The 57,671-nt window shown below is 41.8% G+C and carries 41 protein-coding genes and 5 pseudogenes (1 of these 46 running past the window's edge); 33 read left to right on the top strand and 13 right to left on the bottom strand.

The annotated features are described in order from the left end of the window. Positions 1-18: 18 nt before the first annotated feature. Positions 19-189, bottom strand: a complete 171-nt coding sequence (locus AB4503_RS08160) for a hypothetical protein (protein ID WP_280605150.1) — start codon at positions 187-189, stop codon at positions 19-21. A gap of 563 nt (positions 190-752) precedes the next feature. Here AB4503_RS08160 and tpx point away from each other — a divergent pair. From tpx to AB4503_RS08195, 7 genes are all read left to right on the top strand, one after another. Continuing rightward, complete coding sequence (gene tpx / locus AB4503_RS08165) at positions 753-1,250, top strand: thiol peroxidase (protein ID WP_017082551.1); 498 nt, start codon at positions 753-755, stop codon at positions 1,248-1,250. Between the two features lie 2 nt (positions 1,251-1,252). After that, positions 1,253-1,861: a redoxin family protein gene (locus AB4503_RS08170; protein ID WP_372114247.1), complete on the top strand. Its 609-nt coding sequence runs from the start codon at positions 1,253-1,255 to the stop codon at positions 1,859-1,861. Positions 1,862-2,450: 589 nt separating this feature from the next. Then, positions 2,451-3,176 carry a transcriptional regulator gene (locus AB4503_RS08175; RefSeq protein WP_372114249.1) on the top strand — a complete coding sequence of 242 codons (726 nt, stop codon included), beginning with the start codon at positions 2,451-2,453 and terminating at the stop codon, positions 3,174-3,176. Continuing rightward, positions 3,151-3,666, top strand: coding sequence for a hypothetical protein (locus AB4503_RS08180; protein WP_017082554.1), 516 nt, complete (start codon positions 3,151-3,153; stop codon positions 3,664-3,666). Before AB4503_RS08175 ends, AB4503_RS08180 begins: the two co-directional genes overlap by 26 nt. Before the next feature lie 17 nt (positions 3,667-3,683). After that, the gene (locus tag AB4503_RS08185) at positions 3,684-4,460 is read left to right on the top strand and encodes a winged helix-turn-helix domain-containing protein (protein ID WP_231903591.1); all 777 of its coding nucleotides are present in this window, start codon (positions 3,684-3,686) and stop codon (positions 4,458-4,460) included. Then, entirely contained in the window at positions 4,444-4,923 is a 480-nt protein-coding gene (locus AB4503_RS08190) for a hypothetical protein (RefSeq protein ID WP_017082556.1), read from the top strand. Before AB4503_RS08185 ends, AB4503_RS08190 begins: the two co-directional genes overlap by 17 nt. Positions 4,924-5,129: 206 nt before the next feature. Further along, complete coding sequence (locus AB4503_RS08195; RefSeq protein ID WP_372114251.1) at positions 5,130-6,110, top strand: GlxA family transcriptional regulator; 981 nt, start codon at positions 5,130-5,132, stop codon at positions 6,108-6,110. Positions 6,111-6,895: 785 nt separating this feature from the next. On the opposite strand, the gene AB4503_RS08200 is transcribed toward AB4503_RS08195, so the two are convergent. Together AB4503_RS08200 and AB4503_RS08205 are read right to left on the bottom strand one after the other, a co-directional pair. Next, a complete protein-coding gene (locus AB4503_RS08200) occupies positions 6,896-7,153 on the bottom strand; it encodes a hypothetical protein (protein WP_017082558.1) in 258 nt (85 codons plus the stop codon). Next, complete coding sequence (locus AB4503_RS08205) at positions 7,143-7,538, bottom strand: hypothetical protein (RefSeq protein ID WP_017082559.1); 396 nt, start codon at positions 7,536-7,538, stop codon at positions 7,143-7,145. The genes AB4503_RS08200 and AB4503_RS08205 overlap by 11 nt, the downstream gene beginning before the upstream one ends. 379 nt (positions 7,539-7,917) lie before the next feature. Here AB4503_RS08205 and AB4503_RS08210 point away from each other — a divergent pair, with 379 nt between their 5' ends. Both AB4503_RS08210 and AB4503_RS08215 read left to right on the top strand, forming a co-directional pair. Beyond that, positions 7,918-9,423: an aldehyde dehydrogenase family protein gene (locus AB4503_RS08210; protein WP_372114253.1), complete on the top strand. Its 1,506-nt coding sequence runs from the start codon at positions 7,918-7,920 to the stop codon at positions 9,421-9,423. A gap of 255 nt (positions 9,424-9,678) precedes the next feature. Then, positions 9,679-11,559 (top strand): methyl-accepting chemotaxis protein, encoded by a 1,881-nt coding sequence (locus AB4503_RS08215; protein ID WP_102421101.1) that lies wholly within the window; start codon positions 9,679-9,681, stop codon positions 11,557-11,559. 292 nt (positions 11,560-11,851) lie between these two features. On the opposite strand, the gene yciA is transcribed toward AB4503_RS08215, so the two are convergent. The 4 genes from yciA to AB4503_RS08235 all read right to left on the bottom strand — a co-directional run bounded on the left by yciA (position 11,852) and on the right by AB4503_RS08235 (position 26,807). Then, positions 11,852-12,265: an acyl-CoA thioester hydrolase YciA gene (yciA, locus tag AB4503_RS08220; RefSeq protein ID WP_017082562.1), complete on the bottom strand. Its 414-nt coding sequence runs from the start codon at positions 12,263-12,265 to the stop codon at positions 11,852-11,854. A gap of 1,076 nt (positions 12,266-13,341) precedes the next feature. Beyond that, positions 13,342-25,953, bottom strand: coding sequence for an MARTX multifunctional-autoprocessing repeats-in-toxin holotoxin RtxA (gene rtxA, locus AB4503_RS08225; protein ID WP_372114256.1), 12,612 nt, complete (start codon positions 25,951-25,953; stop codon positions 13,342-13,344). 21 nt (positions 25,954-25,974) lie between these two features. Beyond that, on the bottom strand, positions 25,975-26,436 hold the full coding sequence (gene rtxC / locus AB4503_RS08230) for an RTX toxin-activating lysine-acyltransferase RtxC (RefSeq protein WP_032545857.1): 462 nt from the start codon (positions 26,434-26,436) through the stop codon (positions 25,975-25,977). Positions 26,437-26,462: 26 nt separating this feature from the next. Further along, entirely contained in the window at positions 26,463-26,807 is a 345-nt protein-coding gene (locus AB4503_RS08235; RefSeq protein ID WP_017082577.1) for a hypothetical protein, read from the bottom strand. 264 nt (positions 26,808-27,071) lie between these two features. Here AB4503_RS08235 and AB4503_RS08240 point away from each other — a divergent pair, with 264 nt between their 5' ends. The 4 genes and pseudogenes from AB4503_RS08240 (at position 27,072) to AB4503_RS08255 (ending at position 33,868) form a co-directional block, all read left to right on the top strand. Continuing rightward, a complete protein-coding gene (locus AB4503_RS08240) occupies positions 27,072-29,186 on the top strand; it encodes a peptidase domain-containing ABC transporter (protein ID WP_102258476.1) in 2,115 nt (704 codons plus the stop codon). Then, complete coding sequence (locus AB4503_RS08245; RefSeq protein ID WP_017083706.1) at positions 29,183-30,544, top strand: HlyD family type I secretion periplasmic adaptor subunit; 1,362 nt, start codon at positions 29,183-29,185, stop codon at positions 30,542-30,544. Before AB4503_RS08240 ends, AB4503_RS08245 begins: the two co-directional genes overlap by 4 nt. An 89-nt stretch (positions 30,545-30,633) precedes the next feature. After that, positions 30,634-32,727: pseudogene (locus AB4503_RS08250) on the top strand (type I secretion system permease/ATPase); the annotation flags it as partial. A gap of 233 nt (positions 32,728-32,960) precedes the next feature. Continuing rightward, positions 32,961-33,868 (top strand): annotated as a pseudogene (locus AB4503_RS08255) (IS5 family transposase). 294 nt (positions 33,869-34,162) lie between these two features. Here the strand turns inward: AB4503_RS08255 and AB4503_RS08260 are convergent. Further along, entirely contained in the window at positions 34,163-34,480 is a 318-nt protein-coding gene (locus AB4503_RS08260) for a hypothetical protein (protein WP_102420932.1), read from the bottom strand. Positions 34,481-34,993: 513 nt separating this feature from the next. Between AB4503_RS08260 and AB4503_RS08265 the strand changes: the two are divergent. Continuing rightward, positions 34,994-35,157 (top strand): annotated as a pseudogene (locus AB4503_RS08265) (transposase); the annotation flags it as partial. 801 nt (positions 35,158-35,958) lie between these two features. Here AB4503_RS08265 and AB4503_RS08270 read toward each other — a convergent pair. Continuing rightward, positions 35,959-36,174 carry a hypothetical protein gene (locus tag AB4503_RS08270; protein ID WP_017082566.1) on the bottom strand — a complete coding sequence of 72 codons (216 nt, stop codon included), beginning with the start codon at positions 36,172-36,174 and terminating at the stop codon, positions 35,959-35,961. Positions 36,175-36,504: 330 nt separating this feature from the next. Between AB4503_RS08270 and AB4503_RS08275 the strand changes: the two genes are divergently transcribed. Both AB4503_RS08275 and AB4503_RS08280 read left to right on the top strand, forming a co-directional pair. Then, positions 36,505-37,209 (top strand): HipA family kinase, encoded by a 705-nt coding sequence (locus AB4503_RS08275; RefSeq protein WP_029224410.1) that lies wholly within the window; start codon positions 36,505-36,507, stop codon positions 37,207-37,209. Further along, the gene (locus tag AB4503_RS08280) at positions 37,206-38,054 is read left to right on the top strand and encodes a DUF3037 domain-containing protein (RefSeq protein ID WP_017082568.1); all 849 of its coding nucleotides are present in this window, start codon (positions 37,206-37,208) and stop codon (positions 38,052-38,054) included. The genes AB4503_RS08275 and AB4503_RS08280 overlap by 4 nt, the downstream gene beginning before the upstream one ends. 57 nt (positions 38,055-38,111) lie before the next feature. Here the strand turns inward: AB4503_RS08280 and AB4503_RS08285 are convergent. Together AB4503_RS08285 and AB4503_RS08290 are read right to left on the bottom strand one after the other, a co-directional pair. Next, positions 38,112-38,477 (bottom strand): annotated as a pseudogene (locus AB4503_RS08285) (regulator). Between the two features lie 718 nt (positions 38,478-39,195). Beyond that, positions 39,196-39,448, bottom strand: a pseudogene (locus tag AB4503_RS08290) (IS21 family transposase); the annotation flags it as partial. Positions 39,449-40,260: 812 nt separating this feature from the next. Here AB4503_RS08290 and AB4503_RS08295 point away from each other — a divergent pair. The 4 genes from AB4503_RS08295 to AB4503_RS08310 all read left to right on the top strand — a co-directional run bounded on the left by AB4503_RS08295 (position 40,261) and on the right by AB4503_RS08310 (position 44,143). Beyond that, positions 40,261-41,916: an SgrR family transcriptional regulator gene (locus AB4503_RS08295; RefSeq protein ID WP_017082569.1), complete on the top strand. Its 1,656-nt coding sequence runs from the start codon at positions 40,261-40,263 to the stop codon at positions 41,914-41,916. A 67-nt stretch (positions 41,917-41,983) separates the two neighbouring features. After that, positions 41,984-42,610, top strand: a complete 627-nt coding sequence (locus tag AB4503_RS08300) for a LysE family translocator (RefSeq protein ID WP_372114260.1) — start codon at positions 41,984-41,986, stop codon at positions 42,608-42,610. A gap of 88 nt (positions 42,611-42,698) precedes the next feature. Beyond that, positions 42,699-43,364, top strand: a complete 666-nt coding sequence (locus AB4503_RS08305) for a glutathione S-transferase N-terminal domain-containing protein (RefSeq protein WP_017082571.1) — start codon at positions 42,699-42,701, stop codon at positions 43,362-43,364. A 167-nt stretch (positions 43,365-43,531) separates the two neighbouring features. Then, positions 43,532-44,143, top strand: coding sequence for a hypothetical protein (locus AB4503_RS08310; protein WP_017082572.1), 612 nt, complete (start codon positions 43,532-43,534; stop codon positions 44,141-44,143). Positions 44,144-44,202: 59 nt separating this feature from the next. Here AB4503_RS08310 and AB4503_RS08315 read toward each other — a convergent pair whose 3' ends face one another. After that, on the bottom strand, positions 44,203-44,574 hold the full coding sequence (locus tag AB4503_RS08315; protein WP_054542759.1) for a hypothetical protein: 372 nt from the start codon (positions 44,572-44,574) through the stop codon (positions 44,203-44,205). Positions 44,575-44,706: 132 nt separating this feature from the next. Here AB4503_RS08315 and AB4503_RS08320 point away from each other — a divergent pair, with 132 nt between their 5' ends. Beyond that, positions 44,707-45,219 (top strand): tetratricopeptide repeat protein, encoded by a 513-nt coding sequence (locus AB4503_RS08320; protein WP_231900588.1) that lies wholly within the window; start codon positions 44,707-44,709, stop codon positions 45,217-45,219. A gap of 101 nt (positions 45,220-45,320) precedes the next feature. Here AB4503_RS08320 and AB4503_RS08325 read toward each other — a convergent pair whose 3' ends face one another. Next, positions 45,321-46,028 carry a KilA-N domain-containing protein gene (locus AB4503_RS08325; protein WP_017082636.1) on the bottom strand — a complete coding sequence of 236 codons (708 nt, stop codon included), beginning with the start codon at positions 46,026-46,028 and terminating at the stop codon, positions 45,321-45,323. A 518-nt stretch (positions 46,029-46,546) separates the two neighbouring features. Here AB4503_RS08325 and AB4503_RS08330 point away from each other — a divergent pair. The 12 genes from AB4503_RS08330 to traW form a co-directional block, all read left to right on the top strand. After that, positions 46,547-47,827 (top strand): hypothetical protein, encoded by a 1,281-nt coding sequence (locus tag AB4503_RS08330; protein ID WP_016800282.1) that lies wholly within the window; start codon positions 46,547-46,549, stop codon positions 47,825-47,827. A 178-nt stretch (positions 47,828-48,005) separates the two neighbouring features. Next, positions 48,006-49,580, top strand: a complete 1,575-nt coding sequence (locus AB4503_RS08335) for an EAL domain-containing protein (RefSeq protein WP_372114263.1) — start codon at positions 48,006-48,008, stop codon at positions 49,578-49,580. Between the two features lie 716 nt (positions 49,581-50,296). Next, a complete protein-coding gene (locus tag AB4503_RS08340) occupies positions 50,297-50,668 on the top strand; it encodes a hypothetical protein (RefSeq protein ID WP_017082639.1) in 372 nt (123 codons plus the stop codon). Between the two features lie 174 nt (positions 50,669-50,842). Continuing rightward, positions 50,843-51,145: a type IV conjugative transfer system pilin TraA gene (locus tag AB4503_RS08345; protein WP_017082640.1), complete on the top strand. Its 303-nt coding sequence runs from the start codon at positions 50,843-50,845 to the stop codon at positions 51,143-51,145. Between the two features lie 41 nt (positions 51,146-51,186). After that, on the top strand, positions 51,187-51,492 hold the full coding sequence (gene traL / locus AB4503_RS08350) for a type IV conjugative transfer system protein TraL (protein ID WP_016800278.1): 306 nt from the start codon (positions 51,187-51,189) through the stop codon (positions 51,490-51,492). Further along, positions 51,492-52,052 carry a type IV conjugative transfer system protein TraE gene (gene traE, locus AB4503_RS08355; protein ID WP_016800277.1) on the top strand — a complete coding sequence of 187 codons (561 nt, stop codon included), beginning with the start codon at positions 51,492-51,494 and terminating at the stop codon, positions 52,050-52,052. Before traL ends, traE begins: the two co-directional genes overlap by 1 nt. Continuing rightward, positions 52,049-52,774: a type-F conjugative transfer system secretin TraK gene (traK, locus tag AB4503_RS08360; RefSeq protein WP_017082641.1), complete on the top strand. Its 726-nt coding sequence runs from the start codon at positions 52,049-52,051 to the stop codon at positions 52,772-52,774. The genes traE and traK overlap by 4 nt, the downstream gene beginning before the upstream one ends. Beyond that, the gene (locus AB4503_RS08365; RefSeq protein WP_102556630.1) at positions 52,771-54,183 is read left to right on the top strand and encodes a TraB/VirB10 family protein; all 1,413 of its coding nucleotides are present in this window, start codon (positions 52,771-52,773) and stop codon (positions 54,181-54,183) included. The genes traK and AB4503_RS08365 overlap by 4 nt, the downstream gene beginning before the upstream one ends. A gap of 11 nt (positions 54,184-54,194) precedes the next feature. Beyond that, positions 54,195-54,575 carry a type IV conjugative transfer system lipoprotein TraV gene (gene traV, locus AB4503_RS08370; protein WP_017082643.1) on the top strand — a complete coding sequence of 127 codons (381 nt, stop codon included), beginning with the start codon at positions 54,195-54,197 and terminating at the stop codon, positions 54,573-54,575. Between the two features lie 4 nt (positions 54,576-54,579). After that, the gene (gene traC, locus AB4503_RS08375; protein ID WP_017082644.1) at positions 54,580-57,123 is read left to right on the top strand and encodes a type IV secretion system protein TraC; all 2,544 of its coding nucleotides are present in this window, start codon (positions 54,580-54,582) and stop codon (positions 57,121-57,123) included. Further along, positions 57,120-57,467: a TrbI F-type domain-containing protein gene (locus AB4503_RS08380; RefSeq protein WP_016800271.1), complete on the top strand. Its 348-nt coding sequence runs from the start codon at positions 57,120-57,122 to the stop codon at positions 57,465-57,467. Before traC ends, AB4503_RS08380 begins: the two co-directional genes overlap by 4 nt. Positions 57,468-57,471: 4 nt before the next feature. Then, positions 57,472-57,671, top strand: the 5' portion of a protein-coding gene (gene traW, locus AB4503_RS08385; protein ID WP_017061842.1) for a type-F conjugative transfer system protein TraW. 523 nt of this gene lie beyond the right edge of the window; only the first 200 of its 723 coding nucleotides appear in the window; its start codon is at positions 57,472-57,474; its stop codon lies beyond the right edge, outside the window.

A 57,671-nucleotide genomic window follows, 5' to 3' on the forward strand; every position in this document is an offset into this window, starting at 1 on the left:
TTCATCTAATTCATCTAATTAAGCGTTGGCTTTTTGTTCAAAATCTTCAACCATAGTTAAGCCATTGTCTGCTTTAATGTATGCCCAGTCTTCAGTAACATTTAACTTCCATTCATAATCATTGGCTGGAAAGCCATTCGCTAAGATCTGAGTCGAAATAACGAGTGCAAGTACAAATGTTTTTTTCATTTCCCTGTGTTTCGATTGTCAGTTTTGTCTTTATTTTCAAGATTATATACAACAGGACTAGCGAGCGTGACTGCAAAATCGTGGTATAGGATAGTTAGAAACTATCAAAATATAACAATGAATTTAATCTATGGCCTAATTTCATTGTAAATGTAAGAAGTCACGCTGTCTTTGAAAGTTGACCAACTAAAACAGCATGACTGGGGGTTCTTTGTTTAGGAATGAATACTAATTCCTGAATACAGCTCGCTCATCGTTAAAGAATCAAAAAACAACGTAAAAAATCACGTTCTTTCCCTATGAATAATATTCAATTTTCGAAAACACACCTAAATACGAACACTCTTCAGAAACTCCACAGAAAAAATTAAATCATACACCAACCAAGCCGTTCAAATCGGACTAAAACAATGGGCATTTAGGACTTAACATCTTATTTATTAGAATCTTAAATAATAACAAATAGAATACAACACATCGGATTTGTTATTTATAAATATCAAATTACTATCTCGCCGCTCAATAATTTCTAACCAAAAAATAAACAATAAAAAGGTATTAACATGTCTATAACTTTTCAAGGTAACCCCGTTTCAATCTCAGGTCTATTTCCTAAACCTAATCAAGTAGCACCAAGTTTTACTCTCTGCGACAAAGAATTAAATAGCCTAACCTTAGAAAGCCTAAAAGGGAAAAATGTCTTATTAAATATTTTCCCTAGCATTGACACCCCAGTTTGTGCTGCAAGCGTTCGTACATTTAACGAGAAAGCCGCTAATTTAAACAATACAATCGTATTATGTGTTTCTGCCGACTTACCATTTGCTATGAACCGTTTTTGCGGTGCTGAAGGCATTGATAATGTAACAACCGCTTCTTTCTTCAGAGAGTCATCATTCACTGAAAACTACGGTGTAAACTTAAATGAAGGTGCGCTTGAAGGGTTAGCTGCTAGAGCTATTATCGTTATTGGTCAGGATGGTATGGTCACACATAGTGAATTGGTTTCTGAAATTACTACTGAACCAAACTATGAATCAGCACTAGCGGCTTTATCATAATCATGCGTAAACTACTTATTGTTGCTGCTACCCTATATTCAATAAACGCCTTCGCAAAGTTTGAAACTACTGAAGACGATGCTGAGTTTGGAGCGGCTCAAGTCGTCACACTTGATAAAACAACAAAGTTTGACCTGATTGGTACACCATTAGAAGTAGGTGATTTAATGCCTTCGGCTAAGATGCTGACTTCAGATTTAGGAAGCTATGATACCAGTGCGAAAAGTAAATCGATCAAAGTCTATAGCATATTAACATCTGTTGACACGCCGGTTTGTGTTCAACAAGCTATAGAACTTTCTCAATACATAGAAAACAACAGTCACAAACTTCAAGGTATTGAATTTTATGCAGTGAGTGCCGATACTCCTTTCGCTCAACAACGGTTCATTAAAGAGTACTCTCTTGACGGGGCGACATATCTTTCTGACTCTTCAGAACATAAGTTTGGCCTAAATACAGGGACTCAAATTAAGCAGTTAGGTTTGCTTAGTCGAAGTATCATTGTTGTGGGTATAAATAACCAAATTATTTATACCCAAAGAGTACCTGAACTTACAACTATCCCTAGTTTAGAGCGAGCCGTAAAAATAGCGTTAAAAAGCCGCTAGATACCAATAAGATATAAGAGGCATCAGCCTCTTATATCAATAAAATCCCCATTCTAACAATTAAAAATCAATGATTAAAAAGCAAACGTTTATGTAGGATTGTTAATTTTCATCTCATTAATAACTATCAAACCAAAAGAAGTGTCAATACTAGAACTAATAATAGGGGAAATTTCGATTGAGAATTATAAAATCAAAATACGATATGGCACTTCATCATTTCATTAAATAATATCTACCCTAATTTCACGACCTCTATCCATGACCGCATCGATACAACCCCATAGATTAAAAAGCATATTGAACCAAATATTTAAGCTTTGGGTGTCATGCATACGACCTCACTGGATGAGGCACTAAAGCACCTCAATGAAACAACACACATAAATGAAAGTAACTCTACTTATTTTAGGCATACCTTTCAGGTTCTCGATAAAAGAACAAACCAAAATTACCCTAACTTTTATAAACAATTTTAATTATGAAACCAGGGTTATATTGTTTTCTTAGTTGTTGTCTATTGAATAATTTGGTAAATTTGTATCATTTCATTTCAAGACAATAGCAAGTATAGGTAAAACAGATATCTATGTGGGACTTTAGACCTCAGGAGTGCTTTCAACTTCGAAATAAAATATCAGGCGAAGAAAAGAGACTAACCCATACAGAAAGCCAGTTGTTATTGCTCTTACTTTCGAATAAACATCGAGTCGTAACTAAGTCAGAAATTCACAAAAAAATTTGGCTAGGAAAATGTGTTTCAGATGCCAGTATCACACACAGTATTGCTTCATTACGTCTAGCTTTAGATGATACAGCGGAAGCGCAATGTATCATTCGAACCGTACCTAAAGCCGGCTACTTTGTCGCTGAGAATAAAATAGCTCTAGCTTTAACCAACCAAGACCAATCCTATACTGGGCGCCCTGATAAGATACGAGCTCTTAAACTTAGGTGTTCTTGGCAAGTTGGAGTAATACTTTTATTAGTCAGTATGAACTTGTTACTGTTTTGGTTTTTGTTCATCCCTTCACAAAGCGAACCTAAACTGAACATGTCAAGGTTGAACTCTCAAACCAACACTTTTACGATCAAGAACAACGATTTCCATAGTCAACAGCTCCTAGAACAACTGATTAGACACCCTGATTTGAACAATGTGAATTTTTATATCACTTCAAATAAAACTAGGATTTATGTAAGTTGCATTCACCAGAATTCCTCATCACCTTACGGCCAAAGCATCAACTTCTCCATTGATATTAAGCGCGCTATAGAGAGAACTAGTAATGATATTGTACAAAAATGCCAATAAGCGCTACAGACTTGGCGTTGTCTTTTTACTTGCCTTGTTTCCTATTCAAATCTTTCTGAACGCATCGTTTATTCCTAGTTTTGCTAAAAACGCTACTACCCAAATAAGTAAAACGATTCTGACTTACGGTGAGACAATGGGAGACAATAAATACAGAAAAATCGACTACCACTTAAAACCTTATCTATGGAACCGATTTCTCTTACTTACTTCTATCCATTTCGGCAATGGGAAAAAGGTTGATACACAATTCCTTATTACCTTTTGGCCAAAATCTATTTATTCAATAAAATACATCAATAAGCTGGTTGACGCTCCAGAGTCAGAATATTTCGATTTGCCGGAGCAACATGTCCTTTTTGACGGGGGCGAAGAAATTTTTCAAACTTTGCGAGAAACCCCATACCAATATTGCTACATCCAACTGTCGAACAGCTCAGTTCAATGTGTCAATATATCTAAAGATAAAGAAAAAAATCGCCTTCAATGAGAAGAAAACAGCATAGCATGTGGACATTTAATCCAACACTTCGGCATCAACTAACTAACCAAAGTAATGGGAAGAGCAAAAAATTGCACTCTACAGATTGCAAAATTTTAGAGCTTTTATGTCAATATCAAGGAAAAACTGTTTCAAAAAACGCCTTAATAAACGCGGCTTGGCCGGGGCGTGTCGTCTCTCAAGCGAGTTTAACGCAATCCATAGCTCACCTACGCATAGCTTTAGGAGATAATGGCCGCCAACAAAATATTATAAAAACTGTACCTAGACATGGTTATTCGGTGGTTAGCGACCTCATAAGTCTTGAGATGCCTGTAGCTCTTGAACAAGACAACTTATCAACCTCTTGCTCAGAAATACCCCAAGACACTCCCCAACTAGAGCATCAAGAAAAGATTGGTCTATCAGCTCATCTACAATACCTTCAAAAATTTATTTTATTGATTCTCTCACTCTTGTTGCTACTTAGCATTACTTGGTTAGCACGGATCATATATTACAATAGCACCACAGATCGTCTCCAATGGAATCAGCGTGAGTATTTGGGGGTAACGTATTACTTTACGAATACTAAAAATGGAAGTCAACGTTTCAAGGATCTCAAACGGAGATACTCAAGTGATTTGCGTATGCTATATATTTCTGAAAACCCCGAGCAATTGTATATATCGTGTGTTTACCAACCTAACAATTTGCATGAACGTCACACAATGAATTTTAGTTTTTCCCGAGATTATTCAATCGAGCAAGTAAAAGAGGCCATTAATGAACAATGTCAGTAAAGCCATCGTTTGGCTGGTGTTGGCAAATACACTCATCATTGCGCTGCTCTCGTGGATGAATAACCTTAACCATCCTCCATTCCTCGATGGTCGAAACAACACCATGTTGTTTTCTCGCGGTCGTACATATACAAAATTTGAAGTCGATACCTTCAAAGAAGTTATTACCGTTGATCATCGGTGGGGAGGAGTCCACGATATCCATTCGAGCACACTATCCGAAGGAGAAAACAAGGCTCTCAACGTTTATTACTCAGTTTATTTTTGGGGCATAAACCTTTTTTCGACGACCAACGTACTACGTAGCTCAAACTACATTCCCTCCACCGAACTCGACTTCGCTGAAGCCCACTTGATTAACGATTCCTCGGAACAATTTTTCCAGACCTTGTATCAAGACAAATATATATTTTGTTATTCCAGTTTATTAACCAGCAGTGTCCAGTGTATCACTGCAGATTAATTAGAGTAATTAACCTAATCAACCAACACATTTAGTTATAACTAAATGTGTTTAAAATAAACCCTTTAATACCAATGAGTTAATTTAATTTTGTAAAATTACGGTCAACGGTAAGTGTTGTAAAATTTGGATTTGTTCATTAGTGTTTTTAAGGTTTTTTGGACATAGTACTAGCAAATAAGACATGTCCGAGAAATACAATACTCATGAGCAACAAAAGAGAACCTTTAAAGATCACTGCACTCTTGTTGGAAGGAAGCCCAATCACAGCGATTTCGGGACCAATCGAAATGCTGACCATCGCTTCAATACAAGCAGGATTACCTACCCCACAGGTTAGTTATGTATCCGTTACAGGTGAGCCCACTCAATTTCTTGGAGGACTCATAATTAACTGTAATACACATTGGGCATCCGTCGAACAGACCGATATTTTGCTAATAGGCGCATGTGGTGATATAAGTAAAGGGTATTATGTCTTATCCGAAGAGGTTAAGTCTTGGCTACAAAAACAAATCGCGCAGTCTGAGTTTGTTCTCTCTTTATGTACAGGGGCTTTTCTTCTGGCGGAGCTTGGGGTTTTAAACAAACGAAGCGCTACTACACATTGGGTATATGCTGAAGATTTTCGCAAGCAATTCCCCCAAGTAAAATTCAAACCACACTTAAAAATTACTCATGAAGGCAGATATATATGCACCTCTGGTATTAAAGAATACTTCGCCGCAACAATCTTGTTAATTGACGCTCTGTTGGGCACCGCCCAAAGAATAAAATGTGAACAATATTTGGGAGGCGATATTTCGAAAATAAAGCGAATTTTTTTAACAAGTTTTGTTCAATACCAACAGCACAGTGACGGTTTGATTAATCGATTACAAGAATGGATGCATAATGAAGACCCTAGCAGGCTCTCTGTCGCTATGTGTGCAGAAAAAATCTTTTTGAGTGAAAGACAAATGAAACGTCGCTTTAAAGCAGCAACTGGCGAATCTCCAATGAGTTACATACAACGTATTCGAGTAGCATTAGCTAGAGAAAAATTGGACACTACGCGCCTAAATATAGAACAAATATCCCAGCAGGTCGGTTACAGTGACACAAACCATTTTCGATCGCTGTTTAAAAAGTTTTACGACATGACACCCACAGAATATCGCAAAACGACACAGACTGGTGGGGCTTAATCATTTAAATTTTCGTTGAACCTAACTTCTTAGTTTAAAAGAAGGGAGTTACCCGAATTAATTGAGATTCTTAATCCACAATCCAAGACAAAATAGGTAACTCTCGCTCTAGAGCCCTCATCAATTCAACATTTAAAAAGTTTATCTATCCCCGCCCACGCTTGTATCTGCAAGCGTTCAACGACGCCACACCACACTTAATCTCGTTTTAATATTCGTCATACACCATCGAATCTGAAGACATTAAAGTCTTTGATTGGGGCGCCTAGAAAGCCAAGAAACACGGATGACTTGGCGAAAGCCAAATCTCGTTATCAATGTGGATCGATAGGAGGTCCTTAGCGCTAAGTTAAACCTCGTTAATGTCAGTGACGATGATAATAAGGCGCTAACAACATTACTTAACCCACTTCGAAAAAGTCAATGAAGTATAAAGTGATAGACCTAGTGACACGAGAATGTGCAACTAGATACAAGAAGGAAAAGAGAAACAAAGTCGACTGATTTGTTTACAAGACGCTAAAAGCCCTGACAACATGGACAAGTAAAAACAGGTAATAACGACAAAAACTCAAGACGAATGAACATGGTTACTCATCAAAGGGAAATAAGTTGCCACCAACATTCAGTTGATACATTGTTAGCTAGTAAATGGAACTGAGTGAAAATAATCTTCCTTAGGTTCAATCTGACAAGCGCCGATTAAAAAACAAAACTGTCAGATCAGGACCAAACGACGACTCTTGATTGACCTCAGGATAACCATCTTTACCACCGATAAAATACTATTGAGAAAGTTTATCTAGGACAGGGGTTATCGACTGATGAAGTTCACTGGTTTCATATGCACCAGATAAGAGTCTACTTGGGTAAGCAATTGAATTACTGAGAACTTCACCAATATTATTAATATGAATACGAGTATCTGCCACACAAGCGCTCATGCATATTTTAATAAATTGCTTTGAAGTATCAAGTTCAAGCAAACGCGCACATCGCAGTGCTTCTTTAGTTCTTTCATGGAGCATTTCTTCAGATAACACGATTAACCCCTTCTCCATTCAGTAGCATAACAATGTGAAACTCTTCGCTTTCCCTCACCATAGCAAGGAAAAGGCTCTCTCTCATTTCTTTTCGGACCGTATTATCGCCAAGTACATATTTCGTCAAAACGCTAATAGCTTGTTGCTCGCTAACTTCGTCTTGACTAACTATTGCCGACAATACGCTTTTCGACAGGTTTGACGAGATGTCAAAATTCAGTTCTTTTGCCGTTACAAGCATCGCTTTTATTACTTTGTTTTTTTGAGCTCTGATAGTACATATTTTCAGTTCATGCTTATCAAATGCATACCCAATATCATCTAGTAGTTGGCTCAGTTCTTGATACACTTTGTATTCCTCTAGTTCATTGTTCTCGTCCCTCATATGTTAACGTTATATGTTTAAAATAAAATAATGAAACCAATTGCACCAATAAAAAAATACGATAAATATCATGGGATTATAAAAAAGACCTCACTATTACGTCCAGAAAATAGGATATATATGTCCTATTTGCTTACCATGCAATGGAGGTAATGCTTTTTATCCATATTAACTGAGTTGGTCTACATAGATTCAATACCATTAGAAAAACGACACATACCCCTTACATTTAGGACTTTAACTGCGACCATTTACACATAAACCATTGAGTTTATGTGGTTAAATTTAAAAATAACTAAATCTATGGACGAGGTTTCTTATTTTATTTTTTCTGGGCAAGTAGATAATAATGCACAGAATCTTAAAAAAGGAACTGACAATGTTATACGCACAACCTGGAACTGAGAACTCAATTGTTGATTTCAAACCACAATATCAAAATTTCATTGGAGGAGCATGGATCGCACCGAAACATGGAAAGTATTTTACGAACACCTCTCCAATCAACCACTCAGTAATTTGCGAAATTCCGGCTTCGACTCAAGAAGATATCGATTTAGCAGTTAATTTTGCACATGGTGCAAAAAGCGATTGGGCTTCAACATCAGTTACTGAGCGTTCGAACATACTACTAAAGATCGCAGATCGTATTGAACAGAATCTTGAGATGCTTGCTATTGCTGAAACCTGGGATAACGGGAAACCTGTCCGCGAGACGCTCGCCGCTGATATTCCTCTGGTAGTCGACCATTTCCGTTATTTTGCTGGATGCATTAGAGCCCAAGAAGGCTCTGCTTCAGAGCTGGATTCGCAAACCATGACCTACCACTTTCCTGAACCTGTTGGGGTTGTCGGACAAATTATTCCATGGAACTTTCCACTCTTGATGGCGGCTTGGAAACTAGCACCAGCTCTGGCTGCAGGTTGTTGCGTTGTCTTGAAGCCAGCAGAGCAAACTCCTGCATCGATATTGTTCTTCATGGAACTCATCGAAGATCTCGTACCTGCTGGTGTAATAAATATCGTTAATGGCTATGGTTCAGAAGCGGGTCAAGCGCTTGCAACACACAAAAAAATTGCAAAAATCGCCTTTACTGGTTCGACTGAAGTTGGACAACATATCCTTAAGTGCGCCGCTGATAACCTGATCCCATCAACAGTCGAGCTAGGTGGTAAGTCTCCAAACATCTTTATGGCTGATATATTTGATCACGAAGACAGCTATCTAGATAAGTGTATCGAAGGCGTACTACTGGCTTTCTTCAATCAAGGTGAAGTTTGTACGTGCCCTTCGCGAGTTCTGATTCAAGAATCTATTTACGATCGCTTCATTTCGCGTTTACAGACTCGCATGAAAACGATCAAACAAGGAAACCCGCTCGATACCGATACACAAGTCGGATCACAGGTTTCAAGAGAGCAGTTTGACAAAATCCGTCAATATATCGCACTTGGTCATGAAGAAGGCGCTGAATTACTTATTGGCGGTAAGAGTTATGAAGACAATGGCTACTTTGTCGAGCCAACTCTCTTCAAAGGAACTAACGAGATGCGTATTTTCCAAGAAGAGATCTTTGGTCCAGTCGTTGCTGTTACAACATTTAAAGACTCTGAAGAAGCACTGGCTATCGCTAACGGTACTGAGTATGGATTAGGTGCAGGGGTATGGACACGTGATAACAATCTGATTTCACATATGACGAAAAATATCCAAGCTGGACGAATTTGGGTCAACTGCTACCACGCGTATCCAGCTCACGCTGCATTTGGTGGTTACAAAAAATCCGGCATTGGTCGAGAAACACACAAAATGATGCTCGATCATTACCAAAATACCAAAAATATCATCGTAAGCCATAGCATTGATCCCTTAGGCTTCTTCTAATTATTCAACTGCTCCTCTGCCCGATGGTTTATCGGGCATATTTTTATCAGAATAATAATTTTCAATGGCTTGGTATCATAACAAAATGGTTAATAAAAGTAGCTCTAAATTGACAATAACCTAACTTAGAAACGAATTATAGAGAATGCAAACCCGTTCAATATTTTTATTTGGTTGATCTTCAAAGGATACCTCACCTTAGAAGAAATAATTATTATTAAAAATAAATCTAGCAGAAAATAATGGAAAAACAATGTGCATAAATTTAAATTACAAGTCATAGGTTCAATGGTTCTAATCATCACAATGATTATTTTAATCATCGCATCTTTGAATTTTTGGTCTTTCCACAATGAAAGTATTCGATTAAACAAGGAGATACTTCATGAGAAAAACTCAACAATTAACGGAAAGATGACAGAAAAACTAGAAATTTACAAACACATTTTGTCTTCAATAAAAATAGATGATGATAGTTATAGAAATGGTAGTTTATCCTCTAACCTTACTAACCAACTGCAATCAATTCATAATATTTTTGGTAATATTAGTATCGGTGTCTTCCTTTTTGACCGTGAAGGTTCGCTTTACGATATGTCTGGAAAAATTACAGAAGTTAATGTTAAAAAAATTCAACGTGATTATTTTATCGAAACATTCGAGAAAGGTAAAGAGTTCTATGTTTCAAAGCCTTATACTTCATCAACTTCGGGAGAGGTCGTATTCGGTATAGTGTATAAGATAAATGAAGATATCGCGATAATTAGTAGCATAAAAAAAGGATCAATACTAAAAGATATTATAGGTAGAGACGATGTTTTCCTATATACGGAAGAAGGGACAATAATAACCTCACCTAATAAAGAACAAGTAGGAAGTAATATATTCTTAGAAAACCCTACATTTAAAAAATTTGATAATAACCACCCAGAATTATCATATACAAATCGAATCGGACGAAAAGATGTAGATTATACTGCTTTTTGGAGCAAACTAGATATCAACGGGTGGGAGTATGTAATTTTTACCAAAGATAATATTATAAACAAAGGAGTTAATGACCAAGTTTTCATCTCTATACTCACCGGATTACTGTGTATAATTTCTTCTATTGGTATCTTATTTTTTATTATACACATATTGGTCTTAAAACCTGTTGGCGGTTCTCCTAAAGATATTGCTTTGTTGATGGAATCCATGGCTAAAGGAAATCTTCGTCAAAATATAAAAAAAACAGGGAATGAAACAGGGATATATCGTTCACTCATTAATTTTTCTGAACAACTATCTAATTTGATTAAAAATTCACATGGAATTGCAGAGAATGTCTCATCTGCCTCACAACAACTCACTGTAGTTATGTCAGATACAATACAAAACGTTCAATATGAACTATCTCAAGTTGAACAGATATCTACTGCTATTAACGAGCTTTCGACATCCTCACTAGAAGTAAGTGATAAAGCAACAATGGCCGAAGAAGAAACACGAGCAAGCCAAAATAATGTTGAACATGGTATCAAAATATTGAATGAAAACCTAAACTTTACCAATGAAATTAATAACTCAGTTAGTAGTACAGCTCGAATTATTGAAGAGTTGAGTGAATTTGCGGAGGAGATCGGAACTGTTATAGAGGTTATAAACGCCATCTCAGAACAAACAAATTTACTAGCACTCAATGCTGCAATAGAAGCAGCCCGAGCCGGTGAAGCTGGACGAGGGTTTGCTGTAGTCGCTGATGAGGTAAGGAACTTAGCCTCAAAGACGCAAACCTCCACCATCAGCATTAAAGGTATCATCGAAAAATTGCAAATTCAATCTGAAAAAGCGAACCGGAATATGGGAGAGAACGTGTTATTAATCAAGAAATCCGTATTTCTAGCTGATCAGATAAAGTCTTCATTTGAAGAGATATCTACAACAATCGAGTCAATCTCTAATATAAATACACTCGTAGCCAATGCATCCCAACAGCAATACAACGTCACTGAAGAAATTTCAAAAAACGCAGTACGAGCTTTCGATTTGGTACAGCAGAACGTTTCATCAGTTAATCAAACACTACAGGCATCAAATGAGCTAGCGCTCTTAGCAGAATCTCAAAAAAACGAACTAACCATTTTTAAAGTATAAATATCTAGGCAGGTCTAACGAAGTCAAACACTAGTTAGCCTGCCCATAACTAAATCAATCCAAGACAATATTATTCTTTGATATTCATGTTTTCCATTGATATGGATAAGATCGCCAGCTCCCCCTCTTCCCTCTTCATAAGTAATATTTAAACATCGCCAATTTTTAGCCATCTTACTTAGCCAATTAAAAACCTAACTTCCAAAGATAGCTTTAAATATTTCATTTAAAAAAGTAACTATAGTTCACCGTTGAATGTTAATAGTTTAATATAACTAAAGCCTCAAGCTATTTAATCAGAAAATTTTTGAACCAGTCTTGGCTTCCCTGACAAATCTATAGCTACATAATTAAAATTAGCTTCACATACTTGGAATCTTAGATTAACCTTATCTTCTTGAATAGGTTTTACCCAAACTTCTAAATCAATCGACATTGATGTTCTACCAATTTTAACGCATTCACCATAACAACAAACGACATCACCAACCTTTACTGGTTTTTTAAAAGTGATACTTGATACTGAAACTGTTGCTATCCGTCCTCCAGATATTTCTTGAGCTAGGATTGCTCCAGCTAAATCAAGCTGTGACATTATCCACCCCCCAAAAATATCACCATTCGCATTAGTATCTGCAGGCATAGAAAGAGTACGTAAAAGAAGCTGTCCTTTTGGTTTTTGTTTAGTATTGATTGAAGTACGCAAGATATATTCCTATATTTTAAATATATTCTTATATTTAACCATATTTAAGTTTAAAATTCAGCTTTGAAAATGTTTTATTTTTCACAGATTTTGATACTGTTGTTATGCACTTCTTATTCCATTAACATCGATGCTGGATTGAGCCACATTCTAAGATTGATTTAGCTCATTAATCGGAAAGTCGGAACCTTTAAGCTCTATAGGAAAATTAGCTGACTAAGGTACATATGCATAAAAACATACTAACAACCTACCGGAGAATTCTAATTCCTCAAGCTCATTCACCACTAGTGACCCCCTTAGATCGTAAAATTACTGTTTCAAATATTGCTCGAACGTGATAATCGGAGTGAACTTTCCACTGGGCTATTGCATCACTTTTTAACACTCCTATTGCGTCATATCTCGAATGCCCAGGCTCCCAGTTACTTGTATTTTTACGCTGTGAGGTTAACGGAATAATACCTTTTCGGGGCAGTACTTAATGGTACACCTTCGTATCACAAGCTCCGTTACCTGACATATCATTGCTCTTTCTTCGAGGTAGATTAAGTAATGTTGGCAGCACTACACTATTACTACATCGACGAGGTTTACCTCTACACAAAGATTTCATGCGTACCTACATCCACTGTGAGATAGAGCGTTCGCCAAGTTCTCCGTTTTCATGGCCGTACTTTCTGACTTTCTATTCGTCCTCGCCAAACACTTTAAAAACAGAGAATCAATGAAATCTTGTAGCGTTCGAAGCGGGAGATATGATGCTCTTTTTCATAGAAGAGCATTATCTGAGTCGTCAAACCCTCTACGTCGCTTTCCATGGCGTATCGCACATTTCCATACTTTAATCACGCATCATTAATACAGAGTAACATAACCACTCTTACATATTACGCGATGATATTACCACCAACTCGATCTATGCAACAACGTATGCCTTAACCACCTAACAATCAGACACTTTAAAAATGCTTTCCAGATGAAGTTAAATCAATCATTGTATGAGAATTAAAATAAAAAAGCCGGCTTCAAAAAGAAGACGGCTTAGATTAATGTTTGAAATTATAGTTTATTAGCTATGCAAAAGCGTTTTTCCCTCTAGAAACATCGGACCATGCCTTAGTGATAGCAACTCGAGACTTACTATCAAGGTTATCCATAAAGCCATTGTCGCCACCCTGAGGCGCAAAACCACTCATAGCTTGAACCAATGCGTCAATCGAGGTGGCAGATAACGCGGTATAATCTCGTTCACCTTTCGCATCCTTATCTCTCATATCAACAACAACCTGTGCACGATTACCATTGAAGTAATCAGCGAAAGTGACAGAACCAATATGTTCAAACTTCGCTTGGTTAGTATCGCTTTCAGGATCACGTAATATAGAAAGTTTTAAATCATAACCACTACGCTCAAACCACAGTTTATTCCAATCAATGCCATTGAACACAATCTTATCTTCACTACGGATGTCTTCAACAAGGTTGTCGATAACATCACCGCTCACGACAAAACTGTCGACACCAGTCCCACCTTTGAATGTATTTTGGTATCCACCAAGTACCATCAAATCATGTCCTTCACCGCCATTGAACTGACTGAACTTTGACATGGCCGCTGCAATCAAGTGATCGTCCCCTTCCTCGCCGTTCAACACTGCGTGATAACCCAACAGCTTGACCACATCGTTACCAGTGTCAGCATTGATACGATTATAGTTCCCAAAGACATTGGCAAAGTCGTTCCCCGAACCTAACTCTACTTGGTTGTTATTACCGATCGTAACTGAGTAATCTTGCTCATCACCTGTATCCACGCGGTTATAATTACCAGAAGTCACAACATAATCTCGCCCTGTTCCGGTATCAATTTGTCCACCTTCCCCAAAGACAAATGCTTGATCATTACCAGCACCAAGGAAAACATGGTTAATTCGTCCAGCGACCACAGCAGTATCATTACCTTCACCACCAAACATCATATTTTCACGCCCCATAAGAACGCCCATATCATTACCTTCACCGCCGGTAAAAATATTGGATGTACCAGTTGCGTAATACACATCGTCACCTCGACCGCCCCAGAAGTTGTTGTTATCCCCTAGATAAGCCCCTAAATCTTTGCCGTCGCCACCCCAGTTGAAGTTATAGTTTCCTAGAGAAACATGGACATCACCATCCCCTTTTAAATGACCACTCTTACTTAAGAAATCGAATGTTTTTTCTTTCATATTCAGTAGATCTTTCGTTAGGTTCCCTTTCAGGTTTTCTACCAACGATTTCATCTCTTTTTGCTTATCTTGGCTAAAGATAGTCGTAAACAAGTTAGGTAGACTGAACGAATTAAAACCAAATGCACGATCTTTTTTCGGGGTTTTTTCAGGCGTTGTAGCCTCATCGCGACTTTTTTGAACACCATTTACGTTGGTCCCATTAACGGAAACTGATGCTTTATCCTCTTTCTCTTCTGGCGTTTTTTCTTTCAAACCATGAGTTTCTGCGAACGACTTAAGGCCATCTGCGCCCATATCAATTCCCGATTTCAAATCGTCTAACAGCTTAGTAGGATCGACGAAAGCTTGAAGTTGATCACCACTAAACTCACCAATCACTTCCAGCATATCTTTGAGGATTGCAACCCCGTCTACCGGCTTACCATTACGAGCAAGAATTTGCCCAGATGCGGTGTAATCCACACCGAAGATGTCCCCAAGTGTCGTATCCGCACCCACACCAGACAACTGGCCAAGTAGTTTATTCTTTAACTGTCGGGGTAAATCTTTAGGGTTATATGTGAAGGTTGTTTTCGCTTGACCTGTTGCAGAGAACTGCTGTGTCATTAAGCCAAACAAAGAACCTAGATTGGTATCAAGGATAGACTGGATATTGTCACCAAACATAAAATTCCAATTGCCCGACGTGACCTGAATATCCGCACCTTGACCACCAACAGCGAAGTTAAATGCTAACTTCTCATTCGCTTGACGAAACTTATCTGCGCGACTTAGTTTGTTTGCACTGGTGTCATTACCACCTAACCATTTGTTGAACTTCTTGTTCAGAACAGCTTCAGTGTCATTCTTCAAACCTCGGCTACTACGTCCATTTTGCGAATCCAAACTCACAAGAGTGTCATAGTCAACACTGCTACTTTGATCTAAACCAGACATATCTTTAACGAACTTCTTCGCGCCTGACAATGTCCACTGTTGATTTTGAGCAGAAACCCAATCTTTGCCTTTGCCCGAATTTGCTATACCTTGCAGAACTCCAGAAATACGAGCGGCCCCATCAAACGGGTTAACAAGTGGTGGGGTTGGGATCGATTTATCCAGCATCACAATCAAATCATTGCTTCGTCCTAAGTTGAAGCTCACGTTGCGATTTCCGATAAACATCTGCGCACCTTCCAGAGCCTGATAGCCACCGATATCGAAGCTGTGTTTGCTCTGACCATTACCGATATGAACCATCACATTGTTATCACCAAATGCCAATGACTTAAAGCCACCAGTGCCCACTTTAATGCTAACGTTAGATGTGCCCCAATTCACCGCGGTAAACTCGCCATCGCCCACATTCACTTGGATGTTCCCAGAGTAGCTGAGCTGATTGCTGTTTCCTGAAGTTGAGGAGGTTCCTTGATTTATTTTTCTTTTTTCTGGTGCCTCAAAAACATTGTTGTTTTCACCAATAGCCCCACGGACAGACTCGTCCGTCTTGCTCATACCAACGTGAGAAAGATTAATGTTTCCTTCAGCAATGCCATTTCGAATACGCTCTTCTTTCGTCGTCACTTCACCTTGAGCATCCAAACTAAATGTAACTTTGTGTTGTGGCGCTTTTTGTACCCAGTCGCCATTAGCATCACGAGTGTGTTTACGACCAGTTGAGTCAACCGCAACCTCTGAGCTCCGGACTGAAACATCGCTACGAATTCCATTTATATCCATCGCTTTAATAAGCTGCTTACCAAAGCCTTTCTGTTTGTCATCACTAATTAAAGAACAGCCCACGACGCTAATATGATCAGGTTGAGTGGTGATGCTTCCTGATCCACTGAAGGCTTGATTCAATTTAGCAAGCTTGACTGCTAATTCATCAGCACTATAACCACTCATGCGCATATTATTGTTTTCTGAATCACCACGGCCATGACCAACTAATTGCCATCTAACCTTTCCATCAAGCTTCGAGGGGTCACCAAACACCACTCGATAGTTTCCGTCTGAATCAAGTTGAACTACCACACTCTTATCAGGATGTTTACCTGCTAAGTTCCCCGCAGCTTTAGCCACCACAGGGTCGTTCTCCATTTGAACAATAACTTGTCCATCAAATCGAGTTTCCCCGCCACCCGTTTGAGGTAGAACTTCAACACGCTTCCAACTATCAACATGTTTATTATTAACATGACCGTCCTCTCCACTTAAGGAGCTAGTGAAAACAATCTTTGGTTTATTCACGACATCTTCGTAAACAGCACGTAGACTCACATCATCCTTCTCAATCTTGAATTGGTTCGTTTCACTCACTTTAAGTGCCGGTAAACCTAAACGATGGGTAATGCCAGGAACAAACCCTTCAATGCCTTTGTGAGATTGCAAATGTGCTCTCCCATAGATAGCAACAAATTTTTCACCCGCTGGCAATTTTTGCAACGTGTCTACCGCTATATTATTTGCAGCTCCAGCCCGATACATCAACCCATGCTCTGTCCCTTGAATGTTAGGGCGAGCCGTAATATTCGCATCAAGAGCAACAATGCGCATACCATTTGAACGTGCATTTTCAAACAAAGTAACGTCTATATGCTTAGTTTTGAGCATTGCACTTAATTCATTGGACATCACACCAGTAGCCAGATAATTGTCAATCAGTGGCTGCGCAAGATCCGAACGCAGGTGCTCTAGACCAATGACAGTGATACCTTGCTTCTTGAGTACATCCATTTGCTCATTAACAAAGCGCAAACCATTAACATCGCTGCCATGTACTTCGCCAATTAAAAGACCTTTACGGTCATTTAGAAGTAGAGAAAGCTGCTCTTCGACATTCTTCTTTTCGGCAAGTTTCTTACTTAGGTCTTCGTATCCAATACCAGAATATTGGCGATCCCAGCTCTCAACATCTGTCTCATGACTACTGTGGTAAATACCTTTAATTTGATCCATTCGACCGGCTTCAACTTGAGAAACATAGTTTCTGTCTGCGAATTTCTTTAGCAAGATCATTTCAGCTGAATCGCCGGAGCTCCGATCCGACGACTTAGCTGCTTCTTTCAAGAAATAGAAAGCCATCTGAACAGACTCAACCCCGGTCAAGTCTTGAAGCTCTTGGTAACTGTAACCCAAGTGGACAGTTTTCGTCGCTTCATCCAAGACAGCTTTGCTTAGTAAATCGTTCGCCTGTGATTTTTCCAACCATTGTTTGAAGTCTGAATAATGTTCGCCAAGTTCGATGTGATATTTAGCGTCAAAGCCCAAATCCTTCGGAGTCTCTCCATTATATCCTTGCTTTGGCGATAAATACGGGTCTTCATTTGCCCAACGGACCATCATTTCGGTTAGACCCGCATGTTCACCATTGGCTTCCTCGATCGCCACCATATAAATGTCAGCGGCAAGTTCGGGGCGTGTCTTTGCAATAGCGTCAATGGCCTTTTGGGTAACTTTCATTTCCCCTTTAAATAACTCAGTACTTACCTGCTCTTTCAATTGCGTTAGTGCATGATTACGACCGGAGGTTGGATGTTCAGCTAAATAAGCGTTAATCTTATTGCAAAGTTCAAAGCTCGCGCTCATCTGCTCTTGACCATTGGAATGATGCACCAAATCAACTTGGTCTAAGATACTTTGATAAGAAGCACCAATCGGTTTAGCAAAAATTTTCGCTCTATCTTTCAGCTCTTGCTTCGTAAATACTTGAGATAAATCTACTTTTAATCCGGTCTTTTTTCCTAATGATTCAAGATCCGCAACTTTGTCACTTGTCGCCCTCTTAACTGGTAACACTTCCCCTGGTTCATCTGATGCAGAATTAGCATGCTCTTTGTAGAACTTAAGCGTTTTATCCAATGCCTTGTCCAGCGCATCGCGCACTGTGCCCTTTGAGCTATCATCAACTAGGTCTATCAGATCCTGATAGTTGGCGGTGTAGCTTTCCAATACTTTTTTGCGATCCTCTCCCGTTTCCTGCAAAGCTTTGTACACAGCAAGGCTTTCGTTGACTGAGTGACCGCCGTCAAAAACTAAGAAAGACAAGGTGTTTAGGTAAGCTTGATCAACAGAGAATCCTGGATTCTTACTCGCAATATGTTGGTTCAGGTGCGTCATGATATTGGTTGAACCCGACGCGCCCGTCACTACCGGCAGACCATTATTCAAGGCATTACTTTCGAATGTTGTCTTTTTACCCGGAGTAAGAATTCGACCATCTGCGACACTGCGGCCTTCTATAAAGTCATCGTAGTTATCACCTTTCGGTTGATATTGAAGCGCCGTACCATAATCACTGGTTTTCTTTTCAATAAGGGTAACTTTGTTTTCACCTTCAACCCCTGATGATATTACCGCATCAGTTGAACGAGCCTTGGTGATAACATTCCGATAGAAACGGTCCCCTTCAGCTTTCCACGGGGCCATTTCCATTCCCAAACCAGGGGTAATTGCCATTTTCACAGCCAGGAAAGGAACTTTTATAACACCGAAACCATCATCAACTTGTGTCATCATAGTTTTGAAGTTGTCATAATTCGGTGTTTCAAGGAATTGAGTTAAGGTCGGGACGCGACTAAACCATGGACGCTTGTCTTTAGCGATCTCTTCTGCAAACGCTTCCATTTTTGTCTGGATTCGCTCAGCGCGCAACACATCGTCTCCCGCATCCGGCAGCAAGCCATGTATCCATTCGTCAAAATCATTAACTAAACTGGTTCCGATTTGAACTGAAGTATTAATCGCTTGTTCTGTCGGTGTTTTCACCAACTCATGAGCTATTTCAGAGTCAAAACGACGGCCAAACAAATTATCAAGATATTGACCTGTCGCTTTATCTTTCTTTGCATCAGCCAGTAATTTATTTGCCAGCGTTTGCAGTTTAGGGTGTTCTGCTAACTTTTCATGAGCCTCGCTAAACAGCTTAACCGCTTTCTCTTGAGTCACACTTCCGCTCATCCATAGCGTTTTAGCTTGCTCTACTAACTCATGTATTTCATTCGCATAAGTTTCAGTAGTCTCTATCTGACCTAGCTTATAAATAAATTCAATAAGGCTCTCATTTTCAGTTTTTGGCGCATCTCTCTCTGAAGTTGAATTCGTCAGAGTCGGTGAAACCACTCCGAACGACTTTAAGCTATTGATTTCGTGCTCGGTCAAAGGTTCAACCAAACCAACCACACGACCAATACCGTCAAACACGAGCTTAGACTCAAACGCTTCAACAGCTTTCGGATCAATTGCAATACCAAAGACATTGGCGTCCTTCGAACGGTTCCTCTGAATATGGCTTTGCAGCGACACCATTTCAAATTGGAGTGTCTTAACTAACTCACCACGTTGAGCGAACTCTTTTGGATTTTTTTTCTGCCACTGGTGAAGAGCCAACTCTAAGGCAGCAAGATTCTTTTCAGATGGGGTACGCTGAATTGACTGAATGTTACTTCTTACCACTTTCAACTCTTTACTAGGTAAATCCGTTAAAAGCTTGCCAATGTGTCGCTTAGTCGAATCGACAAATCTTGCATCATTAGAGCCAAGCAATGAGAAGTCAAAACCATCTACGCCTTTTCTTACAGCTAAAGAAGTGTCAGCCGCTTCACCCAGCCCGTGAAGATTGACACCTGAAATGCGAATATCTTTTCGGTTTACATCTTGTGATGCTCGATTTACAACTCTGATACTGTCGGTATTGCTCTCAGTGAACATGGAAGTGATAGCTCTTCCGGTATTTTTAGAGCGAATACCTGCATTGATTTGTAGTCGGTTTACGGCTTGAACAGCATCGTTTAACGCTTCTTGCTCTTGCTCGCTCAATCCTTCACTGAATCGGCCATCGGCGCTTGACTTGTTGTTGGCATTCACATGGTTACCCGTGACGCCTGCACCTTCTATTCTGCGTGCTTTACCCGAAAGTCCACTGCCCACAGCACCTTGACGATCAGGACGATCCTCTTCGTTCTGCTTTGAACCTTTCGCATCCGCTTGTGCTTGATCCGCTTTGTTTTCAGCATTTCTTGCATCACGATTACCACGTTCTTCAGCGTCTCTAGCTGAATTATTCGCATTCGATTCAGCTTGTTTAGCTTCATTAGCTTTCGTAGTGGCGTCTGTTTTACGCGCATCAGCGTCGGCTTTAGTATTCGCAATATCTTTCTCTGCACCAGAGCGATTCTGTTCGCCTTTCGCAACGCCTGCTTCTGATTTCGCCACAGAATCGTTGACACTTTTTTGGTTGTCTACGTGCGCTTTTTTCGCAGCGATGATGCTTTCCCCAGCAACATCTTTAGCCTGACCTAATTTGGTTTGAGCATCCTCTAAAAGACCGTCTGCGAAATGGTTGCGCCAATGCTCACCAGATTCACCTACATAAACCGCTTTGTTATCCAGCACATCAAGTCCCTGGGCCAATGTCGTCAGGTCTTTAGTTACCGCTTCAGACTCTTCGTTCACAGCATCACGCTGCGCTTGCCCATTGCTCTTTAATGCTTCTTGATCGGTGGATTCTAATTGAGCCTGAGAACCCGATACGGCTTCAAGTTGTTTCTGCTTTTCTTGCTCTAAGCGTTGACGATCGGCTTCCGCTCGTTCTTTGTCAGACATTGCATTTTGCGCAGCTTGATTTTGTTCCGCATTATCGGCAACAGCATTAGCTTGGTGTGATGTTTCAGATTTCGCCACAACATTATCTAAAACATAGCCCAACCCATCATCATGGCCTGTGCCTTTAAATTCTATTCGGTTGCTGCCAGAATTCGCAGTCAACTTAAGTGTTTTTTGTTGCCAAGCTGCTTCATCGCCAGAAGTTGAGAATACAACATTACCGTTCCAGAGAACTTCTATGCCTTCGTTGCTTGAAATACCTGCACGTTTTGCAAAATCAAAGCTAACCGCAATGACTTCACCTTCCGCTAAATCCGTTAAATCTTGAGAAAGACTTGTATTAGTATAAGTATCTAGCTCTGTAACAAGTGAACCATGACCATCACCACTTACGCCATAATCCTTACTTGAAGAGGCAACTTCAACACCGTGAGTCGATTCCCATCCCAGACCACCTTGCTCAAAATCACCATTGACGATCAAGTTAGGTGTTTGCGTTTGATTTGAAGATTCTTCGATGTTGAGTTCATTTTCCATGTTGCTGAGATCAGGCGTTTCAACGTTGGTCACGCTTCCACTTAAACCGTCTCCTAGATCGGAACCCACTTCTTCGATTTCATCTAAGTCGAAACCATCAAGTTTAGTGATTTCAGGCGTTGAAATAGCACCTCGTCCTTTCTGAATTCCTGATGAAGAAGCTTCATCACCTTGAACTAGGTAATTAATCGCTTGGCTGCCACCCACTCCAAGAAGAGTTTGTTTAATATTATCAAACAGTGCGGAAAGCTTATTGCTGCTCGTGTTACTTGACGCGACGGCTAGGCTATAGAAATCACCGTTACCCACTTTGATAGCAACGTTATTTCTGGCATAAGAAGCGTTAATCCCTAAGCCATCACCTACGTGAATATTCACGTTTGCTTTGCCTTTCATCACCGCAACATTGAGACCGTCACCCACTTTGGTGTTAACGTTATATTTGCCCCATGCAACGTTCACTGAAATACCGTCACCAATTTTGGTGTTGATATTCGCATCACCATAGGCCGCCGTTACACTCAGGCCATTACCCACGGTTGTCGTAATATTGGCTTTACCTTTTGCCGCCGTGACCTGCATACCATCACCGACTTTAGTGACGATATTGCCTTTGCTCCAAAGTGCGTTGAAGCTATCTCCGTCACCCACTTGAGTAACGATGTTCGCTTCACCTTTCGCTAAAACAACATTACGGCCATCACCCACTTTCGTAATGATATTCGCTTTGCCCCAAGCTCCCGTGTAATCATCGCCATTACCGACGTGAGTAATGACATTCGCCTTACCTTGAACCACAGAAACTTCTTGGCCATCACCGATTTTGGTGATGATGTTCGCTTCACCTTTGGCGAAGTTGTATCGATCACCGTCACCAACGTGAGTGAAGATATTTGCTTGTCCCCAGGCCACGTTAACGCCTAATCCATCGCCCACTTTTGTGATGATGTTAGCTTTACCTTTCGCCAAACCAATAGTCGTACCATCCCCCACATGGGTCATGACATTGCCCACTTTTGATATCAGTAAACCAACGGTGGTTCCTTCGCCAACTTTGGTTAAGATATTACCTTTACCCGCCAACACAGCTGCGGTTGTTGCATCACCAACATGGGTCACTACGTTTGCTTTCGCAGCTGCGACAACACCCATGAAGTCATCACCGACTTTCGTTATGATATTCGCTTCACCAAGGGCTAGTACGCCAGTAAGACCATCTCCTACGTGAGTCATAATGTTTGCTTTACCAAACATCGCGGCTAAGGTTGTGCCATTACCCACTTTCGTCATCACGTTTAGTTCGCCAGCAAATAAACCTAAGCTTGTGCCATCACCAACGTGAGTATAGATATTCGCTTTACCGATCATTAATGCAGCAGTTAGGTCATTACCCACTTTCGTCATGATATTGGCTTGGCCAAGCATTGCAGTAAACGTGCTGCCATTACCCACTTGAGTGAATATATTTGCGTTACCTACCATCGCGGCTATCGAGGTACCATTACCCACCTTAGTCGCGATATTACCTTTTGCTATCATTAATGCGACTGTTGTGCCGTCACCAATATGCGTAAAGACATTCGCTTCTGCGACCATAAGCGCTAATGCATCACCATGACCAACCTTGGTAAATACATTGCCTAGGCCGCCCATTAGCGCCCACGCGTTCCCTTCACCAACGTGAGTGAAGATATTGCCTACGCCGATCATAGCGGCTATTGAAGTGCCGTCGCCTACTTTGGTGAAGATATTACCCGCAGCACCCATTACGCCAAGTGTTTGGCCATCGCCAACATGAGTCAATACGTTACCAATACCCAACATAATGCCTGTGGTATCGCCATCGCCCACCTTGGTTAGAATGTTCGCCCCACCAACCATGACGCCAGTTGTCGAGCCATCACCAACATGTGTAAGTACGTTGGCGCCTCCTCCCATAACGGCAAGCGCATTGCCATTGCCTTTTTTGGTTAGGATGTTTGCACCACCAAGTGCGACTGCGGTCGTATTTGAGGCCGTATCATCACCGCTAATATGAGTAATGATATTGGCGCCACCAAGCATACCCGCCGTGAGGTCACCGTCACCCACTTTAGTCATGACATTCGCGCCACCGACAAGTACAGAAGCGATGTCGCCCTTACCAACCTGTGTCATGACATTAAAGCCACCGACCGCTAACCACAACCCGTTGCCAGACCCAATTTGGGTGTGCGTGTTGTAGCCGCCTAGCATAGTCAAACGACTATTACCGTTACCTTTGTGAACTGAAATATTGCCATAAGCAAGTAAGTGGGCTAAGTACTCGCCGTCACCAATACGAACCAATACATTGACCGCACCGCCTGCGTAGACATCCATTTTCCCTTGTTTGCTCTGATGAACGAGCACGTTAGCTAAACCAGCACCACGGAAAGTGAGGTCGCCTTCATCGCCACTTTTAACAATGACGTTAGCCGCGCCGCCGCCAACAAATTCGGTATCACCAAACTTAGAGCTGTGAAGGATAACGTTGGCGAGACCACCACCGTTAAAGTAGACATTACCGCGTGTCACATTGGATTTGATGACGTTACCGCCACCGACACCATTGAACCGAACGTCCCCTGAACTTTCACCACCATCGCTAGCAGACTTAAACAATGATTGTTCATTGTATTCATCAATATCCGCTACTATTTCACTGGTACTTCTCAACGTATTAACGCTGTATTGTAGCTGACTCAACGAGTAACCATTTTTGTACCCAGAGCTGTAACCGTTTGCGGAAGAGATATCTTCACTAGACAAATTTTGGGTGTGGTCGCCTTCTTTATACCAAGGACGAGCTTGATACCTTAGTACTCCGGTATCGGGATCGTTTGCAAGTTCGACGACAACTATTTTTGTGTATGACCCCAAGACTTTTGCATAGACGTACGTGTTTGCTTTTCGATTCGATTTAACTGCTTTGACATCGACAGTCGAGCCATCCGAAGAGATAGCATGCCCACCCATTTTTGCATCAGATAATGACACGTCTTTAGCATCAATCACCGCACCGTTAGCGTAGGTCACCCACTCATATTCTGTAAGGTCTTTTTCAACGGCGTGAATAGTCACCGCTTTCTGGTGTTCAACTTTCAAATCCGACAGCGTATATGCGCCATAGACTTTAACGGGGTTAAACCCGCTCTCAGAGGAAATATCCTGGCTCGTTAAGTTACTTAAATGATCGCCTTCTTTGTACCAAGCGGTAGAATAATACTTAAGCTCTCCAGTTTCAGGATCGTTACTCAGCTGAATTTTATTTATTTTGGTGTACTTAGAATCCGAGAAAGCAAACAGATAAGTATTCGGCTCACGTGTCGATTTTATACCCGTAACTTGATGATCCTGGCCAATCCAAGTTCCACTTAGTACCGCTTGAGTAAGCACGATTTCATCGGCATTGACATGCGCCATCCCTTCGCCGTCGAAGTCTTTACCTATCCCTTTACGGGTAATATTATTGTAGGCTCCCCCCCCGGAAAAACTGACATTTCCGTGGGCGACATCAGAGTAAAGGCTGTTGTACCCTCCAACCCCTTCAAATGTAACGTTCCCTCGTGTTTCAGCATAAACGTCATTAGCTTGGCGTGTACGTTCAATTCGATTTGATGCGCCTGCACCCTGTAGGGTTATATCTCCAACTTTACCTTTTCGAACCAGATGATTATCGGCACCAACACCACGGAAAGTGATATTGCCAGTTTCCACTCGTGAACTAATGCTGTTAGCCGCACCGCCCCCATCGAATGTCACATCACCACGTGAACCCTGGTATTTATTGAACCAAGTTCGGTCGAGTTTGTTTCCGGCCCCTGCCCCCGTAAAGGATAAGTTACCCTGGTTTGTTTCATGCCAAAGACTGTTGTAACCACCAACACCACCAAATGTCACATTACCACTTAGACCTTTACGGGTTATACCGTTGTATGCAGCTGCACCTCCATAATTTACGTCACCGCGATTACCTAAGTGGTCAATAGTAACTCCACCAGCAAGGCCGGCAAATGAGACATCACCACCCCCACTTTTATTGATATCAACATACCCAGCCGCACCTTTTACACTAAGGTTACCAATAGAATCCTCTACCTTTAGATGGGCCGCACCGCCTACGACTGTATCATTACCACTACCCGTATAAACTGTGGCAGTAATTGAAGCGACGGTGATATGATCATCACCGCCGTAAGCTCGAATATCGCCGCCAATAAGACTAGTCGCAACAATATTATTGTCCCCATCGTCAGCGGTATAGCTCCCTGTAAAGAAGTATTCAACACTTCTCCAAAATGGTTTTCCCATAAAATAAACTCTAATTTCGGATTAAATAGAAAACCACTGTACCTTTCTGATACAGCGATCACTTTGAACATTGACCTTGCCGCGGACCGTACAAACTTTCTGCCCCTGCCACGGAAGGAATACACGGCGACGAAGGTCATTGACAACTTCGCGGCCATGACCGAATGGCGCTATCATCTCTGGGATATAAATATGCTGGCCAGATTGCCAGTCAGATAAAGAAATTTCCCGCACTCCAGATAACAACTCATCTCGGCTTTGCTCAGACAAAAACGCCCAATTACAAAATGCAATTGGGCGACCTTGTTCATCTTCGTAATAGCAAAACTGGTTTAGCTCAAACGCAGGCATAATACGTTGCTGCCATTCAGCAACAACGTATCTGCGATGAAGAGGTGAATGCTGACTTAACAACATCACCCCTCCGATTATTTTTTGAATTTGCGCTAACGTAAGATTTGCTGATTGATATGCAATAGACATATGCCCAATATCACCAAATGCAGTTGCTATTTAACTTTAGAAACTCGCTTTTTTGGCGCAGTTTTTTCTTCCGTTGTTCCCTCTTCAGCCTGAGGGTCAACCGGTTCACTTGATGGTAAAAAACCCGCTGCAACTAACTTGTCAAATTCAGCTGACATGCGAGGATCTTCGAGCATGTTTTTAACCATGGAAACCATATACATAAAGCCAGAAGCTGGCATATGAACCACTTGTTTAAGCTCAAGGTCATCATCATTTTCAGCCATTACGCCACTAGCCATATTTTTTTGGTCTTGACCTACGAAATAAAGGGAAAAAACGCCTTTATTATAATTAACACTAGAAATGGTTTGAACAAACTTCTCTGTCATAAAATAAAATCTCAAAAATTTAACAAAACAAAATGAAATGAACCTTAATCGCATTTAATTGCGAAAAAAGAAACTATAATTGAAATAAATTGAATTGTTAATAGAAACAATCAAATTTAAATCAAAAAACCAAATTAAATTAAAATTAACTCAATAAAATCAATAAGATACAATGAAATTAAATATAAAAATAAAACGAAAACTTGCTGGAAAATATATCAAATGCTAGTATAAAACCTCTAAAAAATCTAATTAGAATGCAAAATGACAGCTAAAGAAACAATGATAATATTATGCATAAACCTTCACCTGAAATTAATTGAAGATGGCAAAAAGGACATAATCAATGGGGAAAACGACATATCAAAAATTAAAGAAATGAATTATTTTGATTTTATTAAAAAAATAGAAAATGAAAAAGAAATCAAAGTATCAGCTAAGTTTTCACAATTTAAAAGTCTAGATAAAGTAAAAACTCCTTCGATTCTATTCGATATGGAAGGTTTACCATTAACTTTAGCAAAATCTAATAAAGATAAGTGTTTAATACAAAGACCTAATAAAGAAACTCCTGAAATAATTTCGTATAACGAACTCAATTCAATTTGGAACCACAGATGGCTGGAGATAAAACAAGCTCAATCACGTTTTGATATCGCCTGGTTCATTCCTGAGTTTTTGCAACACAAAAGAATACTCGGGGAAATTTTTTTGTTTTCTTTTGTATTGCAAATACTCGCCTTAATCTCACCGCTATTTTTTCAGGTTGTGATGGATAAAGTGCTTGTACATCAAGCTTGGTCAACCCTTGATGTGCTTGTGATAGGGCTTGTGATCACTGGCATTGTAGAGGTTCTACTTCGCGGCTTACGCGAATATCAATATGCGCACACAGCCAATAGAATTGATATTCAATTAGGACTTAAGTTAGTAAAGCACTTGTTTGGCCTTCCTTTGATGTTCTTCAAAACACGTCAAGTAGGCGCTATCGTAACTCGCGTGCGCGAGCTTGATACTGTACGAGAATTCTTAACAGGCTCGATGTTTACTTTAACGGTCGAGTTCTTGTTCATGTTTGTCTTTCTCTATGTAATGAGTTTGCTTTCACCTCCTCTCACATGGTTATTTATTGCAACCATCCCTCTTTACGTATTGCTCGCTTGGTGGCTTACACCTCGAATGCAAGCGGCGGTAGAAGAGCAATTTACGCACGCCGCTGCAAATACCTCTTTTCTCACAGAGACAGTGGCTGGCAGTGAAACTCTAAAAAGCTTAGCCGTAGAGCCTCGTTTTGTTCGCCGTTGGGACGATCAAACGGAAAAAATGGTCTCTACTGGGTACGTGGTTCAGCAACTCAACAACCGATCCAACCATGTCGTTCAACTCATCCAGAAAGTAACAAGTGTTGGAGTTCTGTGGTTAGGGGCAACAGAAGTACTGTCATTGGAAATGACTATCGGACAACTGATCGCTTTTAATATGATGACAAACCATATAGCCCAACCTTTATCACGCATGGTTGAGTTATGGGGGCAATTTATTCAAACGCGCGTGGCACTAGAAAAATTGGGAGACATGCTTAATTTACCTGTGGAGCAGCACACAGGGAGCGATACGATTGCATTACAAGGCGCAATTTCGTTCAAAAACATCCTATTTCGTTACCAACCAGATATCCCACCGACCCTTAACAACTTGTCGCTAGATATCCAAGCAGGTGAAACATTAGGCGTTGTGGGAACATCAGGCTCAGGGAAAAGTACTCTAGCTCGATTACTGCTACGACTCTACTGCCCAGAAAAAGGGTTAATAACGGTTGATAACACACCACTTAATCAAATTGGCATCCAGCAACTGCGCCAACAAATCGGCATAGTTCTGCAAGAAAACTATCTATTTAACAAAAGTGTTTGCGAAAATATTGCCCAATCGAAGCCTGAAGCTAGCTTAGAAGAGGTTATCGAAGCGGCAAAACTTTCTGGAGCTCACGAATTTATCATGAAGCTCCCAATCGGCTATGACACGATCTTAGCCGAAGGTGGGCAGTCCCTTTCTGGCGGACAGAGACAACGCCTGGCGATTGCGCGAACTCTACTTTCAGATCCCAAAATCATGATCCTGGATGAAGCCACGAGTGCACTGGATGACGAATCACAAGCGTTGATTCAATCCAATATGGCAAATATCGCGAAGGGCCGTACGGTCATCACTATCGCTCACCGGTTATCCACCGTACGAGATTGCGACCGAATTATCGTTCTACACCAAGGTAATATCGTCGAGCAAGGTAACCATCAACAGTTAATCACATTGGGCAAACAGTACAAACAATTATGGCAACTTCAGCAAGAGCTCAAGCAAGAGGATTCAAACGCATGAAAAGTGTCATCAAGCGATTCTTAGCCAAATTTAGAATAAACCAAGCGACTGAGAAGCATTACGAATTTTTGCCTGCGCACCTCGCCTTATCACAACGTCCTCCTTCACCATTTGCTCGCATAACGGCCATCACGCTCAGCTTGGGAGTCGTTGCCGTCTTAATTTGGGCGTATTGGGGGAAATTAGATATACAAGCGACAGCTACCGGACGTTTCGTTGTCTCTGGCCGCTCACAAGTGATTCAATCTTATGAGCAGAGCCGGGTTCTCTCTATTCACGTAAAAGATGGGCAACGAGTGACAAAAGGCGCGCCGCTTCTTACTCTTGATACCCTAGGCATCAATCAAGACATTACCCGTTTAATCACTCAGTCTGAATTTCAAACTAATGACCTAATTCGATACCAATCTTTGAATAGTGGCCTGCCACTCTCTAAGGACCTATTATTTTCGGCCTTACCACTCGAACAACAAGCGTTGATCAATGAAAACTTCTTGAGTGAGAAACGTGAATATGAGTCGACCCTGGCAAGTATCAAAGCAGAAATGCAGGTCAACAAAACATCACAAGCGGCTCGTCAAAGTGACATCAACGCATTAATTCAGTTAACCGAAAATATTAGTCAGAGACTCGCGGCACGAAAAACGTTGAATCAAATAAAAGTCATTGGACACGTAGAGTATCTAGAGCAAGAAAAAGAGCTACTGGAAGTTAAGCGCCAAGTGTCGCAACAACGAGCTGAATTAGAGGTTCTAAAGTCGCAATACCATAGTCTTGAAGAAAGGCTGACGGGGTTCAAAGCACAAAAACACAGAGAATGGCTCGAAAAAAGAAAACAAGCGAAATTGCAACTCGGGGGTTTAGCTCAGGAGTTGTCTAAAGTTCGTGAGCGTGAACAGTTAGAAATCATCCGTTCTCCTGTCGATGGTACGGTTCAGCAACTCAGTATTTACACGCTAGGAGCAGTACTTCAACCAGCACAAAATTTAATGATTATTGTCCCTGAAAATGCAGTACAGCAGGCGGAAATACAAATTCTCAATAAAGACGTAGGTTTTGTTTACCCAGGACAGCCAGTGACAGTAAAAGTAGATGCGTTTCCATACACTCGTTACGGTACTATCGAAGCTGAGCTATTGAGTATTTCTCGTGATTCTACTACAGACGAACGCTTGGGGCTCATTTTCCCAGCCCAAGTTAAGCTTAAGAATAACAACATCTTAATCAACGGTAAAAGTATTGAGTTGACACCAGGCATGTCCGTCGTTGCGGAAATAAAAACGGATAAACGTCGTGTTATCGACTACCTGCTGAGCCCAATACGTGAATACCAAGCAGAATCGCTAAGAGAGAGATAAGTATGGATATGACCTTATCAACAACGGAAAATAGCGTTTCTACCACTCAAGATGCTTCTATCAATCAGGACGCTTCTATCACACAAGATAATGGCGGAATCGACGCCGTCGTTTATGCGGGTAACTATTTCCACAAAAAGTCGACCAAGACACAGCTCAAGCATGCTTTAGGCGTCAGTCATTCCAATTTAAATGACTTGGAAATAAGGGAAGCTGCAGATTATATTGGCCTGAAAAGTCAAGTAACGAAAGTAAAATCGAACGAGCTAGATACCCTTCCACTGCCCGTTTTAATTGAAATCGACAATAGTTGGAAAGTGCTCACAAAATCAGCGGATGGTTCTTCTCTTTTATATGATCCAGCCACTCAATTGGAGCAGCAGAGTGAGCTTAGTCCGAGTAGTCACTCATCAACGTACAAGGTAATGTTGGTCGCGGATGAAAGACTAAGTAGCAAAGAAGTGAAATTTGGCCTTAGCTGGTTTGCCCCCTCTATTTGGCGTCAAAAGAGCCAAATGCGAGATGTGTTTATTTATGCTATTGCCCTTCAAATATTCGCACTGGTGAGCCCGATGTTGTTTGAAAATGTCATCGACAAAGTGCTAGTCGGTCGCAGCTTGTCCAGTTTACATGTGCTCGCCATAGCGATGCTTGCTCTTGCCATTGCAGAGCCAGCATACAGTTACTTGCGCAATACCGTATTTGGCCACCTCGCAAGTCAAGTAAATGCAGAGCTATCAGGACGCCTTTATCGCCATTTAGTCGGCCTCCCCCTCAATTATTTCAAGCAGCGTCAGACAGGACAAATCATTGCTCGAGTTCGTGAAATGGCTCAAATTCGCCAGTTTTTGACCGGTTCGACGTTGATGTTATTGCTCGATCTCATTTTTGTTACCGTCTTTCTTGCTGTTATGTTCCATTATGCCAAGACTCTGACTTGGCTAGTAATCGGCTCACTTTTTATCTATTTCTTACTTTGGCTTATTGCTGGTCCAATCATAAGAAAAAAAGTGGAATCAGAATACGAATCGGATGCCGATGCCACGACCTTTCTAACGGAAGCAGTAACAGGCATTGAAACCATTAAAACCACAGCGACAGAACATCGATTTTTACATCAATGGCAACATATCCTCAGCCAACAACTAAACCGTAGCTTTGATGCTCAAAAATCAGGACTCATTGCAGGGCAAGGCATCGGGCTGATACAGAAACTGACTGCGGCACTGCTCCTGTGGTGGGGAGTCAGCGAAGTACTTAACGGTGAGCTCACACCCGGACAATTGGTGGCCTTCAATATGTTGGCCGGCCACGTGACTCAGCCGGTACTTCGACTTGCGCAAATTTGGCAAGACTTCCAACATACTCTTATTGCACTAAAGCGAGTGGGCGATATTCTTGATGAACCAAAAGAAAATGGTAAACAAGGGTTAGCTTCTGTTCCTGAACTCAATGGAGGCATCGAATTTAGTAACATTCGCTTTCGTTATCACGAAGACTCTCCCGAAGTGTTGGCCAACTTATCGTTAGAAATAAAACCGGGCCAGTTTATCGGCATCACCGGGCCATCAGGCTCAGGAAAAAGTACCATCACCCGGCTATTGCAACGTTTGTATGTCCCTCAACATGGTCAAGTATTGGTAGACGGTATGGATCTCGCGATAGCCGACCCAATTTCGCTACGTCGCAACATGAGTGTGGTATTACAAGAAAGTATTCTTTTTTCTGGGAGCGTTGCAGAGAATATCCGCCTAAGTCAGCCTCAAGCTACTGATGAGGAAATACGCAATGCTGCGCAGCTTGCCGGTGCTTTGGAATTCATTGAAGGACTTCCCCACGGGTTTAATCAGCCCGTTGGGGAAAAAGGGGGCTCTCTATCTGGCGGCCAGCGTCAACGTATTGCGTTAGCAAGAGCCCTACTCGTTAACCCTAGGATTTTACTGCTTGATGAAGCAACGTCAGCACTCGATTACAACTCTGAAGCTGCCATCATGAGCAACATGAAAGAGATTTGTAGAGATAGAACCGTAATTAGCATCGCACACCGCCTTAACACCATTCGTCATGCGGATAATATTCTTGTTCTTGATAAAGGCCAAGTTTGTGAAAGTGGGACTCACGATGAACTGGTTGAGAAGGAAGGTCTTTATGCAAAATTATGGAAGCAACAAATTGGCGGCTGATTTATAAATTGAAATCTACGTTGTTATAAGAAATATGGATGGTGTGAGCTTTAACCATTGACATTCACTCAACCCAAAAAGTGTGTGTTGACACACTTTTTGAGCCTTTATTATGTCTTCTCGAAAATCAAAAAACGGCTTTTTCACCTTGGAACGGCGTTGTTGCCTAAATCAGTTGAACCTTTTTCGAGTCTTGCGATCTGATCCTTTATGATGGTTAGAGCGGTGACAACATGGGTAAGGCGAAAAAGAAGATAACTAACTGGGCGGAGTACAATAAGGCTTTGTGCAAACGGGGCTCGGTTACGTTCTGGATAGATGATACAGCCGTAGATGCATGGCGATGCAAAGCCCATCATGGTAAGCGTGGTAGAGGCTTCCAGTACTCTGATACAGCGATTGAAACTGCATTGATGATTAAGGGGATATTCTCTCTACCATTGCGGGCTCTTCAAGGTTTTATCGACTCTATCTTTGAGCTACTGGAGGTTCCACTGACGTCCCCTGACTACACGTGTATCAGCAAACGCTCGAAGACAGTTCAGGTCAAATATCGTAACAAATCCAGAGGAGCTATTCGCCATATCGCTATTGACTCGACTGGTCTCAAAGTCTTTGGCGAAGGTGAGTGGAAGGTGAAAAAGCACGGCGCCGAAAAACGCAGAACTTGGCGCAAACTGCACTTAGCCGTTGATGTAGAAACTCATGAGGCCATTAGTGCAGAAGTCAGTCTTGTAAGTGTTGGCGATAGCGAAGTGCTGCCAACATTACTCAACCCTTTACGTAGAAAGGTAGATACCGTATCTGCCGATGGAGCGTATGACACAAAAAGTTGCTATGAGACCCTGCAAAATAAGGGCAGTACTCCGTTGATACCGCCTCGAAAGAATGCGGCACTTTGGGAAGAAGGGCATCCCAGAAATGAAGCAGTAAAGGCTTTGAAAACGGAACAATAGCGGAGTGGAAATCTGATTCGGGTTATCACTATCGCTCAATATCTGAGACCGCAATGTCTCGATATAAAGGACTAACCAGCGGTAAATTGAGCTTGAGATGTTATAACGCTCAAGTGGGAGAAATCATGGCGAATGTCAAAGCTATAAACAAAGTCATAGGACTAGTTATGCCTGTTCGAAACTAACGGCGAGTCACATATGGCGTCGTTGGTCTTTAAACCGATTTGATCAACAACGCCCTTCCTAGGCTTAACTAAATTTAGCCACCAATAACACATTAATTTCATTTAAACCTTTAAATTTGTAGATACAACCCTCTTAGAGGGGTACTTTAAATCACAGTATCTAACGGTCTTATATACAACCAAACATCCGAGCTTTCAACTTCCTAATATAAACTATTTATCTATGAACACGAGTCAATATCAAAGAGAAAGGACACTCTTATCTTAAAGACGATCACAATTTAATAACCTTTATTATCGCTGCTTGATATAAGCACCCATAAGTTCAAATACTTTGTCTATAGCATTAACAGCCTGAACCATTACCTTGAGCGCATCTTTCGTGCTCTTTAAAGACTCTGTTGACTCTTTCGCTTGATTAATAAGTCCCTTGATACTTTCTTGCCCTACGGAATGGAGACCAGAGTTCGTCTCTCTGATAGAAATATTGTATGCGTAGATTTTCTCGCATTTAATTAGAAACACATCATCTCCTGACTCCTGCATAACTAAGTCAAGGTAGCTTTGAAGTTCGTTGTACATGCTTTGTGATTCTGTGAGGCTCTCGCTCATTCGTTAGTCCTTTAAGGTATCGCAATCTCAGCATCACGAGCAATGATGCAGACTGATAAAAATCATCAACAACTTGCATTAGTGCCTCCAAATATCGGATGAATAACATTGAACACTGAGCTACAAACAGAGACGCTACATAAGTTCAGTCATTCAGTTTTTGAGAAAGAATTTACGACTTCACATGCCTTTGCATCATTAATATCAATTAGTTACAATATACACCCAGCCAAGGACTACTCCATCATATGAATAGGACATTCTTGCATATCACAAGTGACATAAATTATCCTTCCCTAAAACGACATACAAAATAATAGGCTCTAGAGCGAACCTTGCTTAAACAACACATGCACACCATGAATTTTCCTGTTATTGGTGGCTTTGTTGCGTAATTCAGTGGAACTAAATCCAGAACCTACGATCTGAGCAGCTACATTCACCACCTCTCGTAACGTTATGCCTAAACCTCGTTACAAAACAACCAATTGGAAGCAATAAAACCAATCACTCATTAACCGTGGATCTCTAACCTTTTGGATTTATGAAGAAGCGGTAAGTGAGTGGGCACAAAGCAAACAGAGTAAACACAGGAGGCCACGTCGATTCAGTGATCTAGCTATCACCACAGCGTTCATGGTAAGCGAGTGTTTTCTATGCCACTAAGAGCGCAGCAATGATTTATCGACTCGATATTTAGGCTATCCCATGTTTCGTTAAGTTGTCCGCATTACACCTGATCCGCACCGAACCAATGCCCTTAACTTTAATAAGTATTTACACAACAAATGCATTGCGTGTAAATTATTCACTTACACCTAACCCAAACGCCTTTGCTTGCTGCGTCTGGATAGGTCAAGTTCGGGGGAACTTGACCTCCCTGTTATCAATACGGGCTATGCGCTCGGTATTTTTCTAATACCAGCCTTACACTTTCCCATAGCTCTTCGATATATCGATACTCTAGATAAAAGCCACTATCAATAAACTCAGCACCACTTGAAGAAAACCACGGTTGAGTTTCACCTTTCCCACCTACTCCTAATTCAAATTTGGCGCAATACTTTCCGCCAGTTGGGCGAATTTGGAACTTAATGTGATATGTCCAATGGGTTTCTGAATAACAGCGTTAGTAATGGGCTGGCAACCAACCAGAATCGTAGAAGTTCGGTAAACAACTTGCAGGGAGTTGGTATTGTGATAGTGGAAGTGTTGGCATTGCACTTTGAAGTTGGCTAGCCATGTGGTTGAAAGCGCTAATGTAGGCTTCTTTGATGTGTGCAGCTTTAGTGCCTCCTAAAGAAGATAGGGGCTGTTTTGCTTGTCATAAGTATGATCCTTTAACAAAGAAATCCTTACATTTAAGCCATATGTTTAATGCGGCCCAAGATTACGGTCCGTGTTTCTTTGAGGCTTAATTTAGAACCTAAAAGTTGAAACTTCCTAACAAAGAGTGATCATTATCTACAATTCCCGCGCTAGGCTGGATCTTGAAAATACGGCTTATCGGCTACAACAAAGGATTTAAAATCAGCGTGTGTAACGCGTGTTTTGTCCAACTTGTTCTTTGCTGTCCATTGAGTGTTATCTCTTAGGTACTTTCTGTTGTATTCAGATTTCGATTTACCAACTAGCCCTAAATGATAATTCATTTCATGATCTTCGCTAAAATTCACGTAATCCCAATCGTTCATCGGAAAAACCTCTTTTAAGTTATGCAACATTCATATATCGGCACCAAGAAAGGTTTTCAAGGGGAACGAAAGAAAGATATGTCGTCCACACGACCATTGTTGGGTAGAATTTGAACTCATTCACATCCTATTTATGTACGTTTGCCCTACTAAAAAGTTATCCATCCTTATCATATTCTTCACGGTGACACCCATGGTGTATCACGGGAGTAAATTCGACCAAACTATCAACTCTTGATCACTCTCTTAGCATAACCAATTAATTCAGGAAATTACTTATGGTAATATCCAATCAGACACTAATCAGCTCGCTGTATATGGTAATACTTCGTGATAGAAATCTTAAAAATTACAAGAATGATGGCGCAAGGGAGAACGAACCCGTATCTCTGTGAAGGTGATGATGGAAAACAGTATGTCGTAAAAGGCAGTAGTGCTACTTGTCGAGGCCTTGTAAAAGAATGGATAGTAGCTCATCTAGCGAAAAGCTTTGGCTTACCTATTCCGGATTTTAAAATCGCTTGGGTTGATGATTTACTAGTTGAATACAGCTCTTTTGACTTAGAGGCTGGTTATTGTTTTGCTTCATCATATAAACCTAACATTCAAGAAATAACCTATAATCAAATACAGAAGGTTCCAAAGCAGTTACTTCGTGATCTGTTTGTTTTTGATTATTGGATTCAGAATAATGATAGAAACCTCACTGATAAAGGCGGTAATCCTAACTTTTTCTTGGAGCAAAAGACCAAAGAAACGTGTGTTGTTGATCATAACCTAGCTTTTGCAGATGACTTTAAAATTGATGAACATAAAGAACAACATGTAAGTTCAGGCTCTTGGAATGGCTTAGAGCTAGTCGATAAAGAAGTTTATACAGAAAAATTTCAAAATGCCCTGCAAGATATTGACAATATCATCAGTGAGATACCAGAAGAGTGGTTAGAAATGTATCCAATCGATACTATTCGATCAGAAATTACGTTAGTATTGAAGAAATTCTTAGCTGAACCGTTTTGGGAGGACATATCATGAAAGTAGCTTTACAATTCGCGATTGTTCGCTTTATGCCATTCGCAGAAACATCAGAGTTTGCCAACGTTGGTATACTTGCGTTTGCTCCAAAGACTGGATTTGTAAGCTATAAACTAGCCCCTGCCAGATTTAAAAGAGTATCTGATTTCTTCGATGATCTTGAAGGGCAACTTTACAAGCAAGCTATAGCAAATTTTGAAGATGAATTAAATTACATCCAAAACTTCGCAAAGAATATAAGCGGTAAAGAGCTTGTTGAGTTAATGCACGAAGTTACTCGAACTAGAGAAGGTTTGATGACGTTTGGTGAAACTGGTGCAATGATCACTGATGATTGTCACCTTGCACTTGAACAACTCTTTGGCCGCCATATCGGAAGAGACTTTAAAGATACAAAGGAATACCGAGAGCAACAGATGGTTAAAGCCCTTAGACAAGAGCTGAAAACTTTAACCATTCGGTATAAAGAGCAAAGCCTTGATACTGGTTTCAGTCAATTTAAGATTCCACTAGTAGCTAAAGAAGCAAATATAACTAAAGCGATCAAGCCGTTAGCATTTGACCAAGCGACTCCTTTAGCACTCGTTGACCACGGGGATCGTTGGATATCTCGTGTTAAACACTTACTACAAGCAAACGCTTTGAACGAAGATAACTTCTTATTTACGATAGAAAGACCTCAGAATAAAAAAGAAGAGTTTGTAGCCGCTTTTGATACTGTGCAAAAAGGAATGAAAGAACTAGGTGTAAAAGTTATTCCATATCAGAACAGTAATGAAATATTAAAATTTGCGGAGTTTGATTTAGATTGCTTAGTTAATGATTTCAAATTAGTAACGAATTGATACAAATAATAAAGGCTACTTAACAGTAGCTTTTTTACCTGCGAGTGAATGCTTTTATCATTTCATTCTGGCAATTGCTCTGGCTAGTTTAAGTAGTTTTATTGATGTTTTTAGCTCTAACTCAGATTGAATACTTAATAGTGCAATCCCTGCCAATATTTGTTGTGGCCTCACTACTTGGCCTGTCGGCAGCTCCATACTGTCGCGTATCATTTTGAACTATCCCCACTCTTCATAAATACTTAGTTTCCGACCTTTTGCCATTCTCATAAGCCTTTTGCATTCAGGTGGTATAGGCTTTCCCTCATCCCAACCCGTAACAGTCCTCACAGTTTTGAAGCACAGTTCAGCAACCTCTTCCTTAGTTATTTGGCACTCTAACTCTCGAAAAATGTAATTCTTACTCATTTCGCAATACTTCAATGATAAACCTCTAAATACAAGAGGTTGCACTGATCTTATAAGATATGCACCATTAAACATAATCAGACAAAGTGAGCACTGTACAAAGGCGTATTAATTGGTAATATTTGTCTTATAATAAGTTATTAACGAATCGTTAATGTTAGGATTTTTGAAACTCATTTATGTCAGTGCGACCTGAAGTCGTATGAAGCGTTGTTCACCACGAAGAGTGAACCATCTGTACTACCAGATGCCCCTAGGAGCCTGAATAAAGAAGCGGCTCTGACAATGTAACGAAGCTTGGTCGTTAGACTGAGCGGGAACGGAATCGTGAAAGGACGTTCCTCCTGACAACCACAAGTCGGGTGAGTGCTAGGGGTCAATATGATGAAGCAGCGGAAGTGGTTAATACGCTGTAGCCAAAAGGCAACGAGAGTCGGAAAGAGATTGGACATTACTCTTTCGTGGTCATTGTACTCTCCGCACCATTGTGGGCATCTAAGTTGACATTTTACGCGGCATACGGAACAGGGTAAGAAGTTCGGGGGATGACTCGTATATAAGGTTGAAGATGGAGCTCTAACTGTCTTGGTACTTGCTATTAGGAAGCGTAAAAAAAAGAAGCCTATTTAATCGATAGAAAGCAACTAACCTCTCTCCTGATAGGCGTTTTTTGATATTAAATACAAATACGTAACTCTCTTAATTTTATTTCTCCAGTGGTGCTCAAACCCCGTTTAAAGTTGTATTTCTTGGCTATGGCGAGCAGCGCGGTATTCACCTTCACCGTATGCATCACGCTCTATCATGATGGCTTTCGCATTATAGAACAACACTTCTTTTGGGACGCCCCCGAAGTATTCAAACGCTTCTTCAAGGCCTTCTATCCTGTTTTCTTGACGATCTCGCTCACTAAAGTGAACGAAGGCCGCTCGGCTATAATCAAGCATAGCAACGAAGGCTTTTACACGTACGCCGCCACGTTTTATCAAGATCTCAACAGTCTCTTTTGTCTGTTAAAACGGATAGACACAGCAATTCAAGTTGACGACCAAACCAGCAACGCGATCCATAAGAATGTGTGGCCTCAGAGCTACGAAAACTTGCGTTATAATAACACTAATATTAGAGGCTACATTGGGTCTAAACTTCAAGAATATCACCAGTTCATCGCTGAATTGGCATCGATGGAGGGCGACAATATGGCAGCAAGACTTCCCCCGCTCTACAAACCGGACCGTTCCGGATCCAAACGCGCCCAGAGCGTATGAAAGAAATACTCGAAGCGTTAAAAAAATCAGAAGAAACGGACTGAGAAACAACAAGAAAGCGCCTAACACCTGCGTTAGAAACTTGTCTTAAACGCTTTCTCTGCTTAACTTGCCTTTATATGCTTGTTGAATTATTTTGTTTGGTAGCAGTTAGCAAAAATGGAACTGTACTTCATTAATTAAAAGGTGAACTGTTTATAGTAAAGAGAGCGTTATTATTTCAGGTTTGTTCGCAGATAATGAACACATGAGTCATTATCTGCGAGTAAAACAATGAATCCATTAGACTACACATTCTATACTTTAAACGCGAAACACTACTTACTGGAACCAGAACAAAAGATAGCGGTGAGACAAAACCAAAGCCGTCCGAGCTTTTCTGGGATAGTTTTCTTAGTGGGATTCCTAGTCGGTCAGGTTATCCACCTTTATTAATCACCTCCCGTGGAATTATAAGAAGACAACTTTAAGTTAAGTTGCCATATTCAGAGGTATTCGTTGTATCTAATGAACATAATTTTGAGGTTGACATGGTAGCTTCTCAGTTGTTATCTACGAGTCATCTGCAGCGTTTAAAGCAACTCGAGAAACATTTTTCTCGCAATGAAGCTTATGATGTTGATATTGTCTCACTTGCTGAAATTCTGGCCTGTTCAGAAAGGTACGTGAGTAAGCTAATGGCTTCTTTTGAAAGCTTTGGGCTTATCCATTGGGCTTCGGGTCAGGGCCGTGGTCATCGCTCAAAATTGACGCTATTAAAAAGTTTTGAGACCTCACTGCTGACTCAGTTAGAGCGCATGGCTCGCTCTGGCAGAATAGATCAGGCATTTCGACTAGCTACTCAATTTGGCGAAGTTCGTCTATTTCAAGCTCACTTACCTCTCTGGTTAGGGGACGCACAGCAGGAATTAAAAAAACAGAATACTTTGATGTATTTAGTCCCTTATATGCTGCCTGAATGGCACCCTCATTTGGCACAGTCCGCTCGTTCTATTTTATTGGTCGAAAGCGTCTTCGATACCTTAGTTCGATATAACCCTATTCAGAATGACATCGTGCCTCATATCGCTCACCAGTTTCATTACAGTGACAAGCAAATCCGTCTCCGCATCCGTAATGACATAATGATGCACAATAGAGAAGCACTGACACCGGAACTTGTAAAAAAAAATATAGAAATGCGCCTTAGTACGCCACATCCATATCAAATTCTATTTCGTCATGTAGAGGGTATTGACATAGATAAGCAGTGGGTCATTTTCTCTATGCGTCAATCTGACCCAGTTTTCCTGCATTTGTTAGCTGACTCACACAGTGCAATTTTTGATTATCAGGCTTCAAAACCAATTGGGTGTGGGGTATATCGAGTCGAAAGTTTGGAAAAACAATATTGGAGTTTAGTTCGCAATAACCACTATTTTGGTTTTGGTGGCCATATTGAACGAGTAGAATTTTGGTGTAGTGATGCCCAACCTCAAGCGCCTATGCACGTGGCAGAACTGCTCTATTGCGAATCCCAACCTACTCAGCCACAAAAAATCGATCGCAGCGGATGTACTGTTTTACAGTTTCATCATCATGTCGGTGCATTATCCGCTCAAGAAAGAGCCTGGATTGTTCATCATAGTCGACGTTTTACGCTTGGTAGCCAAAAAAGAGCGGCGAATAGCGTGATGGATTGCCATCAAGATAAGGGATTTCACTTGTTCAAGCACGACATGAAACTGCCGACTCGTCCGGTGGTAATTGAAGTGATAGACAGTCATATGAGCGAGTTACAGCCTTTGCTCGATGAGTTATCTCAAAAAGGGGTTGTTTGGCAGGTATGTATTCAAGGACAGTCTCAAGACATTGCTATTGATATCTCCTATGACTGTTACGTTTTTGGTGACGACCTGACATTTCAATATTACGAATGGCTCCTTTGCAGTAATGTGTTTAGTCTCTGCTTGCCTGAACGTGGAAAACAAAGCCTATTGACATTTATTGATATGTTTATGCAGGAAAGTAACAACAGTCAAGAGTTTTTGCACAAACTGTATCGAGCGGAGGATTGGCTTATCCAGAACTATTATTATTGCCCTCTATGGCGCAATCATTTCACCGTGACTCGAGCGGACAACTTGTATGGCACAGAAACGAACAATATGGGCGTAATGTCTCTGGTCAATATGTGGTTGGAGTAATCGCTGGTATGGTAGTGTATCTGTAGCGATATGATTTGCAGTGTTTAACGGATAATTAAGGATAAAAATGGACTTTCACCTTTGGCTCGGCTTTGTCGCGGCATCGCTCATTCTTACCGCGACACCAGGGCCTAGCATATTTTTAGGTATTGCACATGCTCTCAGATATGGGCACAAACGCGTGCTATATACCGCCCTTGGGGACATCTCAGCTAACTTTATTCAAATGGTGTTAGTCGCCTTGGGTTTAGGTGTCATCCTTGCCAATTCGGTAGTGGCATTTACTGTCATCAAAGTCTTTGGTGTGATCACCTTGGTTTACATGGGGCTAAAAATACTCCTAGCTAAACCAGCACAAGTTGAGCACTTAAACCTCAACAACTCAGATTTACAGGCCTCAAACAAAAAGTTGTTTTACTCTGGCTTTTTAGTCGCGGCTGGCAATCCCAAAGCCATCCTATTCTTCTCGGCTTTTTTCCCGCAATTCATCAACCCCGACTTACCCGTATTCCCTCAACTCTTAGTGATGTGCCCAACCATGGCGTTGCTTGATTTCAGTTTAGTGATGTTTTATGCGTTTTCGGCCAGACGGATTGTTGATGCGAGCCGACTACCTCTTACCGCTGTGACCAGAGGAAGTGGTGCTTTACTGCTGGGAGCCGCAGGTATTCTAGCAGTTAAAGAACCCACTTAATCTCGACTGAGAACCGCGACCAAGATTGAACATACTGTGCCCAGCACAACCAATACACCTATTTAGCAACTCTCGGAGTAAGACACCTATGATCACTTTTTACGAACTGTGTGGGGACGATGGCTTAAAATTCAGTCCTTATTGTTGGCGAACGAAAATGTGCTTGATACACAAAAATATAGCGTTTGATACCACTGAGCTTTCTTTTGTCGACATTCAGGCTCAGTTTAAGGCGCAGTTTTCTACACTCCCCGCCATCAAAGATGGTGAAACGGTGCTCTCTGATTCGTTTAACATCGCTGATTATCTTGAGGCCCACTACCCTGAATCACCTTCATTATTTGGCGGTGAAAAAGGGCGTTTAATGGCACTTTTTTTCCATGAGTGGACAGCATCATTACATTCGGACATCGCCAAAATTGCCATCTTCGACATTTACTGCAAGCTTAAAGATCGCGATAAAGATTACTTTCGTTCCTCTAGAGAGAAACACTTTCAGGACAGCTTAGAAAATGTACAAAGCAACAACCAAGAGTTAGCAAAGGCCGACTTACTCAAAAAGATGAGAGTACTGGAATCTTATTTAGCTAAGACACGATACTTATCGGGCGATGCGCCCATGTATTCAGACTATATCGTCTATGGGACGTTGAAGTGGCTGCTGTCTACGAGTAACGCTTTCACAGGGGAAATGCTGACTAGCCATGTTTTGAATTGGTATGACAGCCTAGATAGGATTGGCACTAGAATTTAAACATGCTTTAAGACAACGATGGAAATGTGAACGCAACGCATAGTTTGCGTTTAAATTTATCGGATGTTACATATTGATTTGTTACAGTTTATTTCCGTATGTTGCTGTCAATATGCAATGTACAGAATAAATTTTCATTTCAAAAAAGTGCCACAGGATATCGTATTATGATAACTAAAGTTGTTCCTCTGATGTTGTTAGTTTCGTGTTCAAGCTTTGCATCAAGTGAGATTGTTGATAATTTTTCTCATATAGGATTTGGTTATAAAGGAGCTAGTTTTAAGTCGGGAGCGTTAAAACCTTACCTTAACGATAAGTATGACAATACAGAGAATAAGACGATGGGAGGGTTATACTTAGATGTCAGTGCTCAAGTTTTTGACTACGTATTCGTTGAAGGAAGAGCAGACTTTCTCACTCGATTTAGTTCGGAGGTAGATAGTTGGCAAGCTGGCGGAGGACTCATTGGGCGTTTGGGAGGGGCAATGGCAAGCTCTTTATCCTGTGGAGCAGTAAACTATCGTGCTGATAGTGATTACAGTTCACCATATTCCGAGCGTGGAACATACTGTCAAGCGATGGTTAGAAAACAAATAGCTAATCATTGGTTGATGGGAGTTTCCTATCAGCATGATTTCTTAGATCTAGCAAGAGATGAGTTTAAGTGGAATAACGTCTTTCAATTCGGCTCAGTGTTTGGCTTAGTTGCAAATTTAGAATATGCAGAGCGTGATGAGGCGGAAGTGAGCTATGAGCTTGGGTTGCAGTTCTCATTTTAACTTGCGAGGGTATATATTTTTAGAAGCTTCATTTTATTATTAATATATTATTTTGTTTTTCATAAGAGGCTAGACTTAGCCACCACTTGAAAGTCATCTCTGTATAAAATGGTGCCGACGTCTGAATAATGTAATGTCGCCACCTTTGTATCATATTCTTCTAATATATATTTTAGCTCATACATGAGTGATATATGTTTGACGCTTGAGTCTAAAAACCAAGAGATAGCATTGTCTGGCCATGACTTTGAGTGGAACGGTGGACATGGTAGTGATTCATTAAGTTGAGTGAAGATTTCTTTAATATGCACCTGATGGTACTCGTAAAGGATCAATCCGTCGACAAGCATCATTTGTGCTTGGGTAATGATACCATGAGTATGCTGGATTCGCTTTTCCTCCTCCATACTGGCAATAAATCTTATAAACATTGGATTCCTTTATTACTATTTATTCATCTAGTTTAAGATTTTATCATTGATAATTTATCGTTGGACGATTTGAGAGTTAGCACAGAGTGTAAATAAATTTCATTCTATTAGTCAATTATAGAGGAGATGCACATGGAAACCATTATCCACGAAGCCATCAATCTTAGAGAGGCCGGAAATTATCATGCGTCTCGGCTTTTGCTGCGTACGCTATTGGATGACAGTCAATATGCAGCCAAAGCAAATTTATACATGGCTTGGTCTTATGATAATGAAGGCAAAGAGAAGCAAGCGCTTATACATTATCATCTTGCATTGGAAGGGGATCTTTCCATAACTGAACGTTTTGATGCTCTGTTTGGGTTGGCGAGTACTTATCGCAGTTTGGGTAAATACACTGAAGCGTTAGAGTATTTTGAGCGAACCATGGCTGAATACCCTGATTCACTGGAAGTACAGCCGTTCTATGCCATGTGTTTGTACAACTTAGAACGACACAAAGAAGCAACGGCGTTACTAATTAAGTTATTGTTATCAACCACTGAGAGTAAGAAAATCAAAAGTTACCAGCGAGCCATTCTGCTTTATGCAAAAGACCTTGATAGAACTTGGAAAAAACGAATGCAATACATTACAAATCAATAGGTTAATTAAAATAAAATGTATATAAAAACAGTGGTAATTGACGTTTTATCTCCATAAATAACGCTGTTTTACAATGAATGCCGCCATTTTTGCCGCCACTTTTACATAACCCTGTTTATCAACGAATTATGATTTCGGCTTAACGCCATTACATCATCTACCAACTTCTCGAGTTGCTTTTGCTGCATTTGCATTCGGCCTTGGAAGCTTTGGTATTCACTTTCATCCACTAATGCTAGCCCGTGTTCTCTCGCTTGCTGCTTGAGTAACTGCAGTTCTGGGATTTGACTACGCAATTCATTTTCTAAGTCTTGTTTAAGTACTCTTTTTGCCAATGCGTGTTCAAAACCATGCTCTTGTGACCAAGTATTGGTATTGAATACGGCATTGTAGTGCACATGAACATTTTGGCTTGTTACGTTTTTCGCCTTCGCCAATTCAAAGATTAAGTCGTTTAAGGATAGGTCTTGCGGAACAGTTGGAGTAGGAAGTGCTAGAGCTGTGGGCATAGTGTCGAACGCACGAATGACATTTAGGTGGAACTTTGGGCTAATCCACATTGCGTATGAGTAGACCAATTCTTTGCATACCCAAGTCCCCGCATCACTACCGCCACGTTTGGTATTTATAGCAAAGCAGGAATTACTGCTTTGCTCAATTTCATTAACCAGTTCTTGAGTTTGCTGATTCTTGATAAAAATACTTGGACGATGTCGATTGTGTCCACCACTCGCTTTATGCAGATCGTTTAGCGAATACAAATTATCGAGTGTGCGAATGTCTTTAGAAAAGATTGTTAAATTTGGCATGGTTGCCTCCTTGGGGATGATCTTTAAATCACCACACAAAGGGACTAATCTTCGGGTGGTGAGCTGAACAAGGTTAGTCCTACCGCTCCCAAGGTTACGGCCAGCCGAAGCTGCCTCGCCCAGCCCACCATAATGCTGATAGTACGTTTTATAAGTAAAACGACTATGTTCAGGTGTGCTGAAGCTGCACATAAAAAACCAGCAAAAGCTAGCGTCTATGCGCCTTGGGTGTATATTGCGGGGGACTAATCCCGACACTGGATTTTGCCAGTGCCGTTACAGATTAACGATGTGGAAGATCGGTGTCAAACGTTTAATAACGTTGCATATTGTATAGAGCGCGGTTCTTACAATCAGCTTGCCTCACCCATGAACGTAGACAGAATCGAGACAAAAACAACTCCAGAGCACACACGCAGTTCCAGAGTCACACTAAATTATTAACTAATTTAGATTCGTTTTATTTGTAACTATTGTAATTTTAGCCACCCATACAAATACGAATGATAATAATTATCATGAATTGTTTAAAGAAAATAATAGTTTCCTCATTTTTCCTCTCACCAATACATTGTTATTCTACAGAAATTATAGGGGAAGCTTTTCAATCGAATGACTCTTACGAAAATAAGATTAGAGATAAAAAATCGTTAGAGTTAGAAGCCCCTGACTGTACTGGCAACTCCTCTTGGATTGATTACCCTTCCTTACCTCAAGAGCCTACAGAAACGAGTAAATCCGATATTAATTGCAGTTTTATGCAGTTTGCATGGCAATCTTTTGCTTATTATACCAGTGACAAGACACCGGATTTATTCTTGAATATGATGCCGAAAGACAGAATATTTAAAGAGATACCCGATAGTTGGGACAATAAAGGTGATCAAGGATTAGTACAAAGTGAGATCCTTCAAGCCGGCTCTAATTTCCCATTGAACGATCAAGAAGGCAATCCGGTCTTCTATCAACAAAGTGTCAATAAAAAATTCTACAATGACATCGTCAAACACGGATTAAACAATAGCCAATGTGTCGCCGATATTGACAGTGGGAAAACACCGTTTGAAATATCCCCAGGCTCCACTGAAGTAAAAACCTCATGGAAATTAATATCTAATAACGACAACCCTGAAAAATTTTTCACTATTCATAGAGATGTTGAGATCGACGGGGCAGTAAGGAGTAATGTTCTAATGGGCTTGGTCGGGATTCATGTAGTGCGAAAAACAAGGAATCATCCTGAATTCATTTGGACCACATTTGAACACAAGGAAAACGCTCCTGATTGTGCTGATGTTCCTAACCTATCAAATTTTGAAAAATCAGGTAAATGGACATTTTTCAACCCAATGTCCTTTCAGAAAGTGAATACTTACTTCCCTGGTAAACCTACTCAAGTCTGTAGAGAAACACCCTATGGGGTTGGTGTTTTAACGAAAACTGAAGTAGCTAAAGATATAAAAGCGCTTAACGAGGCAATGTCAGATTATTACCAATCACGTAAATCTGTTTGGTCTAACTACTTCCTTGTGGGCACATCTTGGACAGTCTCAAACGAGAGTGATTTAAATAAAGGAGAGGTGCCTCCCTCTTGGAAAAATGAAATAGGGGGTTCGAAGTTATTATCAAACAGTACAATGGAGACCTATGTCCAAAACCCTCAATGGTTTGCTTTAGTGCATCCTAAAGAAGATAGGGGCTGTTTTGCTTGTCATAAATATGACCCTTTAACAAAGAAAGCCTTACATTTAAGCCATATGTTTAATGCGGCCCAAGATTACGGTCAGTGTTTTCTTTAAGGCTTGATTTAGAACCTAAAAATTGAAACTTCCTAACAAAGAGTGATCGGCTTTCCACTTTTATGATCTTACCCTTTCAGATTAAAAGGTTTTATAGAAATTAACATTAATTAAACCGCATAATAACATTTCACAGCTCAACACAATTCGTTGGATTTATAATTATAAAGAGTTAAGTATGCGCTCCAGACACCCTTGGTTAGACCGCTTATTCAGTCCCCACCCTCAATGGGTCTATAAGACTGGTGTTATGTTATTGGCCCTGTTGTTTAGCTTATTGGCTTCATTAGCAACCAGTCTTTATCAAGTTCATAATGAAATTAAGCATGACGTCGACTACCTCGATCAAATCGTTTCTGTTGCGATTAAATATGGGCTTGAAAAACCCATTCTTTCTGAAGCCAGCGTCGCTAGCGGTGAATGCTCCACTGACACTATAGAGCAGTTAGAGAAGCTTTATGTGTCGCATCTACTTATGTCGATACCCATCGTTAATCTTGATAAGCAGAAACCTTATACCTATTGCTCTCCTTTCGGCGTTGAGCAATTTGAACAACGTAATTTTAAGAACTTACTCAGTACACAATTAAAAGGGGAAATGTGGCGTTTAGCGATTTATTCTCTCTCCACAACCCCAAAACATCCCCCCTATTTATACGGTTCGAATGGACAATATGGCTTCCTCTTTCCATTACGCACGGAATACCTTTTTCTTGAAAATGATTTAGACCATCAACGCTCTATTCGTTTATCTTTACCAAAAGAAAATTACACTATCCTTGAAATAGGCAGTTTGCCCAATGCTGATCGCCTGTACTCGAACTCAGTTGCTTCAAACTATCTTCCTCTTACCTTTGAATCCTCCGTCTCTGCCTCACGAGTGCTTTCGAAGTTTAAGCAAAACTTGTGGCCGGTCACCACTTTACTCTTTATGATTTCACTCACCATTCTTTGGTTATGTGTTTCCTATTGGCACGCAAAAAAAGAAATTGCTCTTCAAAAAGCGGTTCGAGACGCCCAGTTTTTCCCCTATTATCAACCCATTGTAGACGCACAAACAGGTAAAATGCTCGGTGTCGAAGCTTTACTCCGATGGATTCCCTCTGATGGCCGCGTCATAGAACCAAGCAAGTTCATCCATTATCTAGAGCAAAGTGGGGATATCATTCCAACAACAGAAAATCTCATTACAACCATTTACCTCGACTTATCGTCTTTGATGAGTCAAAACGCTGAGTTTTATTGCAGTGTCAACATCACTCCTCTGCACCTACAAAATGACGATTTTTACCACTATTTAAAGCGGTTTCAGCACGACTACTCAAAACTGACGCTTGAATTGACAGAACGCCAACCGATTGAAAATTTGGCGTTTGCCAGTCAGCGCCTCGCCTTACTCAAAACATTAGGACTTAAAATAAGCCTTGATGATGCAGGTACCGGTTATGGCGGAAACTCCTATTTGCATTATTTCGATATTGACACTATCAAAATAGACAAAATGTTTACACGCTCCATTGATGAAGGAAAATCCGCTGTTCTCGATGGGTATATTAAAATGGCTAAGCAGTTAGAAATGAATCTAGTAGCGGAAGGGGTTGAAAATAAGCTTGAAGCTAACGGGCTTTTATTAAGAGGCGTCTTTCAACATCAAGGTTACTATTACGCTAAACCTATGTCGATTGAAGATCTCCATCGCTGGGCTTTAGATTATGGTTATACTCACGAGCGGGTTAGTGAGGCGCTCAGCTAAAAACATCACGGAGCTTACCTTAGTCAACAACGAAAAGATGCTCTTACTAATACTCGTGGTTTAGCCTATTTGAGTCCATAAAACGAACACGTCGGGAGTAAAGAAGATAACCACACTCTTTGCTCATTTGTGGCATCACTTACTTAAAGTGGTCCACCAAGGTCCCCTTGTGGGATAACGAACCATTCCCGCCTTACACATCAGAACATGTACGTCAGAAAACCCTTTTGGCCCGTTCTTTCACGATAGGTCGAAAACCAAGTCCCTTGTGCGTTGCTGATGCTTTCAAACATTGTCATCCCCATTGATGTTGATTCATACTGACTACGTTGATATCGCAGTCTTTGAGATCAAAGTCGAAAAACACATTCGTCGGCTTTTTATTCCATCTGCATACCAACACCCGCATCACCGTAAGAGTGGCTGCCTTCACTATTGCAAAAAGCGCCGCAGATGGGCGCAGGCCTGCGTAATATGCCTAAAAAGTTCAGGAGCCTTACCTGGGGCGACGTCCAAGGCTGTTTTTCTACTCAATTAAGCACGCTGGTTGAGTGGTTCAACAGAGTTACTTGGGAATACCAGACACCACATCCTTTGGGTGTGCGCATTCTACTACAAGAATGCACAAGCCAGTTTGTAGCACGGCTCTTGAGAGAGAGCCCATTGTTTTGTTCTTTTAAAAGAGCAAAACAATGTCCTTAAAAGGAGTTTGAATAATGCAAATTGTATACGGATATTGTCGTAAAAATGAGGCGGGGAATTTATTGGACCGCTTTGTTAAACAAGGGGATTTTGTCAGCTTCAAAGAACTGGGCTCGGTCGGGCGTGAATACATGGCATTTGCTGCTTTGTTGCCTTTTACTGACCGCCTCCCCTTTCCTTTCTATTGGAAGGGCGTTCATTTCGTTGCGGTTCAAAAACACACCCAATCAGTCCGTCAACTCACGCCACCACCATCAAAAAATGCTCGCAAAAAACATTATCGTAAACTCAAGAACACGATCATGACCCCTCAAAATTGGAAACAACACGTCTGTCGCAATCGCGGTTTAAAGTCTGTAAACGCTTCCTTGTTGCCTTTAATGTAATCGAGAAGAACCATGGGGCTCAACGGCAACACCTTCACTCATGCGGCCCAAAGCATTCCCCAAAATATGGGGAACTAACAACGTCCATTTTTCAACCCACCAGATGCCCGACACCCCTTTTGATAAAAGCGGTGCGATGTCGTGCCTCTTTTATTTACATTTAAAGGTAACCACATGAAAGATAAAACCTCACGCTTCATCCTTCCTCTTACGTATTGGCGTCACTTTTGTACGCTACTGGCCGTCTACTTTGCCTGTGCGTCACCCGCTTACGCCGATGACCTTTTTGCCAGTGGTAAAGATACCGTGACCAACACGGTAGGGACGGGGTCTTCTGGCGAGTTCTACATTCTGGTGGCAGGCCTGATTGGCGGCATCATCGTGGGCATCATGCAAAAGAACTGGGTGGGTGGCATCATCGGCTTTTTCGTTGGCGTGGTGTTCTGGGAAGTTGGTAAAGGGTTTGTAGGCTTATAAACCACATAAGGAGAGCGCGAAACTATTCGCCCTATTTCACCATGGATCATCAAGACAAACAAACCCTCTTCGCTTTTCCAAACTACTTACAAACCGACGTCAAAATAGTCGGATTTCCAATCGATGAAATACTCCCTTCTATCTTGTTGTTTTTGATGTTGTTCAACATCAATCGGTTGGTCGCGGTCGCCGTGTGTATCGGCTTTTTCCTCACCATTCGCAGCTTAAAAGTCCGACACGGCCCCAAATTCATCATTCACTTCATCCACTGGTATGGGGATGACACAGCGAATAAAACCATTTTTAAACGCACGCCCCCCGCCACAAAAAAATATTGGATTTACTGATGCTCAATGAACATAACGGCGAGGCGCTTAAAGCGGCTCGCTTTATCAATTACGTCCTCACCGCGGTGGTGTTGATCACCGCCTTAGGAACCGCTGGGTTGAGTTTTGCTTTATTAAGCCAAAACCAAGCGGAAAAGCGCACCTTCGTGCCACCTCATATCGACCGAGCGTTTACGATCTCAAGCGATGCGGTTGATGAAGCGTATCTTTCTATGATGGCCGATTGGTGGATACACCTAAAATTTAATGTCACGCCCTCTAACGTTAAACGTCAATTCAACTTACTCATTACCTACGTGCCGCCTAAATACTGGAGCGGCTTACAAGACAAGTTGATGCGAGAAGCCGAATTTATCATCGAGAACGACGTCACCAGTTTTTTTGAAGTTGACACGCTGTCTATCAACCTGAATGAAATGAAAATACGGGTCAAAGGCACGCTCAACAAAACCATCGCGGGGCGCACACTTGACCCTGAGCCCGTGACGTATCTACTCCAAGCCGATTACTCAAGTGGCTTGATTGAACTTCACACCATCGCCCAAGAGATACCGTTATGAAAATACGCTTGATTTATGCTTTTTTTGGTTTGTTGTTACCCATCATGAGCCACGCCCATACGATTGACGCAAAGACCTACTATTTTGAGCAAAATGATACCATTGTGTTGCCCTTATCCTCGGTCAACACCAACCGTTTAGTGGTGAAAGACGACAAGATATTAAACCTTCATTGCCCTAGAGGGTTTTGTCTCGCTAAAGCCAATCAACGAGACCAATCGGGCTCTATTACCGTCAAACTCAACATCGCCTTGCCTTTTACCGCGCACGTCACCACAGAGAAAGGTCAAAATTTCTCGCTTTTTATCAACCCTAAAGCCGTCCCTGCGGTGGTGAATGAGTTTATTCCGCTTCGCTCTACTGCAGAGAAAAGTGTCTTTGAAAAAGATCTCGAATACCCTTTGGCCTTGGGGCAACTCACCAAACAAATGATACATTGGCAGCGTTCAAAGACGCCTATCCCAGGGTTTCGTGTCCATCCGATTGACCCCGAAATCCTCCCCAAAGACACGTCGCCACTGGCCATTATTCCGCAGACCCTTTTTGTAGGCCGCCCCTTCTCAGGGCTTATTTATCAAGTTAAAAACCAATCCAATGACACCGTCACTCTGACCGAAGCGCAATTTTACAGTTACGCCAGTCGGAGCGCCTCACTTGACCGTTATACCTTACCCCCAGGTGAATCTACACATCTGTACATCATCACAGGAGGTCGCGAATGAAACGATTGAAACAGTGGCTTTTTAGAGAGTCAGACTTAGAGGATGGAGTGCTCGCCAATGACCAAAGTAAGCAGCGTAACCAAATACTCAGCCTGTTAGCCGTTGCGCTCTTAGTCGCAGTTTTTTTTGCGTTTAAAGCCTTTAAACAACCTCGAACCTCGCTAGATACTGCGAAAGAAGTCGTTGAGCCAGCCCCCAATTTTGGGGAAATCATTACTGATGATTTTACCGACAAAGACAACCGCTCAGCCTTGACCTTACAAGGTCAAGACATTGAAGACGTCAAAGAGAAGATGGAAAACCTCAATCGAGACGTCGATCGTTTGATGACGAGCAACGAAAATACGATTTCGCAAATGAAGAAAGAGAACGAGATCTTACGCGAGGAATTACGCCAACATCAAGAAGCGCAACGCACCATCGCCTTGCCATCAACCCAATCGCTACCCTCAAAGGAAGCCGGTCACCTCACCGTCATGGGAGAGCCTGCGCCGTTTGGCTCGCGCCCACTTCCTCCCAAACCTTTGCCCTCTTACGCCACTAATGATCTGCAAAAAGAGAGCTTTCAATACAGCAAAGCCGATAAGGCCTCGTTTGATGACCAAGGGCAAGCGTTTGACTCGTTTGATTTTTTTTGGACAGCCTCCTCAGAGTCAGCGTACCAACGAACCGTCGACAATTACGTCCCGTCGGGCACCTTTGTGACCGCCAAAATCACCGGTGGCGCCGATGCCAATGCCGGGGCGTTCGGCCAAAGTGATACCGCCCCCATCGTGTTTCAAACCGTGCATGAAGGCGTGTTGCCCAATGGAGAAAAGAGCCACCTCAAAGACTGCACCATCATTGGGAGCGTGTACGGTGACCTTTCTTCCAATCGCGGCGTGGCGCGCACTCACACCCTCAGCTGCATTCGGGACGGTCGAATTTTAGATATCCCCGTTCAAGGCACCGTCTTTAACTTTGGGCGCAATGGCATCCGTGGCACCTCGATTTTACGTAACGGCAAAATCGTCCAAATGGCGGGGATCTCAGGCATCTTAACCGGACTGGGTGAGACCGGGGCGGGCTTGGCCAGCACCACCTCAACCTCAGCGCTTGGCTCAACGTCGAGCCTCAACAGCAAGGATGTGGGATTAAGTTTATTGGGCAATGCCACCTCGGACGTGGGGAGTAAGCTTTCGGATTACTACATTGCCTTAGCCGAGTTATATCACCCCTTCATCGAAATCAATCCAGGGGGCATCGTGAATATCGTCTTTACGAAAGGGTTCCCTCTGGATGATGAGGAAGCGATCAAACGCTATATTGATCATCAGACAAAAGAGCAAGAGCAAGCAAAACCAGACACCCTTTTAGAAACCATCACACTCAACCCTCTCGCGGCAGAAGTTAACCAACAATTAAATTAAGGTCGGCTTTTATGACTATCAAACTTTTCACAGCGCTGCTTATTAGCCTACTAGCAGGTTGCTCTGCGGGCTTTCAAGATGAATTTAGTTGCCAAAAAATCGGCGGTATACCCGGCTGCGCCAGCATGGATGACATTCGCAACATCTCGACACACCCAACAACACAACAAGTCGCCGAGGCTAACGTCCTGGCTTCCCACCCTTTTACCTTACTGCCAAGACGCACCCGTGAAGGCCATCCTATTCGAACCCAAGACACGGTTAGGAAGGTGGTGATTTTTCCCTTTACTTCGGATGACACCACCACTTACCTCGACACAATGGATATTTACATTGTGTTAGACGAGTCTACCTGGACAGGTCGCCCTGTTCAGGCTATCAAGAAGGATTAACGCCATGGGCGTCTCAAAAGATTTAAAGGGTTTTTATCAAGAAGCCAAACGTGAATATAACCACCTTCATTCTGAACTGCCTTACCGCACTTTTGATGCGCAGCACAGCCTCTTTCATAACAAAAAGGGCGTAGGATTTGGATTCAAATTGAGCGTCTTAACGGGGGCGAATGACGACATGGTGGAGGCATTTAACCGTCTCATCATGGATTTACCGCCTGGCCATAAATGGGATTACCATTTTTCCATGATGGGCCACAACCACGTGAGTCATTTGATTGAGCAAAATACCGCCTTGAAATCCGCTCGTGCGGGTATTTGCAGTGAATTAGCAAAACAAGAAGCCGATTACGCCAACTTTGCGGCTCACCACGGCTTTTTTCATCGTCAGAAGCATTACTTTGACATCAAAGATTACAGCGCGTGGTTGTTTGTCTCCAGTACGGACGATGTTGATAGTGTGTTGGATTGCAAAGAGGCGCTCACCACGACTTTATCCCAAATTGGACTGGAGCTCACGCCGCTTACCCCCGAAGGCTTAATCAACTACGTCGAAGGCATTCTCAATTTTGACCCCACACAAACCGCCCCTCACGGATCTGACTACGCACCAGAAGCGTTGATCTACAAACAAGTCCTCTCTCCTGATACCGAGTTTTTAACTCGCCGACATTACACCGACGTTCGCTTTAGTAACCGCCAACATCAAACGGTGACCTCGCGGATCATTTCATTGGGTTTACGCAGTACACCTCGAACTTTCCGCCTTTACGCCTTGCCCGATTGTTTTGCGTCCTTAAAGAGCGTGGCCAAAAATGTGCAATGTCCACACCTCATGACCCTCAATTTTCGCCATCAAGAATCGGGCAGTTTTGCGACCAAAAATGGCGGACGCATTGGAGAGCTGGAAAAAACACTCAAGTCCCCGATGGCATTTTTCTTCCCTCAAGCGAAGAAAGAGCAAAGCGAACGCGAGCAAATTCGAGATGAAATGTCGGATGGCATCAACAGCATGGCATACATGCACCTGACGCTGACGTTATTTACCAACAAAAAATCCGAGCGACTGCATCGCACTACTGCCATTAACGCCTTTCGCTCTGGCGGGATTGATTTACAAACCGTCTCGATGCTGCAAAGCCAAGCGCTCATGACGACCTTACCGTTCATGATGACCGATGGGTTTTGGGCCGATTGCGACCGTGCTGGACGCATTCAAACCGTAAAAACCGGCAATGTGGCCAACCTCTTGCCTCTTGTGATGGACGTAAAGAATTTCAGTGGCGGCATGATGCTTCCCACCATGCGCCAACAAGCCTTTTGGTTTAATCCGTTTAATTGTGGCTCAGATAACTACAACATCGCCCTGACCGGAGGCTCCGGGGCAGGAAAATCCTTCTTTGTGCAAAAGCTCGCCGAAACCCTCTTTGCCATGAACGGTAAAATCTGGGCGTTAGATAAAGGAAAGAGCTTTAAAAAGCTCACCTTGATGCTTGGCGGCCGCTACATGACAGCTGAGAAGATTTACCTCAATCCATTCACTCACCTGGAACGCATTGCCATGGGGGATGACTATACCGATGAAAAAGGCGAACAGGTCAACCCTCTCAAGGAAACGCTGCACACCATCACCGGACTCTTTGCGACCATGGCCTGCCCCACACACGAAATGGGAGATTTTGAAAAATCGGTCCTCGGTGATTGCATCATTGCGGCTTGGCAGGCACACAAAAGCGAGACGTTGGTTGACCATGTGCAAGAAGCGCTGTTTGCGGCGGCCGAAAAACAAGGCGGTGATCGCCGCCTTTCTGATATCGCCATGCAACTGAATAAATACCGCTCAGAGGGGATCTACGGTGACACCTTCAATAAACCGTCCATGCTGGATCCCAATGTCCACTTTACCACCATTGAACTCGACGGATTTCCCTCGGACATCATGCGACCGGTGATTTTTGCGCTGATGTCGAGCATCACTCAGCAGATGTACCTTTCAGGCTCTCGTTCAACGCCGAAGATGTGCATCATTGAAGAGGCGTGGTCTCTGATGGCTGGCTCTAATGCACAGGCACAAGAATTCATCAATACCGGTTATCGCACCGCCCGAAAATTTGGGGGTTCGTTTTGCACCGTGACGCAAGGGATTGAGGATTTTTACAGCACACCTGAAGCGCTCGCTGCGTTCAATAACTCCGACATTCACATCACTCTGCGTCAAGGCAGTGGATTGGCGAAATTCATCAAAGACAATCCTTCACACTTTTCACCCTATGAGCAATTTGTCATCAAGAGTTTTGAAAAGTCCTCCATCGCCGGTTACAGCTCTGTCATGCTAAAAACCGGTGATGTAACGACCTTTCATCGCTTGTTTGCCGATCCTTTTACTCGTGCGTGCCTTTCGACAGAGCCGCATGAGTTTGAGTACTGTGAAACCTTGATGAACCAAGGCGTCCCACTCATGGATGCGGTCAATCAAACCGCAGAGCATTTTTACGGACCAGAAATTGAGATCTTCAACACCCTCATCTATGGTAAGGAGGCCAAATGAAATCCATCCGTCACACACGTCTTGTCGGTGCCCTGTTTGCCATAGTGTTGATGATGTTCACGCTGATGGCCGTCAAGCTCAACACCGCCCCTCAAATCGTGGTCTTCGATATCGAACAAACGTTAGCGCAATATCAAGACCAACTCATTGAAGCCAACCTCAGCGATCAGGAGCACAGCGCGCAATTGGCGACCTTTGATACGGAACTCAGGCGGCTCTTGAAAGAATACGCGCAAGCGCACCATCTCGTGATTATCGTGCCAGGCGCGCTCATCAGCGGCGCACCGGATAGAACCACCGAGATCCAACATTACGTTATTGAGGCGCTTAAAAAGGAGTCATGATCTTATGATTGTTCACGGGCATTCATTCATCAAACCAACAGCACTCTCAAAGGTGCTCGGTCTCACTTTACTTGCCATCGCCCCCACCGCTCTTAGTCAACAATTTGGGCGTCAAGGCGAACTTTTCCCTATTGCAGAGGTAGACATGTTGCAATGGATTAACAGCAGATTGACACACTTAGAAGCCACGGGAGAAACCGCAAA

Origin of the sequence: Vibrio sp. 10N.222.55.B11, assembly GCF_041473705.1 — a bacterium.
GTDB lineage: Bacteria > Pseudomonadota > Gammaproteobacteria > Enterobacterales > Vibrionaceae > Vibrio > Vibrio crassostreae_C.

Coding starts and splice junctions, on each gene's coding strand:
- AB4503_RS08160 (WP_280605150.1), bottom strand. CDS start 189: ATGAAAAAAACATTTGTACTTGCACTCGTTATTTCGACTCAGATCTTA.
- tpx (WP_017082551.1), top strand. CDS start 753: ATGTCTATAACTTTTCAAGGTAACCCCGTTTCAATCTCAGGTCTATTT.
- AB4503_RS08170 (WP_372114247.1), top strand. CDS start 1,253: ATGCGTAAACTACTTATTGTTGCTGCTACCCTATATTCAATAAACGCC.
- AB4503_RS08175 (WP_372114249.1), top strand. CDS start 2,451: ATGTGGGACTTTAGACCTCAGGAGTGCTTTCAACTTCGAAATAAAATA.
- AB4503_RS08180 (WP_017082554.1), top strand. CDS start 3,151: ATGATATTGTACAAAAATGCCAATAAGCGCTACAGACTTGGCGTTGTC.
- AB4503_RS08185 (WP_231903591.1), top strand. CDS start 3,684: ATGTGGACATTTAATCCAACACTTCGGCATCAACTAACTAACCAAAGT.
- AB4503_RS08190 (WP_017082556.1), top strand. CDS start 4,444: ATGAACAATGTCAGTAAAGCCATCGTTTGGCTGGTGTTGGCAAATACA.
- AB4503_RS08195 (WP_372114251.1), top strand. CDS start 5,130: ATGAGCAACAAAAGAGAACCTTTAAAGATCACTGCACTCTTGTTGGAA.
- AB4503_RS08205 (WP_017082559.1), bottom strand. CDS start 7,538: ATGAGGGACGAGAACAATGAACTAGAGGAATACAAAGTGTATCAAGAA.
- AB4503_RS08210 (WP_372114253.1), top strand. CDS start 7,918: ATGTTATACGCACAACCTGGAACTGAGAACTCAATTGTTGATTTCAAA.
- rtxA (WP_372114256.1), bottom strand. CDS start 25,953: ATGGGAAAACCATTTTGGAGAAGTGTTGAATACTTCTTTACAGGGAGC.
- rtxC (WP_032545857.1), bottom strand. CDS start 26,436: ATGTCTATTGCATATCAATCAGCAAATCTTACGTTAGCGCAAATTCAA.
- AB4503_RS08235 (WP_017082577.1), bottom strand. CDS start 26,807: ATGACAGAGAAGTTTGTTCAAACCATTTCTAGTGTTAATTATAATAAA.
- AB4503_RS08240 (WP_102258476.1), top strand. CDS start 27,072: ATGACAGCTAAAGAAACAATGATAATATTATGCATAAACCTTCACCTG.
- AB4503_RS08245 (WP_017083706.1), top strand. CDS start 29,183: ATGAAAAGTGTCATCAAGCGATTCTTAGCCAAATTTAGAATAAACCAA.
- AB4503_RS08260 (WP_102420932.1), bottom strand. CDS start 34,480: ATGAGCGAGAGCCTCACAGAATCACAAAGCATGTACAACGAACTTCAA.
- AB4503_RS08270 (WP_017082566.1), bottom strand. CDS start 36,174: ATGAACGATTGGGATTACGTGAATTTTAGCGAAGATCATGAAATGAAT.
- AB4503_RS08280 (WP_017082568.1), top strand. CDS start 37,206: ATGAAAGTAGCTTTACAATTCGCGATTGTTCGCTTTATGCCATTCGCA.
- AB4503_RS08295 (WP_017082569.1), top strand. CDS start 40,261: ATGGTAGCTTCTCAGTTGTTATCTACGAGTCATCTGCAGCGTTTAAAG.
- AB4503_RS08300 (WP_372114260.1), top strand. CDS start 41,984: ATGGACTTTCACCTTTGGCTCGGCTTTGTCGCGGCATCGCTCATTCTT.
- AB4503_RS08305 (WP_017082571.1), top strand. CDS start 42,699: ATGATCACTTTTTACGAACTGTGTGGGGACGATGGCTTAAAATTCAGT.
- AB4503_RS08310 (WP_017082572.1), top strand. CDS start 43,532: ATGATAACTAAAGTTGTTCCTCTGATGTTGTTAGTTTCGTGTTCAAGC.
- AB4503_RS08315 (WP_054542759.1), bottom strand. CDS start 44,574: ATGTTTATAAGATTTATTGCCAGTATGGAGGAGGAAAAGCGAATCCAG.
- AB4503_RS08320 (WP_231900588.1), top strand. CDS start 44,707: ATGGAAACCATTATCCACGAAGCCATCAATCTTAGAGAGGCCGGAAAT.
- AB4503_RS08325 (WP_017082636.1), bottom strand. CDS start 46,028: ATGCCAAATTTAACAATCTTTTCTAAAGACATTCGCACACTCGATAAT.
- AB4503_RS08330 (WP_016800282.1), top strand. CDS start 46,547: ATGAATTGTTTAAAGAAAATAATAGTTTCCTCATTTTTCCTCTCACCA.
- AB4503_RS08335 (WP_372114263.1), top strand. CDS start 48,006: ATGCGCTCCAGACACCCTTGGTTAGACCGCTTATTCAGTCCCCACCCT.
- AB4503_RS08340 (WP_017082639.1), top strand. CDS start 50,297: ATGCAAATTGTATACGGATATTGTCGTAAAAATGAGGCGGGGAATTTA.
- AB4503_RS08345 (WP_017082640.1), top strand. CDS start 50,843: ATGAAAGATAAAACCTCACGCTTCATCCTTCCTCTTACGTATTGGCGT.
- traL (WP_016800278.1), top strand. CDS start 51,187: ATGGATCATCAAGACAAACAAACCCTCTTCGCTTTTCCAAACTACTTA.
- traE (WP_016800277.1), top strand. CDS start 51,492: ATGCTCAATGAACATAACGGCGAGGCGCTTAAAGCGGCTCGCTTTATC.
- traK (WP_017082641.1), top strand. CDS start 52,049: ATGAAAATACGCTTGATTTATGCTTTTTTTGGTTTGTTGTTACCCATC.
- AB4503_RS08365 (WP_102556630.1), top strand. CDS start 52,771: ATGAAACGATTGAAACAGTGGCTTTTTAGAGAGTCAGACTTAGAGGAT.
- traV (WP_017082643.1), top strand. CDS start 54,195: ATGACTATCAAACTTTTCACAGCGCTGCTTATTAGCCTACTAGCAGGT.
- traC (WP_017082644.1), top strand. CDS start 54,580: ATGGGCGTCTCAAAAGATTTAAAGGGTTTTTATCAAGAAGCCAAACGT.
- AB4503_RS08380 (WP_016800271.1), top strand. CDS start 57,120: ATGAAATCCATCCGTCACACACGTCTTGTCGGTGCCCTGTTTGCCATA.